The 57,671-nt window shown below is 60.4% G+C and carries 47 protein-coding genes and 1 pseudogene (1 of these 48 running past the window's edge); 22 read left to right on the top strand and 26 right to left on the bottom strand.

Features of this window, described 5'->3' with window-relative positions; genetic code table 11:
- The 8 genes from ACTQV3_RS06700 to ACTQV3_RS06665 form a co-directional block, all read right to left on the bottom strand.
- Positions 1–431 carry the 5' portion of a DUF4931 domain-containing protein gene (locus tag ACTQV3_RS06700; RefSeq protein WP_441069305.1) on the bottom strand. 367 nt of this gene lie to the left of the window's left edge, so the window shows 431 of its 798 coding nt (coding positions 1–431); the start codon lies at positions 429–431; the stop codon falls past the left edge of the window.
- Between the two features lie 3 nt (positions 432–434).
- On the bottom strand, positions 435–1,112 hold the full coding sequence (locus ACTQV3_RS06695; RefSeq protein ID WP_441069307.1) for a copper homeostasis protein CutC: 678 nt from the start codon (positions 1,110–1,112) through the stop codon (positions 435–437).
- A 124-nt stretch (positions 1,113–1,236) separates the two neighbouring features.
- Positions 1,237–1,950: an ABC transporter ATP-binding protein gene (locus ACTQV3_RS06690; RefSeq protein ID WP_229770701.1), complete on the bottom strand. Its 714-nt coding sequence runs from the start codon at positions 1,948–1,950 to the stop codon at positions 1,237–1,239.
- Positions 1,951–2,811, bottom strand: a complete 861-nt coding sequence (locus ACTQV3_RS06685; protein WP_427719717.1) for an ABC transporter ATP-binding protein — start codon at positions 2,809–2,811, stop codon at positions 1,951–1,953.
- Entirely contained in the window at positions 2,801–3,880 is a 1,080-nt protein-coding gene (locus ACTQV3_RS06680; protein ID WP_427719716.1) for a branched-chain amino acid ABC transporter permease, read from the bottom strand. Before ACTQV3_RS06680 ends, ACTQV3_RS06685 begins: the two co-directional genes overlap by 11 nt.
- A gap of 9 nt (positions 3,881–3,889) precedes the next feature.
- Positions 3,890–4,771: a branched-chain amino acid ABC transporter permease gene (locus ACTQV3_RS06675; protein ID WP_154517188.1), complete on the bottom strand. Its 882-nt coding sequence runs from the start codon at positions 4,769–4,771 to the stop codon at positions 3,890–3,892.
- Between the two features lie 138 nt (positions 4,772–4,909).
- Positions 4,910–6,097, bottom strand: a complete 1,188-nt coding sequence (locus ACTQV3_RS06670; RefSeq protein WP_427719715.1) for an ABC transporter substrate-binding protein — start codon at positions 6,095–6,097, stop codon at positions 4,910–4,912.
- Positions 6,098–6,373: 276 nt separating this feature from the next.
- Complete coding sequence (locus tag ACTQV3_RS06665; RefSeq protein WP_427719714.1) at positions 6,374–7,540, bottom strand: ABC transporter substrate-binding protein; 1,167 nt, start codon at positions 7,538–7,540, stop codon at positions 6,374–6,376.
- A 250-nt stretch (positions 7,541–7,790) separates the two neighbouring features.
- On the opposite strand from ACTQV3_RS06665, the gene ACTQV3_RS06660 reads away from it, so the two are divergent.
- The 3 genes from ACTQV3_RS06660 (at position 7,791) to ACTQV3_RS06650 (ending at position 11,661) form a co-directional block, all read left to right on the top strand.
- Entirely contained in the window at positions 7,791–9,134 is a 1,344-nt protein-coding gene (locus ACTQV3_RS06660) for a homoserine dehydrogenase (protein ID WP_441057765.1), read from the top strand.
- A gap of 214 nt (positions 9,135–9,348) precedes the next feature.
- Positions 9,349–10,098: an SDR family NAD(P)-dependent oxidoreductase gene (locus ACTQV3_RS06655; protein WP_441069309.1), complete on the top strand. Its 750-nt coding sequence runs from the start codon at positions 9,349–9,351 to the stop codon at positions 10,096–10,098.
- 357 nt (positions 10,099–10,455) lie between these two features.
- A complete protein-coding gene (locus tag ACTQV3_RS06650) occupies positions 10,456–11,661 on the top strand; it encodes an IS3 family transposase (protein WP_154517173.1) in 1,206 nt (401 codons plus the stop codon).
- Positions 11,662–11,729: 68 nt separating this feature from the next.
- On the opposite strand, the gene ACTQV3_RS06645 is transcribed toward ACTQV3_RS06650, so the two are convergent.
- The gene (locus ACTQV3_RS06645) at positions 11,730–13,292 is read right to left on the bottom strand and encodes a cation:proton antiporter domain-containing protein (RefSeq protein ID WP_441068749.1); all 1,563 of its coding nucleotides are present in this window, start codon (positions 13,290–13,292) and stop codon (positions 11,730–11,732) included.
- Positions 13,293–13,476: 184 nt separating this feature from the next.
- Between ACTQV3_RS06645 and ACTQV3_RS06640 the strand changes: the two genes are divergently transcribed.
- The 3 genes and pseudogenes from ACTQV3_RS06640 to ACTQV3_RS06630 all read left to right on the top strand — a co-directional run.
- Positions 13,477–17,223 carry a phosphoribosylformylglycinamidine synthase gene (locus tag ACTQV3_RS06640; protein ID WP_427747911.1) on the top strand — a complete coding sequence of 1,249 codons (3,747 nt, stop codon included), beginning with the start codon at positions 13,477–13,479 and terminating at the stop codon, positions 17,221–17,223.
- A 100-nt stretch (positions 17,224–17,323) separates the two neighbouring features.
- Entirely contained in the window at positions 17,324–18,259 is a 936-nt protein-coding gene (locus tag ACTQV3_RS06635; protein WP_441068751.1) for a DMT family transporter, read from the top strand.
- A 135-nt stretch (positions 18,260–18,394) separates the two neighbouring features.
- A pseudogene (locus ACTQV3_RS06630) lies at positions 18,395–18,928 on the top strand (hypothetical protein); the annotation flags it as partial.
- A 307-nt stretch (positions 18,929–19,235) separates the two neighbouring features.
- On the opposite strand, the gene ACTQV3_RS06625 reads toward ACTQV3_RS06630, so the two are convergent.
- Positions 19,236–20,387, bottom strand: a complete 1,152-nt coding sequence (locus ACTQV3_RS06625) for a diguanylate cyclase domain-containing protein (protein ID WP_427796117.1) — start codon at positions 20,385–20,387, stop codon at positions 19,236–19,238.
- Between the two features lie 150 nt (positions 20,388–20,537).
- Positions 20,538–21,560, bottom strand: coding sequence for a 2-keto-3-deoxygluconate permease (locus tag ACTQV3_RS06620; protein ID WP_427728278.1), 1,023 nt, complete (start codon positions 21,558–21,560; stop codon positions 20,538–20,540).
- Positions 21,561–22,074: 514 nt separating this feature from the next.
- On the opposite strand from ACTQV3_RS06620, the gene ACTQV3_RS06615 reads away from it, so the two are divergent.
- Positions 22,075–22,887: an HD domain-containing protein gene (locus tag ACTQV3_RS06615; RefSeq protein ID WP_441068753.1), complete on the top strand. Its 813-nt coding sequence runs from the start codon at positions 22,075–22,077 to the stop codon at positions 22,885–22,887.
- Here the strand turns inward: ACTQV3_RS06615 and ACTQV3_RS06610 are convergent.
- Genes ACTQV3_RS06610 through ACTQV3_RS06600 form a run of 3 tightly spaced genes read right to left on the bottom strand, consistent with a single transcriptional unit; the run spans position 22,884 to position 26,509 of the window.
- Positions 22,884–24,089 (bottom strand): FAD-binding protein, encoded by a 1,206-nt coding sequence (locus ACTQV3_RS06610; RefSeq protein WP_441068755.1) that lies wholly within the window; start codon positions 24,087–24,089, stop codon positions 22,884–22,886. The two genes, ACTQV3_RS06615 and ACTQV3_RS06610, sit on opposite strands and share 4 nt — an antisense overlap.
- Complete coding sequence (locus ACTQV3_RS06605; RefSeq protein WP_441068757.1) at positions 24,090–24,905, bottom strand: electron transfer flavoprotein subunit beta/FixA family protein; 816 nt, start codon at positions 24,903–24,905, stop codon at positions 24,090–24,092. It lies immediately after the preceding gene.
- Between the two features lie 2 nt (positions 24,906–24,907).
- Positions 24,908–26,509 carry an FAD-binding oxidoreductase gene (locus tag ACTQV3_RS06600; protein WP_441068759.1) on the bottom strand — a complete coding sequence of 534 codons (1,602 nt, stop codon included), beginning with the start codon at positions 26,507–26,509 and terminating at the stop codon, positions 24,908–24,910.
- A 344-nt stretch (positions 26,510–26,853) separates the two neighbouring features.
- Between ACTQV3_RS06600 and ACTQV3_RS06595 the strand changes: the two genes are divergently transcribed.
- The 9 genes from ACTQV3_RS06595 (at position 26,854) to ACTQV3_RS06555 (ending at position 36,523) form a co-directional block, all read left to right on the top strand.
- Positions 26,854–27,150, top strand: a complete 297-nt coding sequence (locus ACTQV3_RS06595) for a hypothetical protein (protein ID WP_154517147.1) — start codon at positions 26,854–26,856, stop codon at positions 27,148–27,150.
- Positions 27,147–27,656, top strand: a complete 510-nt coding sequence (locus ACTQV3_RS06590; protein WP_427719604.1) for a hypothetical protein — start codon at positions 27,147–27,149, stop codon at positions 27,654–27,656. The genes ACTQV3_RS06595 and ACTQV3_RS06590 overlap by 4 nt, the downstream gene beginning before the upstream one ends.
- An 87-nt stretch (positions 27,657–27,743) precedes the next feature.
- Positions 27,744–28,346, top strand: a complete 603-nt coding sequence (locus ACTQV3_RS06585) for a hypothetical protein (RefSeq protein WP_441068761.1) — start codon at positions 27,744–27,746, stop codon at positions 28,344–28,346.
- Positions 28,327–28,587, top strand: coding sequence for a hypothetical protein (locus ACTQV3_RS06580; RefSeq protein WP_441068763.1), 261 nt, complete (start codon positions 28,327–28,329; stop codon positions 28,585–28,587). The genes ACTQV3_RS06585 and ACTQV3_RS06580 overlap by 20 nt, the downstream gene beginning before the upstream one ends.
- Positions 28,588–28,626: 39 nt before the next feature.
- Positions 28,627–30,018, top strand: a complete 1,392-nt coding sequence (locus ACTQV3_RS06575) for a hypothetical protein (RefSeq protein WP_441068765.1) — start codon at positions 28,627–28,629, stop codon at positions 30,016–30,018.
- An 88-nt stretch (positions 30,019–30,106) separates the two neighbouring features.
- On the top strand, positions 30,107–30,823 hold the full coding sequence (locus ACTQV3_RS06570) for a DUF554 domain-containing protein (protein ID WP_441068767.1): 717 nt from the start codon (positions 30,107–30,109) through the stop codon (positions 30,821–30,823).
- Positions 30,824–30,911: 88 nt separating this feature from the next.
- The gene (locus ACTQV3_RS06565; RefSeq protein WP_441068768.1) at positions 30,912–32,672 is read left to right on the top strand and encodes a TerB N-terminal domain-containing protein; all 1,761 of its coding nucleotides are present in this window, start codon (positions 30,912–30,914) and stop codon (positions 32,670–32,672) included.
- Positions 32,665–33,963 (top strand): ATP-binding protein, encoded by a 1,299-nt coding sequence (locus ACTQV3_RS06560; protein WP_441017292.1) that lies wholly within the window; start codon positions 32,665–32,667, stop codon positions 33,961–33,963. The genes ACTQV3_RS06565 and ACTQV3_RS06560 overlap by 8 nt, the downstream gene beginning before the upstream one ends.
- A 115-nt stretch (positions 33,964–34,078) precedes the next feature.
- On the top strand, positions 34,079–36,523 hold the full coding sequence (locus tag ACTQV3_RS06555; RefSeq protein ID WP_441068770.1) for a DEAD/DEAH box helicase: 2,445 nt from the start codon (positions 34,079–34,081) through the stop codon (positions 36,521–36,523).
- Positions 36,524–36,727: 204 nt separating this feature from the next.
- Here ACTQV3_RS06555 and ACTQV3_RS06550 read toward each other — a convergent pair whose 3' ends face one another.
- The 4 genes from ACTQV3_RS06550 to ACTQV3_RS06535 all read right to left on the bottom strand — a co-directional run bounded on the left by ACTQV3_RS06550 (position 36,728) and on the right by ACTQV3_RS06535 (position 41,222).
- Positions 36,728–37,603: a spermidine synthase gene (locus tag ACTQV3_RS06550; RefSeq protein ID WP_441068772.1), complete on the bottom strand. Its 876-nt coding sequence runs from the start codon at positions 37,601–37,603 to the stop codon at positions 36,728–36,730.
- Entirely contained in the window at positions 37,604–39,511 is a 1,908-nt protein-coding gene (locus ACTQV3_RS06545) for an elongator complex protein 3 (RefSeq protein ID WP_441068774.1), read from the bottom strand.
- A 98-nt stretch (positions 39,512–39,609) separates the two neighbouring features.
- The gene (locus ACTQV3_RS06540; protein ID WP_441068776.1) at positions 39,610–40,509 is read right to left on the bottom strand and encodes a DUF4097 family beta strand repeat-containing protein; all 900 of its coding nucleotides are present in this window, start codon (positions 40,507–40,509) and stop codon (positions 39,610–39,612) included.
- Positions 40,506–41,222, bottom strand: coding sequence for a helix-turn-helix domain-containing protein (locus ACTQV3_RS06535; RefSeq protein ID WP_441068778.1), 717 nt, complete (start codon positions 41,220–41,222; stop codon positions 40,506–40,508). Before ACTQV3_RS06535 ends, ACTQV3_RS06540 begins: the two co-directional genes overlap by 4 nt.
- Before the next feature lie 267 nt (positions 41,223–41,489).
- Here ACTQV3_RS06535 and ACTQV3_RS06530 point away from each other — a divergent pair, with 267 nt between their 5' ends.
- The 3 genes from ACTQV3_RS06530 to ACTQV3_RS06520 all read left to right on the top strand — a co-directional run bounded on the left by ACTQV3_RS06530 (position 41,490) and on the right by ACTQV3_RS06520 (position 46,312).
- The gene (locus ACTQV3_RS06530) at positions 41,490–42,362 is read left to right on the top strand and encodes a class I SAM-dependent methyltransferase (RefSeq protein ID WP_427747897.1); all 873 of its coding nucleotides are present in this window, start codon (positions 41,490–41,492) and stop codon (positions 42,360–42,362) included.
- A gap of 119 nt (positions 42,363–42,481) precedes the next feature.
- On the top strand, positions 42,482–43,363 hold the full coding sequence (gene trmB, locus ACTQV3_RS06525; RefSeq protein ID WP_441068780.1) for a tRNA (guanine(46)-N(7))-methyltransferase TrmB: 882 nt from the start codon (positions 42,482–42,484) through the stop codon (positions 43,361–43,363).
- A 267-nt stretch (positions 43,364–43,630) separates the two neighbouring features.
- Positions 43,631–46,312, top strand: coding sequence for a DEAD/DEAH box helicase (locus tag ACTQV3_RS06520; protein WP_441068782.1), 2,682 nt, complete (start codon positions 43,631–43,633; stop codon positions 46,310–46,312).
- A 79-nt stretch (positions 46,313–46,391) separates the two neighbouring features.
- Here the strand turns inward: ACTQV3_RS06520 and ACTQV3_RS06515 are convergent, their stop codons facing one another.
- The 6 genes from ACTQV3_RS06515 to ACTQV3_RS06490 form a co-directional block, all read right to left on the bottom strand.
- Positions 46,392–48,149 carry a DUF2130 domain-containing protein gene (locus tag ACTQV3_RS06515; protein WP_441068784.1) on the bottom strand — a complete coding sequence of 586 codons (1,758 nt, stop codon included), beginning with the start codon at positions 48,147–48,149 and terminating at the stop codon, positions 46,392–46,394.
- A gap of 150 nt (positions 48,150–48,299) precedes the next feature.
- Positions 48,300–48,845, bottom strand: a complete 546-nt coding sequence (locus ACTQV3_RS06510; protein WP_441068786.1) for a metallophosphoesterase — start codon at positions 48,843–48,845, stop codon at positions 48,300–48,302.
- Between the two features lie 107 nt (positions 48,846–48,952).
- Entirely contained in the window at positions 48,953–49,090 is a 138-nt protein-coding gene (locus ACTQV3_RS06505; RefSeq protein ID WP_441068788.1) for a hypothetical protein, read from the bottom strand.
- Positions 49,091–49,108: 18 nt separating this feature from the next.
- Positions 49,109–49,435 carry an HIRAN domain-containing protein gene (locus ACTQV3_RS06500; protein ID WP_117655201.1) on the bottom strand — a complete coding sequence of 109 codons (327 nt, stop codon included), beginning with the start codon at positions 49,433–49,435 and terminating at the stop codon, positions 49,109–49,111.
- 266 nt (positions 49,436–49,701) lie between these two features.
- Complete coding sequence (locus ACTQV3_RS06495; RefSeq protein WP_441068790.1) at positions 49,702–51,081, bottom strand: aldehyde dehydrogenase; 1,380 nt, start codon at positions 51,079–51,081, stop codon at positions 49,702–49,704.
- 8 nt (positions 51,082–51,089) lie between these two features.
- The gene (locus ACTQV3_RS06490; RefSeq protein WP_441068792.1) at positions 51,090–51,605 is read right to left on the bottom strand and encodes an iron-containing alcohol dehydrogenase; all 516 of its coding nucleotides are present in this window, start codon (positions 51,603–51,605) and stop codon (positions 51,090–51,092) included.
- 405 nt (positions 51,606–52,010) lie between these two features.
- On the opposite strand from ACTQV3_RS06490, the gene ACTQV3_RS06485 reads away from it, so the two are divergent.
- Entirely contained in the window at positions 52,011–52,571 is a 561-nt protein-coding gene (locus ACTQV3_RS06485; RefSeq protein WP_154517090.1) for a ferritin family protein, read from the top strand.
- Between the two features lie 250 nt (positions 52,572–52,821).
- Here ACTQV3_RS06485 and ACTQV3_RS06480 read toward each other — a convergent pair whose 3' ends face one another.
- Both ACTQV3_RS06480 and pdxR read right to left on the bottom strand, forming a co-directional pair.
- Positions 52,822–53,694: a hypothetical protein gene (locus tag ACTQV3_RS06480; protein WP_441068794.1), complete on the bottom strand. Its 873-nt coding sequence runs from the start codon at positions 53,692–53,694 to the stop codon at positions 52,822–52,824.
- Positions 53,695–54,243: 549 nt separating this feature from the next.
- Positions 54,244–55,674 (bottom strand): MocR-like pyridoxine biosynthesis transcription factor PdxR, encoded by a 1,431-nt coding sequence (gene pdxR / locus ACTQV3_RS06475; RefSeq protein ID WP_441068796.1) that lies wholly within the window; start codon positions 55,672–55,674, stop codon positions 54,244–54,246.
- Positions 55,675–55,819: 145 nt separating this feature from the next.
- Here pdxR and pdxS point away from each other — a divergent pair, with 145 nt between their 5' ends.
- Both pdxS and pdxT read left to right on the top strand, forming a co-directional pair.
- Positions 55,820–56,710: a pyridoxal 5'-phosphate synthase lyase subunit PdxS gene (gene pdxS, locus ACTQV3_RS06470; protein WP_154517081.1), complete on the top strand. Its 891-nt coding sequence runs from the start codon at positions 55,820–55,822 to the stop codon at positions 56,708–56,710.
- A 20-nt stretch (positions 56,711–56,730) separates the two neighbouring features.
- Positions 56,731–57,318 carry a pyridoxal 5'-phosphate synthase glutaminase subunit PdxT gene (gene pdxT / locus ACTQV3_RS06465; RefSeq protein WP_441068798.1) on the top strand — a complete coding sequence of 196 codons (588 nt, stop codon included), beginning with the start codon at positions 56,731–56,733 and terminating at the stop codon, positions 57,316–57,318.
- Positions 57,319–57,671: the final 353 nt, after the last annotated feature.

The raw sequence follows: 57,671 nt of genomic DNA, 5'->3' as shown, positions 1-57,671 counted from the left end.
ACATTGATGCCTTCGAAATTGGCGGAAGTCAGCGAAGCATAGCCATCTTCCTGCTCCAAACCCACAATCTGCATGTGCGGATGAACGAGACTACCGCCCGAGAGCGGACCCTTGTTCTTGTACATGAGCACGCTTCGATACTGCCGTGAATCGATCATCTGCTGCCAGCAACCCAGGGCAAACCGCATCACATGATGCAGCTCGTCCGGCGCATAGGTCACCAGGTCTGCGTCGTGGTCGGCCGACTCGATCAGCACGGTTTGACGGGTGGCGCGCAGGGTCTTGAACTTATTCTCGAGCCAGATACAGTCACCGTCGCGCCGGATGATATTGGCGAGTTCCTCGGTATCGCAAAAGGGGCACGCGGTGCCAGGGCGCCGGTTGTCGTCGGGCTTCCCGCTCGCCTGCTGAACGTCAAATACCAGGGGCACGGGTTATACCTCCAGCGGCACGATCTTGGTGCCATGGAGCTCGGAGACGCCCAGTGCCGCAGCCACGGTATCGCGGTTGGCCGTGGAAATGCCGCCGCCGGGAAGGATGGTCAGGCGATCGTTCGCGTAGTCGATAAGGTGCGACAGATGCTCCAGGTTGTCCTCAATCGGCGTGCCGGCGGCACCGCCATGCGTCAGGATGCGCGTTATGCCGCAGTCGGCGAGCGTGTCAATCGCGTCGAGCTGGGCCTCGGGCGAGAGCTGGTCAAACGCCATGTGAAAGGTGATGTCAAGGGACTCGCGCTTGCACTCCTCGGTCGCGCAGCCCGCAGCCATCACGAGGGCGCCCAACGCAAGTTCATCGAGCGCCCATCCGCCGGCACAAGGCTTGCAGCAGCCAAAGACCAAGCCATCGACGCCGGCACTTACGGCAAGGCCCAAGTCCATCTCCATCATGCGCAGCTCGTCCTGGTTGTAGTGAAAGTCGCCGCCACGCGGACGGATCATGCACATCACCCGTGCATCGTGCTCGCGAGCATAGCTGGTCGTAGCGCTGATAACGCCGGCCGAGGGCGTGGTGCCACCAACCGCAAGGTTGTCGCACAGCTCAATGCGTCCCGCACCGGCCGCAATGGCCGCCGGCACCCGCTCAAAGTTCTCGGCACAAAACTCGTACAGCATAGATAGACCCCCCAGATGACACTTCTATTTCCACACGGCATTGTCGCACTTTAAATACCAAGCCAACGGATCATTTCAAAAGGGGCGCTGACCGAGTTGGTCAGCGCCCCTATTACTGGATGGATTAACCACCAAGATAAGCTTTGCGGACGTTGTCGTCGTGCAGCAGCTCTTGGCCCGTGCCGGTCATGGTGATCTTGCCGGTCTCGAGCACGTAGCCGCGTGTGGCGATGGAAAGCGCCATCTGCGCGTTCTGCTCGACCAGGAGCACCGTGGTGCCGGCCTTGTGCAAATCCTCGACAATCTGGAAGATCTGCTCGATCAGGATCGGCGCCAGACCCATGGAGGGTTCGTCGAGCATGAGCAGCTTGGGGTTACTCATAAGGGCACGACCCATAACGAGCATCTGCTGCTCGCCGCCCGAAAGGGTGCCGGCCACCTGGCGACGGCGTTCCTTCAGGCGCGGGAACTGCTCGTAAACACGTTCGAGGCCCGGGGCAACCGTGGACTTGGGCTGTGTATAGGCACCCATCTCCAGGTTCTCCTCGACCGTCATCTGCAAAAAGGCACGACGCCCCTCGGGTACCTGAGACAGGCCCTTGCCAACCAGCTTGTCGGCGGGCGTATGGATAATGTCCTCGCCCATAAACTTGATGGAGCCGGTCTTGGAGCGCAGCAGGCCCGAGACAGTCTTGAGCGTCGTGGACTTGCCGGCGCCGTTCGCGCCAATCAGGGCCACGATCTCGCCCTCGTTAACGTTAAAGGAGATGTCCTTAATGGCGTGGATGGCGCCGTACCAGACGTTGATGTTGTAGACGGAAAGCATCGGCTCTGCCATTTAGTTCTCCCCCTTATCCTGCTTGCCCAGATAAGCCTCAATAACGGCTTCGTTGTTCTGGATTTCCTCGGCCGTGCCCTTGGCGATGACCTTGCCAAAGTTAAGCACGCAGATACCCTCGCAAATATTCATGACAAGCGACATGTCGTGCTCGATGAGCATGATGGCAATGCCAAAGGTGTCGCGAATCTTGACGATGTTCGCCATGAGCTCCGCAGTCTCGGACGGGTTCATGCCGGCGGCAGGCTCGTCGAGCAGTAGTAGCTTGGGATTGGTGGCAAGCGCGCGGACGATCTCCAAACGACGCTGAGCGCCGTAAGGCAGCGAGCCGGCCTGCTCGTTCGCCAGATGTTCCATATCAAAGATAGACAGAAGCTCCATGGCGCGCTCATGGGCGGCCTTCTCGTGCTTCCAATACGTCGGCAGGCGTAGCACGCCCTCAAAGCCGGAGTAGCGCTCCTGGTTGTGCAGGCCGACCTTTACGTTGTCCTCCACCGTCATGGTGTTGAACAGGCGGATGTTTTGGAAGGTACGAGCGATACCCATGCGGTTGACCTGGTAGACGGACTTGCCCGAGGTGTCCTCACCGTCGAGCAGGATGGTGCCGTGCGTGGGCTGGTACACCTTGGTGAGCAGGTTGAAGACCGTGGTCTTGCCGGCGCCGTTGGGGCCGATGAGACCGGCGATCTCGGTCTTACCGATGGTCAGGCTAAAGTCGTCGACCGCCTTAAGGCCGCCGAACTCAATGCCCAGGTGGATGCACTCGAGCGCCGGGCGCTCGCCCAGGTCGCGGTCGGGAACGATGGCGCCAGAAGGATACGGGACCATCTTGCCCTTGTTGAACTCAAACTTACTGGGCATCGGTTGCCACCTCCTTCTTGGAAGCAAAGCGGTCCTTAATGCGCGCGAAGAACGCCTTGAGCTGCGGGTTGTTAGTAAAGACCATGACCAGAATCAACACGATGGCGTAGATGAGCATGCGGTAGTCCGAGAACTGACGGAGCAGCTCGGGGAGCACCGTGAGCAGCGCTGCCGCGATGACGGAACCGCGCATGTTGCCCAGACCGCCCAGGACCACGAACACCAGAATGAGAATCGACGTGTTGAAGTCGAACTTAGTGGCGGAGAGCTGCGAGAAGTTACCGCCGAAGAGGGCTCCGGCAGCACCGGCGAGAGCGGCGGAAACCACGAAGGCGATCATGCGGTACTGGGTGACGGAGATACCCACGGACTCGGCAGCGATCTTGTTATCGCGCACGGCCATGATGGCACGACCGGTGCGGCTGCGGACCAAGTTGAGCACAATCACGAGCGCAACCATAACCAGGATGGCGCCAGCAAGGAACGTCGAGTAGGTCGAAACACCAGATGCGCCCTGGGCACCCTTGATGATAGCGGTGCCGTCTTCGAGCAGGTGTAGGTCGTCGATCGTGGAATTGCCCGTGATGTTAAAGATCACGTGCAGGCCGCGGGAATCGACGCCCACAATGAGGCAGGTAACGATCTCTTTGATAATCTCGCCAAAGGCCAAGGTTACGATGGCCAGGTAGTCACCGCTCAGGCGAAGAACCGGAATACCGATCAGGAAGCCCAGAATGGCAGCGGCGATAGCGCCGACCACAATGCTGATGATCAGACGCACCGGGTCAGACGGAACGGCGCTCTCCAGCGCGACGGCGGTGACGATTCCCGTATAGGCGCCGACGCTCATAAAACCCGCGTGGCCCAGCGACAAGTCGCCCGCGATGCCGACGACGAGGTTGAGCGAGATGGCCATGACGATATAGGCCGTGATGGGAACCAGCTGACCGACAATCATGCGCGGAATCATGTGGTTAGACTGCATAAAGAACACGATGGCGAACGCCACAACGCACATGGCGTACGTGACAAAGTCGTGACGCGTCTGCTTGTCTGTAAGAAACTTCATAACGCTCACCTACACCTTCTCGGGTACGTACTTGCCCAAGAGGCCGGCAGGCTTGACGAGCAGGACGATGATCAAAACGCCAAAGACGATGGAGTTGGCAAGGCTCGTGGAAATGTAAGCCTGCGCCATCGCCTCGATGATGCCGATGAGAATGCCGCCGACAAAGGCACCGGGGATGGAGCCGATGCCGCCGAAAACGGCAGCGTCGAAGGCCTTGATGCCAGGCATGGCGCCCGTGGTGGGCTGCAGAACCGGCGAGTAGGAGCACAGGAGCACACCGGCGATGGCGGCAAGGGCGGAGCCGATGGCGAACGTCATCGAGATGGTGCGGTTGACGTTGATGCCCATGAGCTGAGCGGCGGCCTTGTCCTCGGACACGGCGCGCATGGCCTTGCCCATCTTGGTCTTACCTGTAAAGATCATCAGACCGGCCATGATAACCAGGCAGGCGACGATGGTGACGAGCGAGACGGCACTTACGTTGAACTTGGCCAAGAACTCCGGCACCGGGAAGGTAACGAGCGAAGTGAAGTTCTTGGGCGTGGCGCCCCACAGAAGCTGCGCGGCATTCTGCAGGAAGTAGGACACACCGATGGCCGTGATCAGAACGGCCAGCGGGCCTGCTTGGCGCAGCGGTCTATAGGCCAGACCCTCAATGAGAACACCGAGAACCGTGCAGACCACACAAGAGAGAACTACAGATGCCCAGCCCGGGAGGCCGAGATACGACGTGGCGCAGAACGAGACATAGGCACCGACCATGATGACATCGCCGTGAGCGAAGTTGAGCATCTTGGCGATACCGTAGACCATGGTGTAGCCCAACGCGATGATGGCGTAGACGCTGCCCATGGACAGGCCGTTGACCAGGTATTGGATAAAGACCGTCATGTTCCACATCCCCTTTCGAATAGGTTTCCAGTTGATGTATGAAACAGGGACGTTACGTTGTCCCCAGATACCAAGCAAGCAGGGAAGGCGAAAACCTCCCCTGCTTGGGATCAAAACCGCTCTATGTAAGGCGGCCTATTAGGCCAGTACGTACTTGCCGTCGGTGATGACATACGCCGTAGGATCCTTCTGGACCTGGCCCTTGTCGTTCCAGGAGAGCTTGCCGGTCAGACCGTCAACGGTAATCTTGAGCATAGCCTTGGGCAGCTTCTCGGCAACCTCGGTCGGGTCGGCGTCGACACCAAGACCGGCCTCCTTGAGGGCCTCGGCCACCGCGTGCACGCCGTCGTAGGCATCGGCGGCAAACTGGTCGGGGGTATCGCCGTACTTATCCTTGTAAGCGTTGACGAAGTCGGCGTTCTTCTCGTCGTCGGCGGAGAACGGGGTCATGAGCAGCAGACCCTCGGCAAGAGAGGTGTCGAAGCCCTCGACGCCCAGGATGCCGTCCATGCCGTCGCATCCCATCATCTTGACGTCGTAGCCCATGTCCTTGGCGTTCTTGAGCAGGACGGACGCCGGCGTGTAGTAGATCGGCGCAAAGATCATGGTGGCGCCGGCCTGCTTGGCCTTGGTCAGCTGGTTGGTAAAGCTCGTAGCGGAGTCGTCCTTAAAGGTCTCCTCGTCAACAATCTCGAGCTTAGACTCAGCGGCCTGAGCCTTAAAGGAATCTGCAATGCCCGAAGAATAAGCGTCGCCGGAGTTATAGAACAGCACGAACTTCTCGTCCGCATACTTCTCTGCCAGGAACTTGGCAGCGTTGACGCCCTGGTTGGGGTCGGTAAAGCAAACCTGGAAGACGCAATCCTTTCCGTCGGTGACGTCCTCGGAGGACGCGGACGGGGTGATCATGAATGTCTTGGGGTCGTTGCTGCACTCTGCGGCAACGGCAACCGACGCACCCGTGGTGGTCGGGCCGACGAGGGCCTGCATGCCCCAGTCGAGCAGGTTATTAAAGGCGTTGACGGCCTTCTCGCCGTCGGCCTGGTCGTCCTCGGCCTTGCTGGCAAGCGGCAGCTCCTTGGTGGAGAAGTCCTTGCAGCCAAGCTCGACGCCCTGGGTAACGGACTTGCCGTAAGACGCGGCGGCACCGGTCAGCGGGCCAATGGTGCCGATCTTAAACGAAGCGTCGCTCGAAGCGGAACCGCTGTCGCCGCCGTTGGAGGAGCAGCCAGCTAGAATGGACATCGCCCCCAGACCTGCTGCGCTCGCGATAACGCTCCTGCGATTCATAACAGGGTTCAATGACTTACCGGTGAGGCTCGACATGCGGCTCTCCTCTCAAATCTCGTCGGGTTTCGGTTACCCGACAGGCCATCCTCCGCCGTCTTCGGCGTTCGCAAAATAGTAGACGCTTTAGTTGAGAAAAGTGGCGATTATTTCAACTTTTCTTTTGCCTTGTCCATTTATCCATAATTATGCGTATTTCTGTCGGTTTATACAGTTTAGCGACTTTATTGTGTGAAGTGTGAAAGTAATGTTTCCGTTCTGTTACAAGCTTTCCTGCCCTGAATAACATGGCCCCACCGGTCTCGTTATATGCACTTAGGCGGCGATGTACTTGCCGTCCTGAATCACATAGGCCGTAGCGGGCTTCTCGACTTGGCCCTCGTCGTTCCACGTGAGCTCGCCTGTCAGGCCCTCAATCTTGATCTTGCGCATAGCCTTGGCAAGGTCGCCGGCAATGTCGGCGCCGTCGACCGTAATGTCGATGTCCGCCTCATCGATTGCCTCGACAATCGCGTGGATGCAGTCATAAGCATCGGCGGCAAACTGGTTGGGCGTCTCGTTGTAGGCGTCCTTATATGCCTTGACGAAGTCGGCGTTCTTCTCATCGTCGGCAGAGAACGGGGTCATGAGCAGCACGCCCTCGGCAAGAGAGGTGTCGAAGCCCTCAACGGAGAGCAGGCCGTCCATGCCGTCGGTGCCCATGAGGGTCATTTCGTAGCCCATGTCCTTGGCGTTCTTGAGCAGGACGGACGCCGGCGTGTAATAGATCGGGGCAAAGATAAGCGTGGCGCCGGCCTCCTTGGCCTTGGTGAGCTGGTTGGTAAAGCTCGTGGAAGAGTCGTCCTTAAAGGTCTCGGTATCGACGATATCGAGCTTGGACGCCTTGGCCTGCTCGGCAAAAGCGTCGGCAACGCCCGAGCTATACGTATCGCCGGAGTTGTAGAACAGGGCGATCTTGGCGTCTGCATACTTCTCGGCCAAAAACTTCGCGGCGCTGGCGCCCATGGTGGGATCGGTGAAGCAAACCTGAAAGACCGTGGTCTTATCCTTGGTGACGTCGAGCGACGAGGCCGAAGGCGTGACCATGAGCATATCGTCGGCGATCTCGCCCGAGACGGCGACGGCGGCACCAGTCGTGACGGGGCCGACGAGCGCCTGCATGCCCCAGTCGCACAAGGTATTGAAGGCGTTGATGGCCTTCTCGCCGTCGGCGACGTCATCCTCGGACTTAAGCGAGAGTTTGAGATCCTTGGTCGAGAAATCCTTGGCGGCGAGCTTGGCACCTTTCTCGGCCGAAACGCCATAGGTTGCCGCGGCGCCGGTCAGAGGGCCGATGACACCGATCTTGAAGGTCTTACCGTCATCGGCGGAGCCGCCGTCCGAGCCACCCGACGAGCAACCAGCGAGCGCGGCAGCGCTGCCGAGCGCCGCGGCGCCGGCGAGAAAGTTCCTACGGCTGAGCGTGCTGTTGATGTTGAACATGGTGTCCCCCTTTTTCGCTGGCCGCGGTGCGGCCGTCTTGCGGTACGGGGCAAACCTTATGGCGCAAACGTTGACAGTTTGTTACGGAGTTCCGTTTGTAGCGAGCATGTTTCCAATGTTTCCGCAGCGTTTCGGGGGTGCCGTTTTGTGCGACTCCTGTTGCCTGGCGAGCACGCGCTCTCGGTTCACGCTAGAATGCACTCAACATTACTTGATCAATCAATCTATAAGATGCACGAAGGAGCTATCTATGAGCGAACCCCTGCGCACCGTGAACGTCGGTCTGATCGGTCTGGGAACCGTCGGCGGCGGCGTGGCCCGTCTGATCAAGAGCCACCACGATGAGTACCTGGCCGCCTACGGCATCGACCTTAAGCTGACCCGCGCCTGCGCGCTTGCCTGGGAGCAGGCCGAGGCGGCAGGCATTGAGCGCGAGGCCTTTACGAGTGACTGGCATGACGTCGTTACCGACCCAGCCGTCGATATCGTCGTCGAGCTGATCGGCGGCGAGCATCCCGCGACCGAGATCTTCACCACCGCCTTTGAGAACGGCAAGCACGTCGTCTCTGCCAACAAGGCCCTGTTGGGCCGTCATGTCGAGACGCTTGCCGAGAAGGCGCGCGCGTGCGGCGTGCAGATTAAGTGCGAGGCCAGCTGCGGCGGCGGCATCCCCATCGTGAGCACGCTCGAGCACGACCTGGTGGGCAACAAGATCCTGACCATCGCCGGCATTCTCAACGGTACCACCAACTATATCCTGTCGCGCATGGACGCCGAGGGCGCCGATTACGCCGACGTGCTCGCCGACGCGCAGGCCAAGGGCTACGCCGAGGCCGACCCGTCCGCCGACGTCGACGGCTTCGACGCCGCCAGCAAGACGGCGATTCTCGCCTCCATCGGCTTTGGCACCCGCGTTACCACCGACGATGTGTACCAGCAGGGTATCCGTACCATCGGCGCCGAGGACATCGCCCAGGCCCGCGAGCTCGGCTACACCATTAAACTGCTCGGCATCGCCCGCAACACCGACGCCGGCGTCGACGTCCGCGTTCATCCCACGCTGATTCCCGCCGACCACATGCTCGCCAAGGTCAACGGCGCCATGAACGCCGTCTACGTGGTGGGTGACGCCGTGGGCGAGACCATGTTCTACGGTGCCGGCGCAGGCTCCTTCCCCACCGCAAGTGCCGTCGTGGGCGATATCCTGTCGCTCTCCGAGCAGATCAGCCGCGGCGTGGCTCCGCTGCCCGAGATTGAGCCCTATGGCCACAACCTCGCCTTTAAGCCCATGGACGAGCTCCAGACCAAGTACTATGTGCGCCTGAAGGTCGCCGACCGCGTGGGCGCCCTGTCCGAGACGGTCGATATCTTTGCCAAGCACAACATCTCGATCTCGCTCATCAACCAGGTCGAGGACGGCAAGTCGGGCGCCAGCGATACCTGCTCGGTCATCTTCCTGACGCACCGCGCGCTCGAGAAGGACGTCCAGGCTGCCGCCGCCGAGCTTGCCAGCGTCGACTGCGTGGCCGAGGTCGCCAACGTCCTGCGCATCGAGAACGTCGAGGCCTGGACCGAAGGCGTCATGGCCAACTAACCCAACGCTCGCCTAGCAATACGCGCTTTGAGGGCTCCCGTCCGATGTGGGACGGGAGCCCTTTTGCCTCCTGCCCTAAGCACAACGGCAGAGCACATTTGCGCGAGCCGCTCATCGGTAACGCGCGCTACCGTTCACCGATATGCAAACGCGGTCGATTCCGGCTACCGCTACGCTGTGCTGAGAATGACCGCCCGCGATGAGAGGAAGCACTATGTTGCTCGAGGGCAAGAAAGCAATCGTCACCGGAGGCACGCGCGGTATCGGCTATGCCATCGCCTGCCGTTTTATCGAGGAGGGTGCCGCCGTCACCGTCTTTGGCTCGCGCCAGGAGACTGCCGACGCGGCCGTTGAGAAGCTGGCGGCCGCCTATCCCGACGCCAAGGTCTGGGGCCGCTCCTGCGACCTCACCTCACTCGAGGCCGTGACCGAGGCTTTTACCCAGGCTGCAACCGACATGGGCGGCTTGGACACGGTCGTCAACAACGCCGGCATCTCCCAGCGCTCGCCGCTTTTGGACTACACGGCCGAGGAGTTCGCCACGGTCATGGACCTCAACGTCGTCGCCGTCTTTAACGGTCACCAGGCGGCCGCCAAGATTATGACCGAGGCCGGCCACGGCGGCACCATCACCACCACGAGCTCGATGGTCGCCAAGTACGGTCAGCCCTCCGGCGTCGGTTGCCCCACGTCCAAGTTTGCCGTCAACGGCATGGTCCAGTCGCTCTCGCGCGAGCTCGCCCCCATGGGCATTCGCGTCAATGCCGTCGCACCCGGCGTAACCAAGACCGATATGGTCGCCAACCTGCCCGAAGAGGTCATCAAGCCCATCATCGCCACCATTCCGCTGGGTCGCATGGGCGAGCCCGAGGATGTCGCCAACGCCTTTGTTTTCCTAGCGAGCGACATGTCCTCCTACGTCACGGGCGCCGTGCTCCCCGTCGACGGAGCCGCCCGCTCCTAAAGGTCGCAAGCCACGACTTCGAACCTCAACGAGGCCCAACGCAAAAGGCGCGCTGTCTGCATCAACCGCAGGCAGCGCGCCTTCTTCTGTTTGTAAGGGAAACTGCGTCCCGGTATTTCAGCTCAGAACGGGACACAGCTTCCCTCAGGGCCATGTTTCGGAAAGTGCGCCCCGTTTTGAACGCCAATTCTGGGACGCGCTTTCCTCAAGGCCTTTGATTCGGAAAGCGCATCCCATTTTGAACCTTCAGACTGGGACGCGCTTTCCGGCAGGAGTCCAAAGCGGAAACCGCATCCCACTCTGGGCTTGGGACTGCGGACAAAAAGTTGGACCGTTGAGGTCCGGAACGGAGTCCGCATGGCATACAGTAGGAGAATGGTGGAGAGGGCCAGGGCGCTTCGCGGCGCCGGGCTCACCGTCATGGAGATAACCGAGATACTCGGCGGGCCCGGCAAGACGTCCGTCTGGCGCTGGATCAGGGACGTGCGCAAGCCCGCGGGAAGGGCCGGTGGAGGAATGGACCTGCCGCGACTCGTCGGGGACGGCCCCGACTACCCCGACATCGACCCGGAGGACAAGGACGCCCTGATCGAGCGGCTCAGGCTCGAGAACGCGGTGCTGAGGGCGGTGCAGGACGTTTTAAAAGCCGAGAGCCTCGACGGGATGTCGAACAGGGAGAAGACCCTGGTGATAGACCGCCTGAGGCCGTGCGGGAAGTGGTCCTTGAGAGAACTCACGAGTTCCTTGGGGATATCAAAGAGCTCCTATGAGTACCAGCGCCGCGCGATCGCGAGGCCCGACCGGCGCGCGCCCCTGCGCGCGCTCGTGCGCAGGATCTTCACCGAGGACGGCGAGGGAGCGCGGGGGTACCGCTTCGTGACGGCGCGCCTGCGCGAGCTCGACGAGCCCGTGCGCGCCTCGGAGAAGGTCGTCCTCCGCATCATGCGCGAGGAGGGCCTGGTCCCCAGGTGGATGAGGAGGAAGAGGAGGCCCTACAGCTCCTATGCGGGCGAGCCGACGCCGGCCCCGCCGAACCTCGTGCGCCGCGACTTCCGCTCGGCCCTGCCGAACTTCCTGTGGCTCACCGACATCACCGAGTTCAGGCTGCCCTCCGGCAGGAAGGTCTACCTGTCGGCCATCAGGGACTGCTTCGACTCCTCGGTCGTGGCGTGGAGGGCCGGCGAGAGACCGGACGCCGCGCTCGCCAACTCGACGCTCGAGGACGCCTGCGCGCTGCTCGCGCCCGGCGAGCGCCCCGTCATCCACTCCGACCGCGGCGGCCACTACCGCTGGCCCGGCTGGATCTCGATCTGCGAGGGGCACGGCCTCGCCAGGAGCATGTCCGCCAAGGGCTGCAGCCCGGACAACGCGGCGATGGAGGGCTTCTTCGGCCTGCTCAAGAGGGAGTTCTGGCACGGCAGGGACTGGTCGGGCTGGACCCCTGCCCGCTTCATCGAGGAGCTCGGGGGCTGGATCGGCCGATACAATACGGAGAGGCGCAGCGATGCGCTCGGCGGCCGCACGCCGGCCGAGTTCCGCGCCGCGCTGGGAAGGGCCGCGTAACGGTCCAAGAAATCGTCCGCAGTCCCGTCTTTAAAGCGGGACGCGGCTTCCCCTAGGGAAGCATCTCGTTATTTGCCGTCGTCGTCCTGGGCTTCATCGCGCGCGTAGAGCTCCAGCATGCGGCGGCGGTATTCGCGCACGGCGAGCTTGGCGCGCTCCAAGCGGCGGCGCTCACGCGGAGTCAGCTTGGACGGGTCGATCTCGTCGCCATAGGTCTTCTCAGCCAGCAAATGAGCGGCGTCCACGATGCGGGCATCGATGTGGCCGCTCGCTGCCTCGATCGAGAGGCGTTCAGCAATGGAATCAAGGGTAGGTATGCCGTCGAGCGAACGACCGTGACCATGCGAGGTCAGCAATTCGTGTTCGCGCGCGAGCAGGCTCGCTAGGTCGTGGTGAGCGCGCAGGATATCGAGTGCGTCGGCAGGGTGCTCGGCGACCTCTGCCACGGCAGTGGCCGGCGCGGCATCGACCACGCGATAGAAGAGCTGCGCGAGCAGCGGCATCAAGAACACCGTGATGGCACCGGCGGCTACCATAACCGAGGCGACGTCTTGCGACAGCGCGCCTGCGTTGACGGCCACACTCGTCACGGCAACGATGATCGGCAGGGCCGTGGTGCAGTACAGAGCCACGGTAATGCGGCCATACGCCGAAACGTCACGTGTCGCGGGACAAATGCTCATAGAGACAAGGATCGGCACGGCGCGAATGATCAGCAACGCCGCGATAAAGCCCACGAGCAGACCCGGGCGCGACGCCACGGCCGTCAGGTCAATCTTTGCGCCCGACACGGTAAAGAACACCGGAATCAAAAAGCCATAGGCCAGGCCATCGAGCTTGGTCTCGAGCGTATGGTTGCCCTCGGGGATGATATAGCGCAGGACAAAGCCAGCGGCAAAAGAGCCCAACACGATGTCGAGGTCAAAGATGGCGGAAAATGCCACGAGTGTGACCAGAATGAGCACCGTCAGGCGCACGAACGTCTGCGACGTCGTGTCGGCCCGTTCCTCGACAAACGCAAAGAAGCGGCTGCCGACGCGCTTGGAGCGGCTCGGAACCACGGCCAACAGCACACAGACCAGTGCAAACAAGCCAAGGATCACGAGCGTCTGGATACCAGTACGAGCGGAGAGCAGCACCGACATGGCAAGCACGGGACCGAGCTCTCCCCACGTGCCATAGGCAAGGATGGAGTTGCCCACGCGCGTGCCGGTCAGCGAACGCTCACGCATGATGGGCACGAGCGTGCCGAGCGCCGTCGAAGTGAGCGCCAGCGTCACGGCGATACCGTCGAAATGGCTGACCGAGAACCACGGGGTAAAGCGCACGGCAAGCCAGGCGATGCCAAACGTGACGACCCACGTCGCCATACCGTAGCGCCCCTCGACGCCCGTGATGTTCTTGGGGTCGATCTCAAAGCCGGCAAGCAGGAACAAAAAGGCCAGACCGAGCTCGGACACAAGCGATACCTCGGCATCTACATGGATGACGCCGAGCATGTGAGGCCCCAGCACCGCGCCGAACACGAGCAAAAAAACCGTCTCGGGAACGGGCTTTCCGGGAATCGCCGATGCGATAAAGGGGCTTGCGAAAGCCACAAGCGCGATGATGGCGAGCGAAACGAATGCCATGTGATGCCTTTCTCTTGTTTGCGCTTCACTGTAGCACCCTCGCCGTCCTCAATACGCCATGAGCTGTCGTATCATAGTGACGTTTACAAACATGTGGCTCAAGGCGACCGCGAGGCTTGTCCCGCAAACCGACCGCTGCCGCATACCGCACCGTACGCCCAACCGATCAGGAAGGCAGGAACCAATGGTCTCTCGTATTTACGTGGAGAAGAAACCCGGGTTCGACGTCGAGGCTCAGCAGCTCAAGGGCGAGCTGACCGAAATTCTCGGCATCAAGGGCATCGAGGCCCTGAGGATCATCAACCGCTACGACGTCGAGGGCATCGACGAGGAGCTTTTCCGCTCCTGCGTGCCGACCGTCTTTAGCGAGCCCCAGGTCGATGTGACCTACGACGAACTCCCCGCAAGCGATGGCGCCGTCTTTGCCGTCGAATTCCTGCCTGGCCAGTTTGACCAGCGCGCCGACTCCGCCAGCGAGTGCGTGCAGCTCATCAGCCAGGGCGAGCGCCCCGCCGTTCGCTCCGCCAAGGTCTATATGATCTCGGGCGCTCTGGACGAAGCCGCCATCGAGGCCATCAAGCACTACGTGGTGAATCCCGTCGAGGCCCGCATCGCCTCGCTCGACCTACCCGAGACGCTGTACATGGAGACCCCCGAGCCCCAGCCCGTCGAGGTGCTCGACGGCTTCCGCGAACTCGACGAGGCCGGCCTTGCCGCCTTTATCTCCGAGCGCGGCCTTGCCATGGACGAGGCGGACATCGCCTTCTGCCAGCAGTACTTCCGCGATGAGGACCGCGACCCCACCATCACCGAGATCCGCGTGATCGACACCTATTGGTCCGACCACTGCCGCCACACCACCTTCGGTACCGTCCTGGACGACGTGACAATCGATGACGCCGTGGTACAGCAGGCCTTCGACCGCTATATGGAGATGCGCCACGAGCTCGGTCGCGACGCCAAGCCCGTCTGCCTTATGGACATGGGCACCATCGGTGCCAAGTACCTTAAGAAGACCGGCGTCATGACCGATGTCGACGAGTCCGAGGAGATCAACGCCTGCACCGTCAAGGTGAAGGTCGATGTCGACGGCGAGGACCAGGACTGGCTGTTCCTGTTTAAGAACGAGACCCACAACCACCCGACCGAGATCGAGCCCTTCGGCGGTGCCGCCACCTGCGTGGGCGGCGCCATCCGCGACCCGCTCTCTGGCCGCAGCTATGTGTACCAGGCCATGCGCGTCACCGGCGCCGGCGACCCCACCGTCCCGGTCTCCGAGACGCTCGAGGGCAAGCTGCCGCAGCGCAAGCTCGTGACCACCGCTGCCGCCGGCTACTCCAGCTACGGCAACCAGATCGGCCTTGCCACCGGTCAGGTCAACGAACTCTATCACCCCGGCTACGTGGCCAAGCGCATGGAGGTCGGCGCCGTCGTGGGCGCCACCCCGGCAAACCACGTGCGTCGCGAGTGCCCCGCCCCCACCGACAAGATCATCCTGCTGGGCGGCCGCACCGGCCGTGACGGCATCGGCGGCGCCACCGGCTCCTCCAAGACCCAGAACACCGATTCCATCGAGACCTCGGGCGCCGAGGTCCAGAAGGGCAACGCCCCGGTCGAGCGCAAGCTGCAGCGTCTGTTCCGCCGCGGCGACGCCTGCCGCCTGATCAAGCGCTGCAACGACTTTGGCGCCGGCGGCGTCTCGGTCGCCGTGGGCGAGCTTGCCGACGGCCTGTATGTCGACCTGGACACCGTGACCAAGAAGTACGACGGCCTGGACGGAACCGAACTCGCTATCTCCGAGTCCCAGGAGCGCATGGCCTGCGCCGTCGCCGACGGTGACGTCGAGGAGTTCATGGGTTATGCCGCCGAGGAGAACCTGGAGGCGACCGTCATCGCCGAGGTTACCGCCGAGCCGCGCATGCGTATGGCCTGGAACGGCGTCGCCATCGTCGATCTGTCCCGCGAGTTCCTCAACTCCAACGGCGCACCCAAGCACCAGGTCGCCCACGTGTGTGCCCGCAGCGTGTGGCAACCCAGCTGGGCCGGCACCACGCTTGCCGAGCGCATGACCTCACTTGTCACCGATCTCAACGTCGCCTCCAACAAGGGCCTTTCCGAGCGCTTCGACTCCACCATCGGTGCCGCTACCGTGCTCATGCCCTTTGGCGGCAAGACGCAGCTCACCCCGAGCTCTGCCATGGTCGCCAAGTTCCCCGTGGACGGCGAGACCACCACGGCGAGCGCTATGGCATGGGGCTTCAACCCCTACCTGATGGAGGCCGACCAGTTTGCAGGCGCCTACCTGTCCGTGGTCGAGTCCATCGCCAAGCTCGTTGCCGCCGGCTTTGAGCACAAGCGCGCCTACCTCTCCTTCCAAGAGTACTTTGAGCGCCTGCGCACCGAGCCCGAACGTTGGGGCAAGCCCATGGCAGCCGTCCTGGGCGCCCTTATGGCCCAGGTCGACCTGGGTGCCGGCGCCATCGGCGGCAAGGATTCCATGAGCGGCTCGTTTGAGGACGAGGCCGGCGAGCTCAACGTTCCGCCGACCCTGATCAGCTTCGCTGTCGCCGTGGGCCGTGCCGCCCGCGCCGTCTCCCCCGAGTTTAAGGGCCTCACGCACCGCGTCGTTCGCATCGCCCCCGCCACCTACGGCGAGGACTACCGCCCCGATGCCCAGCAGCTGCTCGCCGCGTTTGACGCCGTCGAGGCGCTCACCGCTACCGGCGACGCCCTGGCCGTCTCCACGCCCGGCTACGGCTGCGGCGCCGAGAGCCTCTTTAAGATGTGCGTCGGCAACCAGATCGGTATCGAGCTTGCCGAAGATGTGGACGTGGAGAGCCTCTTCACCCCGCTCTACGGCAGCTTTATCGTCGAGCTCGCCGAGGACGCCGAGCTGCCCGAGGTCGCCGACGGCGTTGTCGTCGAGCCCCTGGGTACCACCGTCGAGGGCTATGTCATCGACACCGGCTCCGAAGTCATCGAGCTCGCCGAGCTCCAGGAGGCCTGGGAGAGCGGTATCGAAGGCGTCTTCGCCTACCGCAGCGCCGGCGAGACCCCCGAGGTCGAGGCCATCGACTTCCGCGCCAAGGATATCCACGTGTACGGCGGCGCCAAGATCGCCCGGCCGCGCGTGATCATCCCTGTGTTCCCCGGCAACAACTGCGAGTACGATAGCGCCCGCGCCTTCCGCGCCGCCGGCGCCGAGGCCGACACCTTCGTGATCAACAACCTCACGCCCGAGGCCGTCGCCGAGAGCACCCACGAGCTCGCCCGCCGCATCCGTGCAAGCCAGATCGTCATGATTCCCGGCGGCTTCTCGGGCGGCGACGAGCCCGACGGCTCCGCCAAGTTCATCACGGCGTTCTTCCGCGCTCCCGAGGTCACCGAGGCAGTCCGCGACCTGCTCAAGGCCCGCGACGGCCTGATGCTGGGCATCTGCAACGGCTTCCAGGCCCTGATCAAGCTCGGCCTGGTGCCCTACGGCGACATCGTCGATGCCACGCCCGATGCGCCCACGCTGACGTTCAACACCATCGGTCGCCATCAGAGCCGTCTGGTGCGCACCCGCATCTCGTCCAACCTGTCCCCGTGGCTGTCGCAGTGCAGTCTGGACGACCCCTACACCGTCGCCATCAGCCACGGCGAGGGCCGCTTTGTCGCCAACGATGAAGTGCTCGCCCAGCTGATCGCCAACGGTCAGGTCGCCACGCAGTACGTGGGCGAGGATGGCAAGCCCAGCATGGATCTCTCCGTCAACCCCAACGGCTCCGCGCTCGCCATCGAGGGCATCACGAGCCCCGACGGCCGCGTCCTGGGCAAGATGGGCCATGCCGAGCGTCGCGGCGACAACCTGTACCGCAACGTGCCCGAGCATGTCCCCGGCGATAAGTTCATGCCGATCTTTGAGAGCGGCGTAGCCTACTTCGCTTAAATACGTTCCCATCGGGTACAATCCCCTCGGGTAACAACACCCGCCACCGGTACACCCGGTGGCGGGTTCTTTTTTACTTCGCGCATACAGGAAGGACATCATGGAAAGCCGCAAGCCGTATCTCGCCACCCTGCCCGGACTCATCCTGGGCTGCCTCGTCTGCTGCGCACTCTGGGGGTCGGCTTTCCCCTGCATCAAGATCGGCTATGAGCTCTTTGGCATCCCCGCGCACGATAGCGCCTCGCAGCTGCTCTTTGCGGGCTTGCGCTTCACGCTTGCCGGCGCCCTGGTTATCGTTGGGATGAGCGCGGCCCAGCGCTGCCCACTCGTTCCACAGGCTCGCGACATTAAGCCCATCTGCATCCTGTCGCTCTTCCAGACTATCGGGCAGTACTTCTTTTTCTACCTGGGACTCTCGCGCGCCAGCGCCATGTCGAGTTCCATCATCGAGGCCAGCGCCAACTTCCTCGCCATCCTCTTTGCCGCTCTGGCGTTTCGCACCGAAAAGCTCGATGCGACCAAGGTACTCGGCTGCGTACTGGGCTTTGCCGGCGTCGCATTCGTCAACCTTTCGGGTGCGGACGGCACCTTTGGCTTTACACTCGACGGCGAGGGATTTATCTTGGCTTCCACTATTGCGGGCGCCCTGTCGACCTGCCTCATTGGCATCTTCTCGCGCGAGCATGACGGCGTCTTGCTCGCCGGCTGGCAGTTTTTGGTCGGCGGTTTGGTCCTTACCGCCATCGGGTCTTTGATGGGCGGCGCGCTATTCCCCACCGAAATCGCCCCCGCCATCGCGCTCATCATTTATATGGCGCTCATTTCCGCCGTCGCGTACTCGCTGTGGTCCCGCCTACTCGCCGTCAACCCCGTTAGCCGCGTTTCGGTCTTTGGCTTTATGAACCCGGTCTTTGGCGTGCTGTTGAGCGCGTTGTTGCTCGGAGAGGGCGCTGGCACGAGCCCCGTTACCGTAATTGTGGCCCTGCTCTTGGTCTGCAGTGGCATCATCATTGTCAACAAACCTAAAAAGGCCTAACAAACCACCCCGTTTGGAAAAAGGCAGCTCTCACTTTAGCTTAATGGAGTACATTGTATCTCGTTGATTTCGTACCGAGTCGCGGCGGCAGACGCCGTCTTGCCGTAACGCGCCGGCGACATCGAGGGGATACAGATGCATAAGAAACTGGTTATGGGAAACCAGGCCTTTGCGTATGCCGCGCTTGCGGCGGGCGTTCGCGTGGTCGCCGGTTACCCGGGCACGCCGTCGACGGAACTTGTCGAGACAGTTGCCAAACTCAAGGCCCAAGGTAGTGCCGAGGGTGTCCACGTCGAGTGGTCGACTAACGAAAAAGCCGCGCTCGAGGTGCTGGCAGGTGCATCGTATGCAGGAGCGCGCTGCCTTTTTACCTGCAAACAAGTCGGACTAAACGTTGCCTCCGACCCGCTCATGAGCCTCAACTACGTGGGCATCAAGGGCGGTCTGGTGCTGTTTGTTGCCGATGATCCCGGCCCCATCTCCTCTCAAACCGAGCCGGATACGCGCCGCTTTGCCGCATTTGCGAAGATCCCCGTGCTCGATCCGCAAAATCTGGAGCAGGGTTACGCGATGATGCAAGAGGCATTTGAAATCTCGGAGCGCTACCATACGCCCGTTATCGTGCGCCCCACCACCCGCGTATGTCACGCCTCAACCTATTTGGAGGTACCCGAGCATACCGTCGCACATCCCGCTGGCACCTTTGAGAAGGATCCCAAATGGGTTATCTTCCCGCGCCGTTCGTTTGCCGCCCATGGCGAGGTTAACGAGCGCCTGCCGCAGATTGCAGACGCCTACTCCAGCGGCAAGGCCGCAGACGCGTTTAACCCCATCGAAAACCATGGCAATGCCACGCCGCGCCTGGTGAGCTGCCGCGCTCCGAGAAAAAGACGAGGCGCATCTTCGACAGCCGATACTAGTCCCCGAAAGCGCAGAAGGGGCGCACGACCATCGCAACGGTCGTGCGCCCCCTTTTTTAGCGTATCTGGACGCCGACTTTCTTCTTCTCGCGCTTTACGCGGTAGAGCTCCGCGTCGGCAGCACGGAGCAAGTCTTGCCAGGTATCGACGCCATCACCAACCCGTGCGTAGCCGATGGACATCCGCAACAGATACGGAACCTCGGCGCGCGCGAGCTCGTCGTTGATTGCCGCGCACAGATGCAAGATATCCTGCTCCGCTATCGCCTTTTGAAGCACCACGAACTCATCGCCGCCATAACGCGCGATAAAGCTACCAGACGCCGAGCAGACTTCTTTGAGCGCAGCGGATATGACCTGAAGAGCATGGTCGCCCTCCACATGTCCATAGCGGTCGTTAATCTGCTTAAAGCCGTCGGCGTCCATCACAAGCAGATACACGTCTTTGGCCTGATCCACATTTGAGAAGAGCGACAGTATATAGGTCTCAAAACGGTTGCGATTGTTGAGGCCAGTCAACGGGTCGGTCGAGATGAGCTGCTCCTGGAAGACAATGTAGAGCAGCAATATGCTAATCATTATGCCGACACAAAGGCCGGGCAACGAGTATACAACCTGAAAGGTACCGCCCACCAGGGCCGGAATGGCGAAAAATGCCAAGGTTCGATAGATGGTCTTCGTCTGCAGGCTCTCGACCCTGCGAGATTGCACAAACGCATGTAGGGACGTATGTATAACGTAACAGTAGCTGACAATGGGCTGGATCATATAAGCAGAGCCGCGACTATACACGCCCTGCGAATCGATATAGAACAGGGCGTGCGTCCAGTAACTGGTAAACGCCAGCACGACCACCAGAACCGTAGGCGACGCTACAAGCACCACCCTATAGCGCGAGGCCAAAAGGCGAGAACCCTGCACCGTCTCGGAATAGATAAACCAAATGAGACACACGATGGCAAAGAGCGAAAACGAAACCGCGTTGGAAATCCAGTTGACAGCAATGCCCAACGTGCCGTCCACACCATCCAATAGCACCCAGATCATATCGAATAATATGTACGCGGCAGAGGTGTAGCCAAGCATGCTAAACAATAGCTGCTGGGTGCTCGAGAACAAGGAGCGACGACTCCGCACGGCAAGCCCGATAAGAACAATCATGCTTAGCAGGAATATCTCAATCTTGAGCGCCTTGACCACCAGGCCCATCTCCCCATCATCAAACCGACAGCGCTTCTCCGAGCCGCACGCATCACCATAACTCCCCCAATCCAGAGGGGAATAAGGGAATAATACCAGAGCGCCCGGGCGCTCTCACGGCGCGAGTTGCACGCCAGCATCATTGATGGGCGCCGATGGCTACTCGCCATCGATGTCGGCCGCGACGGCTTCCTCGATGGCCTCGACACCGGCGGGCGACAGGTCTTCCTTGCCCTGGTAGAACTTCTTATCGACCCAACCGGTCAGAATCGGAGCCATGATTGCCGTGATGATGACGGCGGTGGCGATCTGAGCGTATGCGGTGGGCGCAAGCTCGGCATAGCGCGGCGCGACCTCGGCAAGAGCAACCGGCGTGGTCATAGCCGTGCCGGCGATGGTGGAACAAGCCACGGCGGCTTTGCCGTTACCGCCGCACAGGCGCTCGAACGCAAAGGTGATGGGACCGACGACAAACAACGTGACAAGGCCCAGCAAGATGCCGGAAATGCCGCCGGTGATAAAGCTCGACAGGCTCATAGACGCACCGAGCTGAAATCCGATGACGGCGATCGCAGGATTGGTGCCGGGAACCAGCAGGTTCTTGATGAACGGGAAGAGGTTGCCCAAAACCATGCCAATCACGAGCGGCAGGATGGAACCGATGATGGTGCCAACGGGAATGTTGGCAAGACCAGAGACACCAAGAATGATCATGGTAACCGCAGGGCCCGCCGTGAAGAACAGGATGCCCACGGCGCCCTGCTCGGACTCGTCGCCAAACTCGCCCATGATGCCCGTGTAGAGCGCCATGTTGCAAAACGTAATGCCGCCGATGATGGAAACCGAGCTCAGGCCCAAAAAGTTGTCATTAAAGAAATACGCAACGCTCAAGCCCAGCACGGCTGCCACCACAAGCTTAGGAATCAGTACGACGATGCCGGTCTTGATGGCACCCGGCGTGGACTTAAAGCTGATGCCGGCACCCACGAACAACAGGATCGCGGCGACGATGGTATTGGAACCGCCGCGGCAGGCGGCGGTAAAGAAGCCGCCGATCTCGAAGACCTGCGGGCAGAAGGTATTGAGCAAAAGGCCGACGATCATCGGGTAGATCATGATGTCACCCGGAATGCGCGGTACTTTGAATTTCTTTTGCTCGTTGGCGATCGCTTCCTGTGCCATGAAACCCCCATTTCCGCCGACGCAGAACAAAAGCCCACGTCATGCTTTGCTACAGTAAAGTTTGACCATGGTACCAGAAGAAGCAGACCGGCTCGGTGAGAAATCCGATTCGTGGGGCCCGGACGGCAAACGCACCCCACTCCTATACGAGGCTCAAAACGATATAGAGCCCGATACCCGAGACGCAGCACCACAGCATCGACTTTGTCTTGATTGCCACCGCAACGACGCCGACAGCCGCTGCGAAAAGAGCAGGCAAATAAAGAGCGATGTGCAGACAAAACCCGCAATAGCGGTGGGAACATCGACAACGGCGCGCCTATCGCAACATTGGTAAGCATCACCGGCCAGACGGTTTTAACGATTTTGAGCACCATAGCGTTCCTCGTCCCGACAAGCTTTCCGAGCCGCATTCGACGACATGGCAGAATCATCGCCCGGCGGCAACCGAGTTCACCTACAATTGCCACCGGATCGAAAGACACAGAAAGACATAGCTTTTTAGGAAGTCGTTATGACAGCTGTCGATCGAACGGGGGCAATCGCGGCCTTCAGGACCTACACCGATGCCTACGATGCCGCCAATCCGCGTATCGCGCTCAAAATCGAGCATACGTACCACGTTGCCGAGGCATGCGATGCCGTGGCACGCAAGCAGGACTGGGCACCGCAGGACATTGACCTGGCGTGGCTTTGTGGGCTGTTGCACGATATGGGCCGCTTTGAGCAGCTGCGACGCTGGGACACGTTTAAGGATGCCGAGAGCATGAGCCATGCGAAGTTGGGCCTCGAGGTCCTCTTTGGCAAAAACCCTGCAGACGCGCCCGCGGCAACAAGTATCCGCGACTTTATCGACAGCCCGGCAGAAGACGAGCTCATCCGCGCGAGCATCGCCTATCACAGTGACTTTCGCCTGCCGGCACAACTCGACGAGCGTACACGGTGCTTCTGCGATATCGTGCGCGATGGCGACAAAATCGACATTATGCGCACCATCGCCGACAGCACCGTCGACACCATCCTCAAGGTGGATGAGGACGCATTTCTCGCCAGCCACTTCTCGGCGCCGACGTTGGCCGCCTTTGACGAGCACCGCTGCGTCGCACGTGATGAACGCGACGAGCCCGCGGACTACCTGGTAGGACTCATCTGCTTTATGTTTGAGCTCGTCTATCCGGCGAGCCGCGCGCTGGCGCGCGAGCAGGGCGATATCTACCGCCTGCTCGACGCGCCCTTTGGTATTACGCAGCCCTTTACCGACCCCGACACACAGGCAACCTGGAGCCGTCTTAGGGAAGAGATGCGCGACTGGCTGGCGCGCGCCTAGCGCTCAAGCTGGGCTAGCAGCTCCTCGACGACCTCGACGGCATCACCGACAACCTTGTACTGGGCAGCACCAAAGATGGGGGCATCCGGGTCCTCGTTGATGGCGATAATGCATTCCGCCCCACCGATGCCGGCAAGATGCTGGATGGCGCCCGAAACACCGATACTCACAAGCATCTTGGGCGAAACCGATACGCCCGTCTGGCCAATCTGATGGCGATACTCCAACCAGCCGGCCTCCACGACGGGTCGCGTGCAGCCAAGCTCGGCTCCCAGAGCCTCGGCGAGCCTTCGCATCAGCGGCAGGTTTTTCTTGGAACCAATGCCGCGACCTACCACGACCAGGCGCTCGGCATCGGCGATTGAAGCCTGCTGTCCCCACTCCTCGGCGGGAATCGAGATCTCGACACGAGCCTTAGCATCATCCGCAAGTGCTATCTGGGTGATCGTGCCGGAGCGGCCGTAGTCAAAGTCGGGCGCCTTAAAGATGCCGGGGCGCACCGTTGCCATCTGGGGACGATGATTGGGGCAGACGATGGTGGCCATCAGGTTGCCGCCAAACGCCGGACGCGTCTGTTGCAGCAGCCCCGTCTCCGTATCCATCGAAAGCACGGTGCAGTCAGCTGTAAGGCCCGTCTGCAAACGCACGGCAACGCCGGGTGCCAGTTCGCGGCCAAAGGCGGTCGCTCCGTACAGAATGGCCTCGGGCTTGCGCTCTGCCACCAAATCGCAGATGAGGCGAGCGTAGACCTCCGCATCGTTCTGGCGCAGACGCTCGTCGCGACAGATCAGGACCTCGTCTGCACCGGCGCAAACCAGATGCTCCAGGTCACCGAGAGAACCCTCGGGGCCCATGCCGACCAGCGCCACCAGGCGACAGCCGCGTGTATCCGCAAGCTCGCGGCCCTTGCCCATGAGCTCGAAGGCAACGGGAGCCACCGTATCGTGCTCGTCGGTCTGCGCGAATACCCAAATGTCTCGATATGCATCGAGGTCAACCGCGCCGGCGGCCTCGTCGCGCTCGATCGAAATAGCATTGACGGGGCAAGCGTCGACGCACCCGCCGCATAGGATGCAGCCGTCGGTTACGCGGGCGCAACGGTTGGGCCGCTCGCCTTCCACTACGATGCCGCCCGAGGCACAGGCGCGAACGCAGCGACCACAGCCGATACAGGCTTCGCTATCGATAATCAGTCCGCTCATCTATGCCATCCCCTCGATAATCTTGGCAAGTTTCGCCGCCTGCTCGGACGCCGTTCCGTCAACGGCCTCGCACGTTTGGTCGCGGTCGGGCACAAACGATCGCACGACCTGTGTCGGCGAGCCGGCAAGACCGCAGCGCGCGGGGTCGGCGTTCACGTCGGCAGCGTTGACCACGCGCACGTCCGCCTCCTCGGCCGCACGAATGCCGGCGATACTCGGCATACGCAGTTGGCCAATCTCCTTGGCAGTCGTCATCGCGCACGGCATCTCAAGATAGACCGTCTCCTCGCCGGCATCGCAGCCGTGAACAAGCGCCAGTGAACCACAGGTCGTAAAGCCCGCACTCTGCACGCAGCTCACGTCGGTCACGCAGGGAATCTCGAAGGCACCGGCAAGCTCGGGACCAATCTGGGCCGTATCGCCGTCCACCGCCATCTTGCCGCAGATGAGCAGGTCGAAGTCCTCGTCGAGCGCCTCGATGCCGCACTTGAGGGCATAGGTGGTTGCCAGGGTATCGGCACCTGCAAAGGCGCGATCGGTTAGCAGCAGTGCGTCATCGGCGCCTCGGGCGATGCAGTCGCGCAATAGCGATTCAGTCACGGGGATGCCCATCGACACCACCGTTACGCGCACGTCCATGCCAAAGCCGATAAAGTCGTCCTTCAGCGCCAGCGCGCATTCCAAAGCGCTCGCATCAAAGGGATTAATGACCGCCTGCTTGCCATCGCGCACGATGGTATTGGTCTTGGGGTCCATCTTGACCTCGGTGCTGCCCGGCACCGCCTTGACGCACACCACCATATGGAAATCGCTCATCTTCACGCGCCCCCTTTCTGGACGAGCTCATCCAAGAGCTTCTCCGAAAACAGGTTACCGCGGCCCAACTGCCCGGCAGGATCGAGCTGGAGCTTGAGCCGCGCCGACTCGACCATGGCCTCGTGACCGTACATCGTCTCCAAGAAGCCCGCCTTGATCTTGCCGACGCCGTGTTCGGCGGAGACGGCGCCGCCCATGGCCGTGACCTCGGAAGCCCACTGGGCAAAGAGCTCTTCGCCGCGGCGGTAATCCTGCGCATCGCGCGGCAGAATGTTCACATGCAGATGGTTGTTACCGATGTGCCCCCAGGCGGCAGATTCAAGCCCACTTTCGGCCAACGTGCGGCGATAAAGGGCGATGACATCGGCCAAGTGTGCGTTGGGCACCGACATATCCGACCCCAGCTTGGTAATGGTGGGGTCCGTGCGGCGACGCTCGTCGATGAGCATGTTGACGCTCTCGGGCACCGCATGGCGGAAGAATCGCTGACACTCGCGATCGACCTCGGTGCGCGCGACCCATGTCGCATCGTCGCTGCCGCCCGCAAGCTCCAGTACCCACCCCAAGTGATACAGCTCCTCAGTCGCCTGGGCTTCGTCGTCGCAGTCGAGCTCCACGTAGACACAGACCTTGGCGTCTTTGTCGAGCGCCGGCAGCGAGGCGAACGCGGTCGACTGCTCGCGCTGACGACGCAGGATATCCAGGGCGCCCGCATCGAAATATTCGATGGCAGCCGCGTGGGACAGGACGGGACGTACAGAATCGGTGAAGGACACGGCCTTGTCTTCGCTGTCAAAGAAGCAGCTCACGCCCCAAACGACCGCAGGCGCCGCCTGCAGGGCAATCTCGAGCTCGGTGATGACGCCGAGTGTGCCACACGCACCGATAAACAGATCGATGGCATCCATATCGTCAGCAACGAAATAGCCCGAAGCATTCTTGGTCTTGGGCATGGTGTAGTCGGGAAGGTCGAGCTCGAGCGTGCGGCCCTGCACCGTGACGAGCGAAAGGCGACGACCCTGTGCAAAAACCTCGCCACGGTGAAGCTCGAGCAGGTCGCCATCGGTCAGCACGACATGAAGGCCCGTGACGTGAGGGCGCATGGGGCCGTAAGCGTAGCTACGGGCGCCGGAAGCGTTGCATGCCGCCATACCGCCCAGGCAGGCAGATGCCTCGGTGGGATCGGTAGGAAAGAATTGCTCGGGAGCTTCCTGGAACTCCTCGTAGGCCTCAAGCGATGCCTGGTCCCAGCCGGCAGTCGGCAGCACTTTCTTGCCCAGTTGCTTGCGCAGTTCAGACAGCACGACGCCGGGCGCCACGCGCAGAAGAAAGCGGCCCTGCTCATCGCGGCGAATGCCTAGGTAGCGATTCATGCGGGAAGTATTGAGAATGTGACCGCCATGAGGCACGGCGCCGGCGGCAAGACCGGTCCGGGCGCCCTGAACCGTCACCGGGACACGCTCGGCATGGAGCTTTTCCATAATGGCGCGGACCTCGTCCTCCGTTGTCGGAAACGAGATGCTCGAGGCCTCGCCCGATGTGCGAGACTCATCGCGACCATACTCTTCGAACTCGTCGGTGAAGGGTTTGATGGTTGCAGACACGCGAACTCCCCCTTTAGCTAACTACAGTGTTTGCAGGGAAATGTTACCGCATCGTTTCACCGACATGTTCGAGACCGTCTCCATAATTGACGTTTTTAACGTTCGCGCAATTCGGCGAACGGTGGAATTTTCGAGACAAGCGACGCTTTTGCCACACGTTGCCGCGCAGCCACAACATGTGCATTTATCAGTCAAAAATAGTTGAGATTTTTTTCACATGCTTTTACCTGCGGAGATATCGGCTCGTCAAGCAATTGGTTAGTTATTGGGCAAGTTGCGGCTGATACGGTCGGCATCGACAGCCAAACCAATAGGAGTTTTGGCCCCAGAGCAGGGAGGTTTCCATGGCATATTACTGGCCCCAATACGGTTTCGCCATCGAAGTCGATGACGACCCCTATCTCTTGCCTTTCGACGAAGATGCATTTCCAGGTACGGAGGTCTACCACGTCACCACCGATGTGATCTGCGACCCCGAGTCGTTCTCGGCGCTCGCCCACCACATCGCGCGTATCCACAACATCGAGCTCCCTCACGACTTCGACGAGCTCATCTACTCGCGCCGCCTGATGCTTCACATGCTCTTTGGAGCGGACCCGTCCACGTTCGCACGTGTCTACACCACCAAGGACGCCGCATGAGTGCGAAGAAGCCGCCCCGCCTTGCAGGACTGGGGCGTCGCAAGAAACTCGTCGTTGTCTGCCTGGCTGTCGTCTGCGCCCTCATCGCCGTAGGGCTATACGCCTGGCAGTCGCAGCCCGTGCCCGAAGCGGGCGCCTCAGTCACGACGGCAGAAGGTAAATCGCGCCAAGAAATCCAGGATGAGCTCGACGCCATCGTCCGCGACAACATGATGACGATCTCGGTCGCGCCGGTCGCACAGTTGCAGGAAGGCGGCAAGTTGCGCGTCAACGTGCAAAACGTCCAAGACAATAAGTTTCCCCAGCGCTTCCGCGTGATTCAAAACGACGAGACCATCTATGAGTCCGGTGTGGTCGAAGCCGGCAAGACGGTTGAGACCTGCCCCGCCGGCGATATCCAAGAAGGCGAGGCATATATCGAGATTCAGGCACTCGATGCCAAGACCTACGACACCCACGGCAATCCGACGCGCGTCAAAGTGCGGGTGGCACAGGCAGAAGGCTAGTGGCCGACGCGCTCGCAGGGGCAGCACCCTGTCCCCATTCGTCCAACCATCACGGAAACAGTCCGTGACGAGCAGAAAGGATCGATTATGAACACACCCATGAACCTGAGCGGAGCCAGGGCACTCGCCGTGGGCGCAGGGCTTACGCTCGCACTTGCGATGGGCGCCGCGCCAACGGCGGCCATGGCAGAGGTGCGCGTTGGAACCACCGATGTGACGGTGAAGGCCGACATTAGCAATGTTTCGTTTAAGGCGCCAACGGTCATCCCCTTTGCCGCCAAAGCCGACGGAACGCTTGTAGGACCCTCCGACAAGACGATTACCATCGACAACCTCTCGGCATATGGCATCCACGTCACCAACATGAAGGTCACGGCCCAGAACGACTGGACAATCGTTGCAGACGCAAAGACGGGCTCGGCCCAGAACTCCATCGATTTTAAGGTTGGCCCCGATAACGCAGAAAAGGATGCCAGCTCGGCGACTCAGACTACGGGCCTCGATCTTTCCAAAGACGCAAGCTTCGACATGAAGTACAAGGACATTGCCGACGGAACGGACAAAATTAGGCTCAATGTGAGTGGCCACGTCGCCCGCGTCACGCGTGACATCTACCACGCCACCGGTACGGGAGATCAAGTGGCAAGCATCACCTGGACGGTCGAGCCCGGTGCGCACGCCACGTCCTAAGGCGATTGCACTGGCCGCCATCGTCGGCATCTTGGCGTCCGCACCCACAATGGCCTTTGCTCAACAAGAGCAAGCGCAGGCGGCCACAGAAGTGACCGTCGATCTTTCGGGCCTTAATCGCGGCAGCCGTCACGAGCCGCTCGTCCAGACGAGCGACACCCGGCAACTCATTGCGGTAGGCGTCGCCACGGTGGGAGCAGGACTGACGTGCCTTGGCCTGCACATCAAACGCAACCAATAGCCAAGCACGACCGGAGTACGCGGAATAGATAGGAGAACCATGGCACCCAAAAACCTTTTGCCCGTCGCCGCGCTCTGCAGCGCACTGGCGAGCGGTACGCCTCTCGCCGCTTGGGCGACGCCCGCCACGGCAAGCTCCTTACCGCAAGCTCTGAACCCCGCGTCGAATTCGTCGGGTATCGTCGCCTGCCAACGTTTTTCGCTCGCACATGCCACGGTCCGAACCTCGGGATGCCTTCACCGCAATACGGTCGACTCGATAGTCGTGGATATCAAGCGACCGGACAAGGAGAACGGCCCCCAGACAGGTTGCGCCATCTGCACATGGAAATCGGCTGCAGTCGACGCCGATAGCGACCCATGCGACTTAGAGCTGCGCATCGATATTGCCTCGGTCGATGACTCGGCGAACGGGGCAAAGGTCGTCTTCGACAGCGCGGCCCATGAAGAAGAAGGGGGTGTATGCCTGGGCTGCGTTCCCTCGAATGTCGATGGCGCGCAGCCCATCATCTCCTTTACGGCGTCGCTGCGGCTGACCAAGGCGGACACCGAAGCCATCGCAACGGGAGATGCGCCTTTGCTGTTCTACGCTGGCGACGCGGACGACCAAAAGGCTCAAAGCACCAGGCAGAAGGGCTCGCTTAACCTCACGCGCGGATCAGAACCCGCCCCCATCAATATCGATGCCCAGGAGCCGGGCGTGCAGCGCATTCTCGCCGATCCGGCGCTGCTCCAAATGACATGGCACGGAGTGGGATCCGTCGAGATTGCCGCTCCTATATCGAGCGATAATGACAAATCCCCCAAAGACGAGGTCGCAGACGCACCGGCACATGTTGACGATGCATCATCAGAAGACAACGCTGCGGTTCCTCTCGAGAAGCCAAGCGGCAACGCCACCGAACTAGGCGATTCCCAACCGAAAGACGGCCTGGACTTTGCCGCTCCCCCAGGTGTCGACGAAGGCAACTGTTGCATGATGGTCGCGCTCGACCACACGGAAACCGTCGATGCTGCAAGCATTAAGCCAGTCGCTGCCAATGCGCCCCGCCGCAAAAATATCCTCATCGCATTCCCCAGCACCGTCGAGCTCGTCTTTTTGCCTTCGGGCGAAGTCGTCGCGCCTACGGCACTTACAGCAGTGGGAGCAAAGAGCGCATCGAACGATATCCAAGCTATCTCGGCACTTGATGCCACAACGACCGCCAAGTTACACCTTTATTCCGTTGCAGCAGACGGAACGCGAACCGAAGAATTCGACGGAACCAAGCTTTTGGTCCCTCGTCGCATCGGTATCCAAGAAGACGTCCCCTATCAAATGGAACTTGAAGGGTTCGATCGCGCACGAGATGCCGACATCATTGCCGCAGCCATCGAATCCCCACAGCACCTCATGACGCTGCGCTTCGACTTTAGCCCCATCCTGTCCTAGACCGCTAACCGCCGCTTGGCTCGGATACTGAGCGCCCCCTCCCCGTTCTGCTACGATTGCCGCGTTGGCATCAATTACAGGAGGGTTCATGCCGGGTTTAGGAACGATCATCAACGTCGCGCTTTTGATCGCGGGCGGTCTGCTTGGCCTTATGGGTGGGCGCTTCATTACGCCTCGCATCCAAGACACGCTCATGAAGGCGTCGGGGTTGTGTGTTCTGTTTATCGGCTTGGGCGGCACCATGCAAAAGATGCTCGTTATCGATGGAGAGGCGTTGGCGACCACCGGCACCACCATGCTTATCGTCTCATTTGCCCTCGGTTCGCTCATCGGCGAGGCCATCAACCTGGAGGCCGCCATCGAGAACCTCGGCGAATGGCTCAAGCGCAAAACCGGCAGCGAAGGCGACAACGAGTTCACCAACGCCTTTGTCTCGGCATCGCTCACCGTGTGTATCGGTGCCATGGCCATCGTAGGATCGATTCAGGACGGTCTGCTCGGCGACTGGTCCACGCTTGCCCTGAAGGGCGCGCTGGACTGCATCATCGTCTGCACCATGACGGCCTCGCTTGGCCGCGGCTGCATCTTCTCGGCCCTGCCCGTTGCCGTATTCCAGGGCACGATCACGCTTTTTGCCGGCTCACTCTCCCCCATCATGACCACCGCAGCCCTCGACAACCTTTCGCTTGTGGGCTCTATGCTCATCTTCTGTGTTGGGGTTAACCTTATTCGACCTCAGACCTTCCGCACGGCCAACATGCTCCCCTCCGTCGTCGTGGCGGTCATCTACGCCCTCTTGTTCTAAATCTATCTACGTGGCGGTTTCTCGAACACCTGTTTGATGCTGTGCTATGATATGAGGTCACCGAAGCTGCGTTAGGAGAGGAGAAGCGGTGGCCGACCAGGACGTCAAGATGCTCATCGAGCGCATTATGGCCGAGGCCCGGACCCATCAGTCCGCCCGCTTCTCAAACGAAATCTATGCTGACGAGCCGATTCTCAAGACCGGTCGACAGATGCAGAACTTCCTCCCCGACCAGTACCGCAAGATGCGCGAGATATCGCGCTGGCAAGATGATCCCAAAGGCGGCACGGGACGTTGGCTATCGGAGGCGGAGCTCTTTTACCGCCAAGGCCTGCTGATGGCCGACTTCGAGGACGATTGTCCCTACAACGGCACCTTTAAGTCGTACTTTCCCACCTACAATGCCATGAGCGATCGACAGTTGCGCGGCTACTTTACCTGGCGTGCCCAAGTGCGCCGCGGAACTGTCGAGGAAACGTCTACGTCCTTTGCCTTCCTGTATCTCTATGAGCTGATCTGCGGCATTGGCGTAGATGACCCACTCGATGGCTTTAGCAAGATCAAGGCCTTTTGGAACGCCTATCGTGCCTTCGAGCCCGGCATCGACCGGTTTGCACGCGTGTGGTTGCAAGATTACGCCGTTTTCCACGGGCTCGACCCCAAACTGCTTCGCGACTCTAAAACCGTCATGTTCGATAACGCCCTTATCGAGCTGCGGCGCGCAGCTCGAGACCTTGCACCTGCACCGACGCCGCCGGATCTGCCGCCTGCGCGTCGCAAGACCTCCGAGCCTACGCTCCCCCTCCCGCCCGACGAGGCGGGCGAGGAGCGACTCATGGCCGCTATCAACGCCCTCTCCACGTATAACCTCGATAACTCTAGACTCGATCGCAGCCACCATCGCGACCTACGCCACGTGGCATGTGCCGTGTACGTCCGCATGGCGCGCTACTATGACACGCATCGAAAGACCGGTATCGTGGCGAGCTTGTTTGGGGAGGAGACGGCCATGCCCTATACCATGTTTGCCTCGGCCGTGTTCTTTGCGCCCGAGCGCCACGAGGACTGCGAATACCGTCTTGACCCCATCCATATCTACCGCTGCCAAAACGGTTTTTGGGAATGCATGCGAATTCACGGCAGCAGGCAAAAGAGCAGCAAGCTTGGTGAGATGATGCGCGCCTGCGACCAACGTCTGCGCCTGGCCCTAGCTCCCGCCCACCCCCTGAAGGAGGAGAAGGTCCCCAAATATCTGGCCAAAATCATCGATGACGAGATCGTGGCATGGCTTTCGTGGGATGCCGCACACCAGCCCGTCAAGATCGATATCGATTTGAGCCAGCTGGGGCACATTCGGAGCGCCGCCGCGCAAACGCGTGAAGCGCTTTTGATTGATGAGGAGCGCGAGGACGGCACGCCCGTGGAAGCCGAGGCAACGCTTATCGAGCAGCCGGGCCGCGAGCCTGCGCCCGGCATGACTGCCGAACCTGGCGAGATGACCATTCAGCAAGACGAACCCGACAAGCCGACTGTCGCCGCCGAAGAGTTTGGCGTCATGGCACCGCTCCTCGTGTCTGCGCCCGCACCCGTAACGCCCGCGTCTGCCGAAGCTACGAACAAACTCGCGCCCGCCGAAGATGCCTTTCTTCGCGCGCTCCTCGAGCAAAACACAGCGCAAGCGACATCAGCAGTGGAGAGGTCGGGCCAGAGCGAGGATATGCTCGTCGACAGCATCAATGAGACGCTCTTTGACCTGGTGGGAGACACCGTTATCGAGTTCGGCGCGGCAGGACCGCAAATTATCGAGGATTACGAAGCAGACGTGAGAGGATACCTAGACCATGAGTGATACCGCATCCGCAGCACCCCGCGTGCCCAAGCGCGTCGCTGCCGTCATTCTCAACTCGCTCAAGGGCGGTGTGGTCCCGCGCATCGGCCTTCCCTATATCACCGTAGGGCGCGAGGTCGAGATCCGCGCCCTGCTCACCGATTTGAGTCTCATCGCCGACGGTGGCGCGAGCTTCCGGTTTCTGGTCGGTCGCTACGGCGCAGGCAAGAGCTTTTTGCTCCAGACCATCCGCACGCACGCCATGGGCGAGGGGTTCGTCGTCGCCGATGCCGACCTGTCGCCCGAGCGCCGCCTGCAGGGCGGTCAGGGGCAGGGCCTTGCCACCTACCGTGAGCTCATCCGCAACATATCGACCAAGACGCGCCCCGAGGGCGGTGCGCTCAACCTTATTCTGGATCGCTGGGTCGCCTCGTGTGCCGACGTCGACGAGTCGGTCGTCAATGCCCAACTGGCCCCGCTCGAGGAGATGGTCCACGGCTTCGACTTCGCCCGCATGCTCCGCCGCTACCGCACGGCCGTATCCGAGGGCGATGAAGAGGCCATGAGCCGCATAACCAAATGGATCCGCGGCGAATACCGCACCAAGAGCGAGGCTCGCGCCGAACTGGGTTCCTCGACCATCATCAGCGATGACGACTGGTACGACTACGTTAAGCTCATTGCGCGCTTTTTGGTCTGCAGCGGCTACAAGGGCATGCTGGTGCTCATCGACGAACTCGTGAATCTGTATAAGATTCCCAACGCGATCACGCGCCAATACAACTACGAGAAGATCCTGACCATGTACAACGACACGCTCCAGGGCAAGGCGCAGTACCTGGGCATGATCATGGGCGGCACGCCAACCTCCATCGAAGACCGCCGCCGCGGTGTGTTCTCCTACGAGGCCCTGCGCAGCCGACTCGCTCAGGGCCGCTTTGCACGCGAGGACCTTAAGGACATGCTCGCGCCCATCATCCGTCTGCAGCCACTCACCTACGAAGAGTTGCTGGTGCTGATCGAAAAACTCATGCAAATTCACGCCGGCTACTTTGGCTGGACGCCCACGCTTACCGAGAGCGACCTGGTGGACTTCCTCAAGATTGAGTTCGGTCGCGTGGGAGCCGACACGCATCTGACGCCGCGCGAAGTCATTCGTGACTTTATCGAGCTGCTCGACATCCTATGCCAAAACCCCGACGCCAACGTGGCCGAGCTGCTGCAAAGCGTCGGCGGTGACGCACCAGCAGCCGCAACAGACGACACCGGCACCGCAGGCGCCGACCGCAACTTCGCCGAATTCGCCATCTAACCTGCCAAAAAGGGACAGGTTTATTTTGGCAGGTTTTATCTGGGCAAACATTGAAGCAGTCATGCAGCAAGCCACTGCCCGCCGCGTTGAGAGATTCGCTTTTGAAAGAGGCCCCGTGAACGCCTTTGACCGCTACGCCCCGTTTATCCAAGACTTCATCTACTCCCACGATTGGGAGAGTCTCCGCTCCATTCAGGTTGCGGCGGCAGATGCCATCTTTAACACACAAGACAATGTGCTCCTGACGGCATCCACGGCTTCCGGCAAAACCGAGGCGGCCTTCTTTCCCATCCTGACCGAGTTTTGGGAGAAGCCGCCCGCGAGCGTGGGCGCCCTCTACATCGGTCCCCTCAAGGCGCTCATCAATGATCAGTTCGTCCGCCTTAACGACCTTTGCGAAGAGGCCGATATCCCTGTCTGGCACTGGCATGGCGATGTCTCGCAGTCGCACAAGGCTAAGCTCATCAAAAAGCCGAGCGGCATCTTGCAGATTACGCCCGAGTCACTCGAGGCGCTCCTGATCCATAAGCACATGGCGATCCCGCGCATGTTTTGCGACCTGCGCTATGTGGTCATCGACGAGGTCCACTCGCTCATGCGCGGCGACCGTGGCGGGCAGACGCTCTGCCTTATCGAGCGACTCTCGCGCATGGCCGGCGTGCAGCCTCGACGCATTGGCCTTTCGGCCACCATCGGCGACCCCGAGCGCACGGGCGCTTTTCTCTCACAGGGAACGGGACGTGACTGCGTTATCCCTCGTTTTGAGGAACCGCGCCGCGTATGGCGCATCTCCATGGAGCACTTCTACAACTCGGGTCCCCAGGCACAGCAGCGGGGGTTCGAGAGCATGGGTCCTCAAGAGGCCGAAGTGCTTGCCTCCGAGCGCATTGAGGCAGCGGCACCCACGGCGATGCCGGCCGACACCCAAGGCACGAGCCACAGCGGACAGCCCACACAGGAGGAGCGCCGTCAACGTCGTGAGCGAGCACGGGGCAAGGCCGCTCCCAAGGACCGCCAAGCTTCCTCGGCCCCCGAGGGCGAAGTCGACATCCCCCGGGCCGCCGAGCAAGCGCTCCTCAACCCCACCGACACCGCACCCGACAACGCCGATCCCGGCATGGGCTATATCTTCGAACACACCCGCGGGCGCAAGTGTCTGGTCTTTGCCAACTCGCGCGAGGAGGCAGAGGCCGTATGTTCCATGCTGCGCAGCTACTGCGTGAGCCGACACGAGCCTGACCGTTTCCTCATCCATCACGGCAACCTTTCGGCATCGTTGCGCGAGACGGCAGAAGAGCTCATGCGCGATGAGGAGCAGGCACAGACGACCGTCACCACCTCTACGCTTGAGCTTGGCATCGATATCGGCCGTCTGGAGCGTGCATTTCAGATCGATGCGCCATTTACCGTCAGTTCCTTTTTGCAGCGAATGGGCCGCACGGGACGCCGCGACCTTCCGCCCGAGATGTGGTTTGTCATGCGCGAGGAAGAGCCCGAGCCGCGTACGATGATGCCCGAAACCATTCCGTGGAAGCTCCTGCAGGGCATCGCACTCGTACAACTCTATCGCGAGGAAAAGTGGGTCGAGCCGCCCGAGCTCGATCGACTCCCCTACAGTCTGCTCTATCACCAGACTATGTCGACGCTTGCCAGCACCGGAGAGCTCACGCCGGCAGAACTTGCCCAGCGCGTGCTCACGCTCAGTTATTTCCACCGCGTCTCAGCCGATGACTATCGCGTGCTGCTGCGTCACCTCATTAAGATCGACCATATCCAGGTCACCGAGGGCGGCGGGCTCATCGTGGGCCTCGCGGGCGAGCGCATCATCAACAATTTTAAGTTCTACGCCGTGTTCCAGGAAAACGAGGAGTTCACCGTCCGCAGCGAGTCGGCCGAGCTGGGCACGATCGTCAATCCCCCACCGCCCGGTGAGCGCATCGCCATCGCCGGGCACTGCTGGATTGTCGAGGAAGTGGACTGGAAGCGCCATACCGTCTTTGCCACGCAGGTCAAGGGCCGTGTGCCGGCTTACTTTGGCGATTGCCCCGGCGACATCAACACGCATGTACTCGAGCGCATGCGTAAGGCGCTCAACGAGCACGCGACATATCCATACCTTATGGGCAACGCGCGGGCCCGCTTGGCGCAGGCTCGCCATACGGCCGAGATTTCGGGTGCGGGCACTAGGCCACTCATTAACCTGGGCGGCGACACCTGGGTGCTCTTCCCCTGGCTGGGCAGCTATGCCTTTTTGGCGCTCGAGCGCATGCTCAAGATTAAATGTGCCGCGGAGCTGGGCCTTCGCGGACTCGACCCGTCGCGCCCGTACTTTATGCAGTTTAAGATGAAGGCCGACGAAGAGACGTTCTTTGAGGTACTCGCCGCCGAGGCCGAGAAGGACTTCGATCCCATCGAGCTCGTCTATCCCGGCGAGGTGCCTTACTTTGATCGTTACGATGAGTTCGTTCCCGAAGAGCTCGTGCGTAAGGGCTTTGCCGAAGGCGTGCTCGACATAGATGGCATGAAGCAGCGTGTCCGCAGCTGGCGCGACCACGCATAAAACGGGGCTGACTATATGAGCAGTCAATTTGGGACGGGGCTATTTTAGCTGCCCTTGCAGGTAAAGCGAAAGGTTTGGCCGATTAGTGGCAGGGATAGCTAAAATAGCCCCGTCCCAAATTGACTGCTCCCGATGTGGAGCGAGCCGGCATCCGAAAGCAGCTAAAAAGCCCCGTCCCAGAAAGACTGGTCGCAGAAAGACGCGCTAGTCGTGAAGGACGGCGCCGAGAAAGTCGGCGTCAAAGGGCACGGCTTCGGCAAAGGCATGGTTCCCGTCGCTGGCGATGAGCAGGTAGTTTTCCTCGCCGCCGAACTCTGTATCGCCACAGGGGACCACCCAGGCGTGGGCGAATACCTCGAGTGCCGTGGCAGCGCAGTCGCGCAGGAACGTTACATCGCTCCCCTCGTTTGCGCTCACGATATTGGCAACGTAGATACCCCCGGGGTTCAGGCTGCCCCGCACTAAACGCAACGCCTCAACCGTCGCCAGCTCGCGTACGGGCTCGGCACCGCCAAAGCAATCGCTCACGACCACGTCGTAGCGACGATGGCCCACACTCGTCACACCCAGATACGAGCGAGCCTCAGCGGTTATCACCCGCAGGCGATCGCCCGCCGCGCGCTCTAGCTCGTCTAGGTAGAACCAGCGGCGCGCCAGGCGCGTAATCTCTCCGTCATACTCGATAACGTCCATGCGCAGGCCCTCGTGCGACATCAGCGCATATTTGGGATAGGCAAACCCGCCGCCACCTAGCATAAGCATACGGCTGATACCGTGACCATAAACGTCACGCATCGCATCCTCGGCCTCAAACACGTCGTCAAACGCGCGATAATACGCAAAGACGGGCTCCGCCCAGCGCTCGCCGACGTAACTCGCGCTTTGGTAGACACCGCCTTGCACCAATACGCGGACTTCATCGCCGCTCTCATCGTGCACGCGTTTCACACGCGCCAACCCATTGCGGGTTCGCGCAACCTGCAGACAGGCAGCACGAACAGCGACAGCGGCCGCACCAAGCGCCGCGGCTCCCAGAGCAACGCCGGCAACAACGCCGGCAGAAACACTCGGCTTGTTCATTTAGAGCTCCTTTTGCAGATAAAGGCCATGGTCATAAAATCCAAGATGGCGATAGTACTCGCGTGTGCCAATCGCGCTGATCACGTTGATGCGCGCATAACCCGCATCCCGGGCAATCTCGCACGCACGCTCCACCAGCGACCGCCCCAGTCCATGATGCTGCGCCGCCTGGCCCTGGTCGCCCACGCGTGCCGCCATGCCGTACACGTGCACCTCGCGAATCATCGCCTCGTCCGGCGTCGTCGGCAACTCGTCCGCATGCGCGGCAACAAACGAATGGTCGGGCAGCGACAGGCGCAAAAAGCCCGCAATCTTGCCCTGCGGCGTCACCCACTGCAAAAAGCGCTCGTGCGTCACCGGCGTCTCGTACGCTACATCCTCGTCAAGGGTCAGCTCATCCAAGTCGGCACCCGCCGTGCTGATCTCGCGATAGCGAATCTCACGCACCGTCGCACCGTCACCCCGAGCAGCCAGGCGGTTCTCGACGAGCTGACGCAGGTTGGGCTTCTTGTTGCCCACCATAATGTCATCGGAGCTAAAATCGCGGATCATGCGGCTGATACGGCAGAACGGCGGCGTCACCACGATGTCATCGGCTAGCACGTCGAGTAGCTCCTCCTCGGTATAGGGGCGCCACTCGCCGCGCTCGTAACAGCCCACCAGACGCGAGCCCTCGATGAGCGCGCACGGGTAGACCTTGACCTCGTCGGGCATAAAGGCCCCTTCGGTCACAAAGCGCTCGTAGTCGCGCTTGTCCCCCTCGGGCGTGGCGCCCAGCAGGTTAAGCATAAAATGCGCATGGACCTTAAAGCCAAACAGGCGCGCAAGCGAAAACGCCCGCTCGATTTGCCCCACCGAAATGCGACGCTCGTTGATATCGAGCAGGTGCTGGTCGAGGCTCTGGATACCCATCTGGATCTTGGTGCAGCCCAGGCGGCGGATGAGCGTAAGCGCCTGCGGCGTTACGGCATCGGGGCGCGTCTCGATAACGAGTCCCACCACGCGATGCTTCGCCGTCTCGTTGATGCGCTGCTGACGCTCGAGCTCCTCCATCGTTGCCGTCTGCCACTCGGTGACCTCGCCCCACGGCGTACCGGGGCCGTACAAACGACGCACCGCACGGTTATAGCCGCCCACGGCAGCATCCACACGCTCCTGCTCGTCGGCAACGCCGGCAGCGAGCTCGGCCTCGTCTATCGCAATGCCGGCAGCCCGATAGCGCTCGCGACGCTCCGCCACCACCGGCGGCAGCGCATCGGCGGGTGCATCGTCGAGCAGACGCCCCGCCTCGGCACGGCTGATGCCCGGACGCGCCAGCATGGGGTTGGCCGCCACGCCGGCGACGGCATCGTCATTGAGCGCACGGAAAAGCTCCGACATAAACCATGTCTGATAGCCTTCCGGATAGTCGCTCCAGGTGCCACCGAGCACAATGAGCTCAATCTTATCGGTCGCATGCCCCATCTGCGAAAGCGCGGTCAGACGAGCGCTCACCTGCAGATACGGGTCGAAGCAGTTTTGCTCCGCACGGGCGCACGCGGGCTCGGCATGCAAATAGCTTTTGGGCATACGCAGGTCGTTGGGGCAAAACAGGCAATCGCCCGAGCACGGCCACGGCTTGGTGATGACGGTAATGGTCGCCACGCCCGAAGCCGTGCGGCGCGGCTTCATGCGTAGCACCTGCAGCAGTTGACGTTCCAGATCGGAATCGACATTCCACGCAGCCCAACGAGCCGGATCCTCACGTTTAACCCGCTGGTAGAACGGCAGCAGACGGCGCTTGGCCAGATCGCGCTTGTCGGCACCCTCACGGCGCGCCTCGGCATGTATCAGTTTGACGAGCGCCTTGTCGTCTACGGCCTCGCCGCAACGCAGGGCTTTAAGTATGTTCAAGATAATCTGTTCCATGCCCCCATTGTAAAGGCAAAGGCGCCAGAGCCCGTCGCGGCTCCGGCGCCTTCATCAAACAGCGCAGCTATGGTTTATAAGTCTTCGATAGCCGTCTGTCACTCCGGATCAAACGACATGTCGCCCGAACCGACCTCAAAACGATACGTGGCAGACTTATCGCCGTTATCGAATTCATGATTCAAAATAGTCTCGCCATCGTAGCCAAGCGGAAGGAAATCGCTCTCGAAGTCGCCGCTGCCCACGGTAAGGCTCGCCTTAAAGCCCGTAGAATTCGGAACCGTCATCTCCACATCGCCCGAGGCCACGCTCACGTCCATCGACTTCGCGGGGGCCTGGTAGAGCTCGAACGTCGCATCGCCCAAACCGACCTCAGCGCTGAGCGCATCAGTCACGCTGCCCGAAAACTCTACATCTCCCGCACCCAGGAAAAGGTCGAAACCATCACAGATGACACCGGCAATCTGCAGATCACCCGAGCCCACGTGCGCGTTGACTCCCTTCAAATGTTCGGCAACACGGCGTGGCAGCTCAACCGTAACTGAGCGATCGATTGCCTTACCGTCATCACTTCCAAACTGGGAAACCTTGAGCGTCGAGTCCTCGACGGATGCGATGTTTTGCGTCGCGGCCTTGGAGGCATCCATACCCTCGGCAACGCGCCCCCGCTCTATAACGCGAGCCTTGTTGCCATCAACAACCTTGACGTCCACCGAAGCCGCATTGATATCGAAATCGAGGTAGCGGAACTCATCGGCATCAAAAGTCGCACTCGAAAGTCGCTGAGGCCGAGCGGAATAGTTACCGCTATTCAAGGAATCGTCCTCGTCAAACATATCGTCAAAATCAGACAAATGGCCAGATAGAATACCGGTCGTACGCACCATATCGGAATGAGCCAATAGCCGCGAAATGCCAAAGACAAGTCCAATGATAAGCACAAACGCTCCGACGCCAACGCCCAAGCGTACCTTGGATTCATGCGAAAGCTTCATCATTCATCACCCTCTTTGGCAATCGGCTCAGCGGTGGTCGCGGTAGCCACGTCAGCATCAACCGCAGCGGAAACATTCTGAGCCCTAGCTGTCACCGGTGCCGGACCAACCTGAATATCCCCGCGTGCCCAATCACCATCGAGCGCACGCGCCACCCAGTGATAGATGGGAATCGTAAAGAAGATGAGCGCAGCAAAGGGGCCGGCACCAAACGGGAACATCAGCAAAAAGAACAGCAGCCAGCACACGGCCCAATACGGGAACGACTGGAACGGGCCCTTCACCGGAGTCGAGCCAACTGCACCGCCACTCGTCGCCTGCGCCGTAGCAGCGTTGGCGGCCTGTGCACTCCAGCTTGCCGCTTGTGCCGCCTTGGCCGCAGCATCACTCGCCTGCGTTGCCGCCTCGGTGGCGCGTGCCGCCGCCTCATGGGTGCGTGCGCGCTCTGCCGCCTCGGCCTCGCGCTGACGGGCGCGGTCCTCGTTCTCAAACTCGATATCGTCCTCGATCTCATCGCTCGGATTGAGGAGCTCGTCCAGGCTCACGCCATAGAGCTTGGCGAGCGAGATCAGGTTCTCGGTATCGGGCGAGCTCTCTGCGCGTTCCCATTTGCTGACCGCTTGGCGCGACAGTCCCAGCTTTCGTGCCAGCCCTTCTTGACTAAAGCCTTTGCTGCGGCGAAGGTCGGCGAGCCGCTGCGCAGTTTCTACATTCATGGTTCCTCCTATGTGATGCCAGCCGTGCCGCCGGACCGTTTTTGTTCTTAAGGCGCCTTGCACAGTTAAAAATCTATCCGCCACCGCCAAAAGCATGCCACCTATTCTAGTGAGATTTTTGACAACCGGCGGTTGCGGGTGCATATGAGCTGCGGAAATGTGTCCAAACAAAGCAATGACACGTAGCTTGGTTGTCCCCGTTGCGGCGTTAACGGTAGTATGGTCGTACTGTTCATTTCGCACCGCCAACGGAGGGAGTCCCGCGCCGTGAACCGCGATTTTGCCTCATCGCTCATCCAGCTCAACAACACGTTCTATCGCGAGCACTCCGCCTCCTTTTCCGATACGCGTCAGGCCCCGTGGCCCGGCTGGGTACGCACCATGGATATCGCGCTCGAGCAGCTCGACGTCGCCACAATCGAGCATCCCGTCCGCGTCTTCGATCTCGCCTGCGGCAATATGCGATTCGAGAACTTTGCCGCCGGCGGCGCACTTGCCGCCAAGGGCGTCGACGGCGCAAACTCCTCGGCAGATGCCAGCTGCCCGTTTGAGTTCTATGGCGTCGACTCGTGCCAAGACCTGGCCATCGATGCACGCGGTCACGCCCTGCGCATTCCCAACCTGCACTTCCAGGAACTCGACGTGCTCGATGCCCTCATGAAGCTCAACCCCGCCGAGACTCCCGACGCGCTTTTCGACGCCCCGCTCGCCGACATCTCGGTCTGTTTTGGCTTTATGCACCACGTGCCGTCGTGCGAGTACCGCGTACGCGTGCTCGACGCCCTGGTGCGGCAGACGCGCCCGGGCGGCATCATCGCCATTAGCTTTTGGGAGTTTATGAACGACGAGCGCATGGCGCGCAAGGCCGTTCGCGCCGAGGCCCGCGCCGAGCTCACCCCGCCGTTTGAGGGTTACGATTCCGCGCAGTTTGAAGCCGGCGACCACCTCATTGGCTGGCAAAACGACCGCCATGCTTACCGCTATTGCCACCACTTTGACGATCAGCAGATCACCGACTTGGTGCGCGGCGTGCGCACGTTCTACAAGAGCGGCGAGGTCCCCGTACGCGAGCTTGAGCGCTTCCATGCCGACGGTCGCAGTGGCGAGCTCAACCGCTACGTGATTCTCAAGCGCCTGTAGGCACCGACGACTCGCCGTCGAGCCGCACCGCATCTTTCGGGCAAGCTATGCCTACCCTTTTTTCAACCCATTGACGGAACGCGCAGCTATGCGTTCCATACTTATGACCAAGGAGCCTCATGGGAGCCGTCCACGTTCGCACGCCTAAGAACTTTGTGCTCGAAGAGCGCCTGGAGCGCTACGCCGATGCGATTGAGACGAACCCTGAAATCTATGCCGGAGATTGGCGCGAGGCCTGTGCGCCCGCAGGCAGCAAGTCTTTCGAACACCTTCACCTGGATCTTGGCTGCGGCAAGGGAACGTACCTTGTAGAGCGCGCGGCCCACGAGCCAAACACGCTCTTTATCGGCATGGACCAGGAGCCCATCTGCATCGCCTATGCCGCACAGAAAATCTGCGAGCAGGAACTGACCAACGCACTCGTCCTGCCCCGAGGCGCCGCATCGTTGCCGCAGCTGTTTGCCACAGGCGAGCTCGATACCATCACCATCAACTTTCCCACGCCGCAGCCTAAGGCCAAGTACGCCAAAAAACGACTCGTCCATGTCGACCATCTGATGCTCTACCGCCCGCTTTTTTCAGCCGGCGCCACCGTCACGCTGCGCACCGACAGCAAGCCATTGCGCGACTACGCCCTGGGGCAGTTTGCCGCGGCCGGCTACGACACACTTTGGGTAAGTGACGACGTTCGCCGCGACCATCCCGAGCATCCCGAGACCGAATACGAGCGCCGCACGCGCGAGATGGGTGCCGCCGTCTATGGCATTTGCGCCACTCCCGACTCGCTGCCCAGCGACGAACAGCTCACGGCGGGGCGCGCGCAGGAGCAAAGCCTTGCGTGCTACCTGCCCGACAATCTCGATGAGCTCACCTACGTGCCCCTCGGCATGGAAGAGGCCGTCGAGAACTTTAAAAACCGCGCCCGCAAGGGCAAGAAGCGCTTACCGCAGGAGTCCCAGGGGCCTCTGATGGTCGCGGCTTCGGCAAACAAGCGCAAATAGGCGCCAGCAAACGACCCTCAAATCTAAGTGAGTAGACTTTATTGCAATAGCCAAGCACAACCCACGTAACCAATAATAAAACCGCAGGTAGAGCCTTTACGCAAAAGCCATGTGCTCGCGATATTGCAAAAAGTCTACTCACTTAGCTGGCAACTGCACCAAACAGCTGGGCAGAACGCCCATTTCCTGCATTTTCTTGCCTGCAAACGCATCGATGCGACGCTACGCCATAATAGTTGGCGGACAATCGCGAGAGAAAGCAAACACATGGCACAGACCACGACAGATACCGCCGCCAGCACCGTCTCCGGTGCCGGCGCCGCCAGCTCGTTCTCGGGCGGCACGGGAACCGAAGCCGAGTTTGGCTCGCTCGGCGCGCTCTCTCCCACCTGGTGGGAGCCCGAGGACGGCAGCGAGCCCGAACCATGGCTCACGCCCGATCAGGCCTTCGAACGCTTCTTTGAATGGACGAGCGACCGTGGCATTGAGCTGTGGGATCACCAAGAAGAGGCCCTCATGGACCTGGCCGCCGGCGATCACGTCATTTTAGGCACACCGACCGGATCGGGTAAATCGCTCGTCGCACTGGGCATGCTCTTTATGGGCATGGCTCAGGGCAAGCGCTGCTATTACACGGCCCCCATCAAAGCCCTGGTCAGCGAAAAGTTCTTCGACCTGGTACAGGTACTCGGCCGCGATAACGTCGGCATGATCACCGGCGATACGCATATCAATACCAAGGCGCCCGTCATCTGCTGCACGGCCGAAATCCTTGCCAACGATGCGCTGCGCGAGGGCGAGGGCGCCGACGTGGGCTGCGTGGCCATGGACGAGTTCCACTACTTTGCCGACCCCGACCGCGGCTGGGCCTGGCAGGTACCGCTGCTCACCCTGCCCCACACGCAGTTTATGCTCATGAGCGCCACGCTCGGCGATGTCTCCGCCATCGCCGCCTCGCTCGAGGAGCACACCGGCGCTGCTTGCGACTTGGTTGTCGATGCCCCGCGTCCTGTTCCGCTGAGCTACGACTATGTGACGACCTCCCTCGAGGGCACGGTCGAGCTCGCCATGCGCCGTGGCGAGGCCCCGCTCTATATCGTGCACTTTAGCCAGGATGCCGCCCTTGCGACGGCACAGTCACTCGCCAATTTTGGCATCGCCAGCAAGGAGCAGCGCGAAGCCATCAAGGAGGCGGCAAAGGGAACGAGCTTCTCCACGGCCTTTGGCAAGATTCTCAAGCGCCTGCTTGGATGCGGCGTCGGCGTGCACCATGCTGGCATGTTGCCGCGCTATCGCCTGCTGGTCGAGCGCTTGGCGCAGCAGGGCCTGCTGCCCGTCATCTGCGGTACCGATACGCTCGGCGTCGGCATCAACGTGCCCATCCACACCGTGGTGCTCACCGCGCTCACCAAGTTCGATGGTTACAAGATGCGTCGTCTGCGCGCCCGAGAGTTCCATCAAATTGCCGGTCGCGCCGGTCGCTCGGGCTTCGATACCGAGGGCATGGTAATCGCCGAGGCACCCGAGCACGAGATCGAGAATGCCAAGCTTATGGCCAAGGCGGGCGACGACCCCAAAAAACTCCGTAAGATTAAAAAGAAAAAGGCCCCCGAGGGCTTTGTCTCATGGAACAAGCAAACTTTTGAGCGCCTGATCGAGACGCAACCCGAAACACTCAAGCCACGCCTGCGCATCACGCACTCTATGGTGATTAGTGTGGTCGAGCAGGGCGGCAATGCCCGAGCCCGCGTACATGACCTCATCGAGACAAGCCTGCAGGCCCCCGAAGAGAAGGCCAAGCTTGAGGTTCGCGCCGACGAGATCTTCGCCACGCTCATCGACTCCGGCGTCGTCGTGCGCACCGAGGTGCCGCCCGCACCCGACGCTCCGGCTGACGCCGCGCCGGACATCGACTACGCGCTGACGGTCGACCTGCCCGAGGACTTTGCGCTCGACCAGCCGCTCTCGCCGTTTTTGCTTGCCGCGCTGGAGCTGCTCGACCCCGAAAGTGAGACCTATACCATGGACCTCATCTCGATGGTCGAGGCCACGCTCGAGGACCCCAAGCAGGTATTGCGTGCACAGGAGCGCGCCGCACGCGATCGCGCTATGGCCGAGATGAAGGCCGACGGCATCGAGTATGAGGAACGCTTGGAGCGCATTCAAGACGTCACGTACGAAAAGCCGCTCGAGGATTTGCTCGACGCCGCTTTTGACAAGTACTGCCAGGAAGTGCCCTGGGCAAACGACTACCAGCTCTCTCCCAAGAGTGTCCTGCGCGATATGCTGGAAAGCGCGAGCGATTTTAAGGGCTACATTCAAAAGCTCGGCATCGCCCGCTCCGAGGGCATTTTGCTTCGCTACCTGGCAGAGGCCTACCGTTCGCTCGACCGCACCGTGCCCATTGAGAAGCGCGACGAGCGCCTGCGCGATATTATCTCGTGGCTGGGCTTTGTGGTGCGCTCGGTGGACTCGAGCCTGGTGGACGAGTGGGAGAACGCCGGCAACCTGGCAGCCCTCGACGCCGCGCCGCCGCAGGGCATCGACGAGGTCGTGGCGGATCGCCGCGGCTGCACGCTGTTGGTGCGCAACGCGCTCTTTCGCCGCGTGACCCTTGCCGCCCGCGAGCACGTTCGCGACCTGGGCGAGCTCGACAACGACTGGGGCATGAGCGAGATCCGCTGGCAAAAGGCCCTCGATGCCTACCATGAGCAGCACGAGGAAATCCTCACCGACGGAGATGCCCGCAGCGCCGCGATGTTTTCCATCGATGAGTCCGACGAGAAGACCGCGCACGTATGGCACGTGCACCAGATCTTTGCCGACGAGGACGGCGACCACGACTTTGGCATCATGGGCGATGTCGACCTGGACGCCACGCAAGACGGTGGCGAGGTCATCTTCAAAAACTACCGCGTCGGCTTTATCGAAGACTTGCTCGAGGACTAGTCGAACATACTGGACCGAAACGAAGCGGGGCCGTTGGCAATATCGCCAGCGGCCCCGTTTTTGCACTATACGTTATGCCTTACTCGGTATCCTCGACCTCATACGAATCCGCCTCGGCTGGCTCATCGTTTGTCTCTGGCGCAGCCCCGCGCGCCTCGTCAAACGCCGCCTTCATGGTCTTGTTGCCCCACGTGAGCTTGCGAATGGTAAGATCGTCGGCCTTCTTGTTGGCTAGGCGCAGATTGTTCTCGGAGGACAGCAATGCCTCCTTGGTTTTCTGCAGATGGCTAATCGTCTTGTCGATCTCATCGATTGCCGTTTGGAACTTGCGGCTCGCGATCTCGTAGTTGCGACCGAAATCATTCTTGAACTTCTCCATCTTGGCTTCGAAGTTCGTGACGTCGATATTCTGCTGTTTATACTCCGCTAGCTCCTGCTTATAGCGCAGTGAGCCCATGGCGGCGTTGCGAAGGAGCGTGATCATGGGAATGAAAAACTGCGGGCGAATCACGTACATCTTCTCGTAGCGATAGCTCACGTCGACTATCCCTACGTTATAGAGCTCGCTCTCGGGCTCGAGCAGCGTGCAGAGCACCGCGTACTCACAGCCTTTCTGGCGACGATCGTGATCGAGTTTCTTAAAGAAGTCCTCGTTTTTATGCTTGGTCGCGGTCTCGTCGTTCTCGTTTTTCATCTCGAACATTATCGAAATGACCTCGTTGCCGCTCGCGTCGCACTCGCGGAAGATAAAGTCGCCCTTGGTACCCTCGGACGCATCGTTATCCTTCTCGAAGTACGCGTTGGGAAATGCCGTCATGCGCAGACGGTTAAACTCGGTCTCGCAGTGCTGCTCGAGCGACTCGCCCACCATCTTGGTGGACAGACGGACCTTCATGTCCTTAAGGCGCTCGATCTCTTCATCCTTGTAGCGAATCAGGTCATCGCTCGCGCGCTTGGCCTGCGCAAGCTCGAGCTCGTGTGCCGCCTTGGCCTGTTCCTCGCGAGAATCGCGCACCGCCAGCTCGCTCGTCAGTTTGGCACGCGCCTCATCGCGCTCTCGCTCCGCCGCGGCGACCGCCTTCGACAGCTCCATTTTTGCAGAAAGTTCTTGCTCACGAAGCTGTGCACGAAGGCCCTCGGCCTCGCGCTCAGACTGAGCCTTTGCGGCGGAAAACTTCTCTTGTACCTTCGCGCGATAGTCAGCAAGCGCGCGCTCGGCCTCGCTGCGAGCGGCATCGAGCTCACGCTGCGACTCTGCCGCAGCAGCGGCAAGCGCCATCTCCTGGGCCTTGTCCGCCGCGGCAAGCCTGGCCTGCAGCTCGGCAATCTGAGCATCACGTGCAGCTAAATCGTTTTGAGCAGCATTGCGCACCGCCGACTCGACGAGCTTGGCTTCGTCATCTTTGCGCTCCAGCTGCGCACGCAAATTGTCGATCTCGCGCTGGAGTTCGGCATTCTCCTTTTGAGCGTTGGCTCGTGCCTCTACCGCCGCGCGCTGGCTTGCACTCTCGCGCTCTGCGGCAGCGCCCTCGAGCTTGGCGCGCAGCTCGGCGAGCTCAGCATCGCGCTTGGCAACCTCTTGTGCCAGCTGTTGAGCTGCAGCGTTCTTCTGCTCGGTAAGCTGAGCGTTGCGCTGGGACTCTGCCTTTTGCAAGGCAGCCATCGAACGCGAGCGCTCAAGCTCCAGCGCTTGCTCGCCCTCGCGCTGGACCGCCTTCACACGCTCATCCAGGTCGCGCGAAAACTCGGCATCGCGCACTTGCTTGACGATATCCGCATAGCCGGATGCATCGACCTTAAAAACTTCGCCGCAATGTGGGCACTTGATCTCGTTCATAGCAGCTCCTCGATGGACGCAAATTTCAATCGCCTACACTCTACCGCGCCGCACGGACAAAAAAGGTGCCGCCACCATAATGGCAACGGTGCCAGAACCGCCACAAAGGTGCCCGTCCCCTTTGTGGCGGTTTGTGTGACGGTTCGAGAATTACAGTCCAAAGAAGCCTAGGATTTGGTCACGGCTTACGGGCTTGCACTCGTTGGCATCGAGGCCGACATCGTAGCGAAAGATAGGACGTTCGCGATCGCGGTTGCGCGTATTGGTGCGGTCTCCCCTGCTGTGGATATGCCCGTGCAGCATGATGGCACCACGTGCCTTGCCGTTCCAGCTGAGCATGGGGTAGTGGCTCATAACCAGACGATGGCCCTTGGCATAGCCGGGAGCAATCTCCAGGTAATCGCGCACGTCTTCCCAAATCTGCGGTACGTCGGGATCTTCCCAGTCGCCGTCATGGTTACCACGGATGAGCGTCACGTTCTGGCATTCGATGCGCTCGCGCAGGCGCACGGCATCCGCTAGGGGCAGACGATAGGTAAAGTCACCCAGAATATAGAGGCGGTCGTCCGCAGCCACGCACTCATTGATAACATCGATGACCTTGCGGTTCATCTCCTCAACCGAGCCAAACGGTCGGTCCATGTCGTGCAAGATATTCGTATCGCCCAGGTGCAGGTCGGCGGTAAACCACATCATCGTCTCAGTCCTCATTTCGCAACGCGTCCAACTCGTGCTAAGTATACAGACGCAGCGATGCAGCAGTTACCCAAAGAGCCCGCCAAACAGTCCGCGACGGCGCTTGTCTATTTATTCGTACCTTTACCCTGGGCGTTCTTATCCTTTTGCTTTTTGCAATCCTGCTCCAGCTCATCGTCGTCGAGTAGCATATCCCTCTCAAACGAATCGTTCGTCAAATCGAACAGGTCATCGTCATCAAACATGGCAGCCTCCCTTACCGATTAGCGGGCATCCACCACATAGAGGCCAACGCGCACCTGGTGCCACGGGCTACGCTCGGGGGCAACCTGCTGCACGCGGGCCTCAAATACGTCCTCATGGCCGTAATACATCATCAAGGACAGCGGACCGACCTCGTTTCCCGGAACATAGCCAAGCTTGGTGTTGCCGTAGTAGATCGCAACCGCCTCGGGATCATGGGGATTATCACGCTCGGCGCACAGCGTCAGCTTATCGCCCGCTTTAAGATCGCCCAGGACCAAAGCGCCGTCGGCATACTGAAATCCCGCAATGTGAAACGACAGAAGAACACGTGAAGGCTCGTACATAGCAACTCCCCTAACGGCCGGATAAACCGGCGCTTAACCTTACCGAGAAGTCTACGGGCCCGCGCGGACACAAATTCATCCTGTCTGCGTCTTTAAATCGCTCGCTGCTACTCTTGCACGACAGAGCGCTTGCAGATGAGATAGAGGCACGGATGGCATCCGTGGCAGCGGGTCTTGCCAATTCCGATACACGTTTTCATCGTGAGAAGTGGCCGTCTTCGCTTACGCGGAGGCGGCCACTTTGTTTGTCCCTACGCCATCTGATTTTAATGCACAAACATGCGCACGAATTTGTGCTTCCAGTTTGCGTAAGGGGCATAGCGAAATGGCACGTCCAGCCACGTTGCCTTGTTCACGATGCTCTTCTTGTGGCTAAACGTATTGAAGCTCTCGCGTCCATGGTACTGCCCCATACCGCTCGCTCCCATGCCGCCAAAGCCCATATGGCTCGTAGCCAGGTGCATGATCGTGTCGTTGACGCAACCGCCACCAAAGGGCACGTAACGCACAAAGCGCTGCTGAACCTCACGGTCCTGGCTAAAGATATACAGGGCCAGCGGCGTCGGACGATCCGTAATAAACGTCTCGGCCTCGTCTAGGCTCTCAAACGTCAGCACCGGCAAGATGGGACCGAAAATCTCCTCCTGCATCACGGCGTCATCGGGGGCCACGCCGTCCAAAATTGTCGGCTCAATCTTGAGCGAAGCCTCGCGCGCAGCACCTCCAAGCACGACCTTATCGGGATCGATCAGCCCATGCACGCGCGCAAAATGCTTGGCATTGACGATATGCCCGTAATCCTCGTTGTCGAGCGGATGCTCGCCAAACATACGGCGCGCCTCTTCCTTGATGAGGCCCAGCAACTCGTCGTGCACACGCGTATCGACCAGCAGGTAGTCGGGCGCCACACAGGTCTGCCCCACGTTGAGCCATTTACCAAAGGCGATACGCCGTGCTGCAACCTTCAAGTTTGCCGTCGCATCCACGATGCAGGGACTCTTTCCACCCAGCTCAAGCGTCACGGGCGTAAGGTTTTTACTTGCGCGCTCCATGACGAGCTTGCCGACCGGAACGCTACCGGTAAAGAAGATCTTGTCCCAGTACTCATCGAGCAGCGCTTCGTTCTCGGCGCGCCCGCCCTCGACAACTGTCACCAGGCACGGATCAAATGCCTCTTCGCAGATCTGCTTGAGCACCGCACTCGATGCCGGAGCATAGGCGCTCGGCTTGATGACCACAGTATTGCCCGCGGCAAGGGCGCCGGCGAGCGGCTCGAGCGTTAGCAAAAACGGGTAGTTCCACGGGGCCATGATGAGCGTGACGCCATAGGGCACGGCTTGCGTTTTGCACACACTCACGGCGTTGGCAAGGTCGCACGGACGCAGGCGCGGACGACTCCATCGAGCCACATGTGCGATCTGATGACGAATCTCGGAAAGCGACGTGCCGATCTCGCACATATACGCCTCGTCATGCGACTTTCCCAAATCGGTCTTGAGCGCATGGGCAATATCGGCCTCGTGGGCCCGCACCACATCGCGTAAACTCACGAGCGCACGACGTCGAGCATCGACATCAAACGTGGCGTGCGTCTTAAAGTAGACGCGCTGGTCTCCGACAATGCGCGCAATTTCCTCGGTGTTCATGGACCCTCCTAGTTCTCGCCCTCAAACATACCACCCGCGACGACCTCGTACATGCGCATCAGCTCCAAACGGTCCATCAAAAGTGGAACGGGGTACAACGGATTGGCCTCGGCATCGGCATGCGCCGCCATCTCGGGAATGTCAGAGCGGCGAATGCCCGTCACATATTTGGGAATGTCCAAGGCGGCGTTCATTCGAACGACCCAATCGATAAAGGCCTCGACGGCATGCGTCAGGGCGCCCATGCCCGTCTGCCCCGTAATGGAGGCGGGCAGACCTCGCGTGAACTCGGGGTCGTGCACCGCAAAGCGTGGGATAAGCACAAAGTCGTTAATGGGGTACTTGTGGTGCGTCTCGTCATCGGTGATAACCGCCGCGAGCGTGACTTCGCTTCCCGTACCGGCGGTAGTGGGAACCGCAATAAGCAGCGGCAGGAGACGGTGGACGCGCAGCAGGCCGCGCATCTTGTTGATGGGCTTGTTTGGCTGCGCGATTCGTGCTCCCACGCCCTTGGCACAGTCCATGGCCGAGCCACCGCCAAAGCCGATAATGGCCTGGCAGGCGCTCTCTCAGCATGCTCCAGAATGCGTGGCTCGGTATAGGGCAGCACCGGCAATGCGATGCGAAAAACCGTTTGATACGTTCGGCACCAGGCGCAGCGGGCTAGATGCATAAAGGAAACTCCCTCATTTGTTGATTGGTCAACATTTGCTCGACCGATTCTACTCATCGGAGCTCGCAGGCGGCCTGCCAATCGTTAATCAATCAACATCTTCATATCTCAAAATTGTTTTATCAAAAATCATTCCTAATAGGCTTCACATTTTGTTGCATTTATGGATAATAGAACTCGTCAAGACGCACGTCCGGAGAGGGCCCTTACGGGATCGGACAAGCGCCCCATCGCCATCCATCGAAAGGATCGAATCATGAAATTTGTTTGCCCCGTTTGCGGTTATGTGGAAGAGTTCGACGGCGACCAGCTGCCCGAGGATTTTAAGTGCCCCCAGTGCGGCGTTCCCGGTTCTCGTTTCCTGAAGCAGGAGGAGGGCAAGCTCGAGTGGGCTGCCGAGCACGTCGTGGGCGTCGCCAAGATGGAGGGCGTCTCCGAGGACATCGTTGCCGATCTGCGCGCCAACTTTGAGGGCGAGTGCTCTGAGGTCGGTATGTACCTGGCCATGGCTCGTGTCGCCCATCGCGAGGGCTATCCCGAGATCGGCCTATACTGGGAGAAGGCTGCCCACGAGGAGGCCGAGCACGCCGCCAAGTTCGCCGAGCTCCTGGGCGAGGTCGTGACCGACTCCACCAAGAAGAACCTCGAGATGCGCGTTGAGGCCGAGAACGGCGCCACTGCCGGCAAGACCGATCTTGCCAAGCGCGCCAAGGCCGCTGGCCTCGATGCCATCCACGACACCGTGCACGAGATGGCTCGCGACGAGGCCCGCCACGGCAAGGCTTTCGCCGGCCTGCTCAAGCGCTACTTTGGCTAGGCCAACCGCCTGAGAGATAATCTCTAACTTTAAAGGGCCCGGACCGCATGGTTCGGGCCTTTTTTCGTGTCTCATGAACTCGTTAACGCCCTGAAATAGGGCCACCTTCGGCATCGACTTCTCGTCAAAAACTAAGTGAGTAGACTTTTTGGAACTTGCCGAGCAGACCATCCATATTGCTCTATAAAGCCGCAGGTAAATGACTTGTTGCAAAACGGCCTGGTCGCCATCACGCCAAAAGTCTACTCACTTAGATCCGCGCCGTCCACGATCGAGCTGTTTTGTGTCCAATGGACATCTTTCCGTCGATTACTCCCAATTTTGTCCAGTCAACGAATAGTTCAGACCGGAGTAATGCCTCAGCCCTTTGCTCATCCGAGCTTTTATAGCGATATTCAACATCGAGCATCCTGCATACGGCCTTAACGATCGCACGGAATCTATCCTCATCGAATATCTGTCCGTGTGTCAGGAGAAGCACGTCGTAGCCCATGGCTTGAAGCGCCGTCATGCGGTCAGCGTCACGCAAGCCATCCCCAGCGCGCCCGTGCGAGGCATTTCCCTGACATTCAATGGCCACCTGTCGCCTCCCGTCCGGCGAGGAAAGAAGTAGATCGATATATACGCGGGTCTTTCCTACAATCGCTCGAGCACTTGTGCTTAGCACCACTTTGACATTGAGCTCTATGCCGCAAAACCCTTCACCTCCCAGGGCTCGCGGCAGTCCAAGCAACAAATACGCCTCGACCTCAAAAGGCGAAGCGGCACCCAATGGAACGAGATGCGATACCGCCATAAATCGATTGCCGTAACGCATCCCGCAAACATCTGAACAAAAACGGTCAAGGTCCCCATCCAAAACCAAAGCGTCGCGACGCCATAAATTTGAGGCGGTGCCGCCCTCGGACGGGCAGCGCACCCAACCCAACGTTGTCGAAATCGTACCCGAATCAATTGCACGCGAAAGCTCCACCTCAAGTGGCGCCGGCAGGGCACATACCGCAAACAGGCCGCACATCTCCGCCAATACCAGAAGAAGTTGGAGATCCGTCAGATGTCGAGACATGATAAATGCCGTCAGTAGAGGAGACGTGACCAAAAATCCATGCTCCGTTTCCAGCACGGATTCCCTGGGGAGTTCACCAAGAAACAGCCGCTGCCTAATGTTGGCAGGGCAAGTCCGTTTGTTTCTCGTCCGAACCAATGTATACAACGGAAAACCGAGCGCGACCGCAGCCGTCGGGTTGCGGACGAGGTCATATCGCTGCCGGTCTTCATCCGGCCGCGGAAGCGGAGGACACAAAGCGCGGACTTGAGGGGGCAAACGCCAGTACCTAAAAGCCGATATGTCACAAAGTAGATCCTTCATAGGCACAGGAAAGCACGAATTTCAACCCAGTCGGTCTCTCATTGGCGCGAACGCACCAAAAATGGAGCCGAACGAACTGCAAAGTTTTCAACAGCCCTCCCCAACTGGCCAAAAGCTTACCGAGAACTGGACGAAGCCCTGTCGAAAACCCCCCCCCCTTTTTCTCATGCGGAAGCTTTACGCGGCAAGTGAGTAGACTTTTTGGGACATCCCGAGCAGACCGATGATCCCACTTCTCAAAACCACAGGTAGATAGCTTGTTACAAAACTGTCTGGTCGCCAAAGTGCCAAAAGTCTACTCACTTAGGTTACAGAGTGCCCCATTAGCTGCGATTCCAGGGTATTAAGCACCTCCGGACTTAGGTCGTCATACTGGACAAGAATTTGAGTTGAGTTTTCAGGGACAGATGCGCCATCGGCACACGAATAACAGTTACTGATATCGATAAAAGGGATGCTCGAGTGCGTGAGGGCCTGCGCAAAAGAGCTTCCGCCCGTTCCCCGCTCCGCAACCACGGTGCAGTAAAGACCTGCGTCTGCATGCTCGATCGAAACCTCTCCTGCTGTAAACGCATTCCGTACAAGCGCCGCCAGGCCATCACGCGCCTCACGAGCACGAACGCGCACGCGGTTCACATGTCGCTCGTAATCACCCGATTCCAGCAAACGAGCCAAAGCGACCTGGTCGACAGAGCTCACCGACGAGGCGTAGAAACCAAGGTTGCACCTAAACCGCTTCATCAGCTCATCGGGCAACACCATGTACGCTAGACGCAACGCCGATGAAAGGCTCTTCGAAAACGTGTTGGTGTAGATGACCGATTGAGCGGCATCGATCGAAGCAAGCGCGGGAATCGGCTTGCCGGCCAGACGAAACTCGCAATCAAAGTCATCTTCGATGAGATATCGACCTGGTCGCTCGGCGGCCCAGCTCAGCAGCGCATAGCGACGCGCAATGCTCGTCACCAGGCCGGTCGGATACTGATGGGACGGCATCAGGTGAAGGACATCGGTCCCCGTTTTCTGCAGAGCGCTCAAGTCTACGCCCTCATCATCCAACGGGATATGTCGAACTTTGCAACCCATAGCCTGATAGATGCGCGTCAGGCGCAAATAGCCCGGGTCCTCAACGGCATACACCTTGTCGGCGCCAAGCAACTGAACCAACATGGTATCGAGCAGCTGGGCGCCCGCACCGATAACAACGTTGTTGGGGTCGACATTCATGCCCCTTGTCCCGCGCAGATGGTGGGCAATTGCGCGTCGTAGCCGAGTGGTGCCCTGTGCCGGCGCGGTCGAAAAGATTTCGCGCTCGTCTTCGGATGCCAGCGTCGCCCGCAGCGCGCTTTGCCAAAGCCGCGCCGCCTCCAAAGCAGAAGGAGAAAGTGCATCGAATCGCTCGACCTGTCCGTTGACATCATGCGCGCCGGAACCCGCAGAGACGGCATCCCGGTCGATGCCCTCTGCAGCCGAAGCCAAAACCGGTGCATCCGGAAGCTCGCAAGCGTAGTAGCCACGACGCGGCATTGAGCAAATATAGCCCTCGGCAAGTAACTGGCTATATGCATTCTCGATGGTAATGACACTGATTCCCAGATGATTGGCAAAGGCGCGCTTAGACGGAAGATGCTCCCCCGCCGCAATGCGTCCAGCAACGATATCATCTCGAATTTGCTGGTAAATATACTCATAGAGCGATGCTTCGCCGCGTTTTTCCAAATTGTAGTCAAGCATGAGTTTATCACCTGACCTTATTGAGTCATTCAATCTGGTATTAGTCTGGCCTTATTATTATCTCTAAAACTGAGTATTTCGCCATACCCAGCTCCCCGATAGGATGTTCCGTCAAGCAATGCACATGCCAACCAAGGGAGCAACCATGGCAGAACAGACCAGCAAGGCAGATCGCGTCAAACTCAATCGCGAGCTCGCGCAGATGCTCAAGGGCGGCGTCATCATGGACGTCACCACGCCCGAGCAGGCACGCATCGCCGAAGAGGCGGGCGCCTGCGCCGTCATGGCACTCGAGCGCATCCCGGCCGACATCCGTGCCGCAGGCGGCGTCTCACGCATGAGCGACCCCAAGATGATCAAGGGTATCCAAGAGGCCGTCTCCATCCCCGTTATGGCCAAGTGCCGCATCGGCCACATTGTCGAGGCGCAGGTCCTGCAGGCCATCGAGATCGATTACATCGACGAGTCCGAGGTTCTCTCCCCTGCCGACGACGTCTATCACATCGACAAGACCCAGTTTGACGTGCCGTTTGTCTGCGGCGCCCGCGATCTGGGCGAGGCGCTGCGCCGTGTTGCCGAGGGCGCCACGATGATTCGCACCAAGGGTGAGCCGGGTACGGGCGATGTCGTCCAGGCCGTGCGTCACATGCGCAAGATCCAAAAGCAGATCCGCGACGTTGTTGCCCTGCGCGATGACGAGCTCTTTGAGGCAGCCAAGCAACTGCAGGTTCCGGTCGAGCTGGTGCGCGAGGTCCACGCCACGGGCAAGCTTCCCGTCGTGAACTTTGCCGCCGGCGGCGTAGCGACCCCCGCCGACGCCGCGCTGATGATGCAGCTGGGCGCCGAGGGCGTCTTTGTGGGATCGGGCATCTTTAAGAGCGGCAACCCGGCCAAGCGCGCCGCCGCCATCGTCAAGGCCGTGGCAAACTTCACCGATGCCAAACTCATTGCCGAGCTTTCGGAGGACCTGGGCGAGGCCATGGTGGGCATCAACGCCGACGAGATCGAGATTATCATGGAAGAGCGAGGGCGCTAGTCCGGCAGAAAGGATCGCCCATGAGCGATTATGCAGACCAAACGGTCGCCGTGCTGGCGGTCCAAGGCGCTTTTGCCGAGCACGAAGCAAGACTATCCGAGCTGGGCGCACACTGTATTGAGCTGAGGCAGGCGGCCGATTTGCAGCAGAACTTTGACCGTCTGGTACTTCCCGGCGGCGAGTCCACCGTTCAGGGCAAGCTACTTGCCGAACTCGATATGCTCGAGGATCTTCGTACCCGCATTGTTGAAGGCATGCCTGTACTGGGAACTTGTGCCGGTCTGATTCTGTTGGCGCGCGACCTTGCCGCCCACGATGACAAGGGGACACCGCGCTTGGCAACCATGGATATACTCGTTGAGCGCAATGCCTATGGCAGGCAGCTCGGCAGTTTTCGCACCAAGGGGCAGGTAGGCGGTATCGACGGTGAAGTGCCGTTAACGTTTATCCGTGCACCCCGCATCGTCGAGGTGCACGGCAATGCCGAGGCCCTAGCCGAAGTCGATGGCCGCATCATCGCCGCCCGTCAAGACAATCAGCTCGGCGTCACCTTCCACCCCGAGCTCGACGACGACACCCGCCTCCACGAGCTCTTCCTCCAAATGTAGGCAGAAAACAAACGAACGTGGATTTTCAGACGCATAGCAAATGAGAGTGGAAATCTCCCACTTTGAGCTTGGATGCAAGCTCAAACCGGGAGATTATCCACTCTCATGCTATGTAGTCGTTGGGGACGTTCTCAACGACTACATTGCGATAGACTGCCACGTTTGCCCAGATAATACCGACCAAAATAAACCTGTCCCTTTTTGGCAGGTTTGGATCAAGGCAACGCCGATGTTTTGGCAACGACAGACACTATGACCCAATCCGAGGGCACTAAAAAGATAGGAGCCCCCGCTCGTGACCGCGGGTCGGGGCTGCGACAATGATGTTGAAGTGCCATAGGCGCAGCCGCGCC

This window comes from Collinsella sp. LCP19S3_A7, assembly GCF_052121995.1.
Classification (GTDB): domain Bacteria; phylum Actinomycetota; class Coriobacteriia; order Coriobacteriales; family Coriobacteriaceae; genus Collinsella.
Note: the sequence above shows the minus strand (reverse complement) of the source record. Positions and strands in the feature narration are given on the sequence as shown.

Coding starts and splice junctions, on each gene's coding strand:
- pdxS (WP_154517081.1), top strand. CDS start 55,820: ATGGCAGAACAGACCAGCAAGGCAGATCGCGTCAAACTCAATCGCGAG.
- ACTQV3_RS06650 (WP_154517173.1), top strand. CDS start 10,456: ATGGCATACAGTAGGAGAATGGTGGAGAGGGCCAGGGCGCTTCGCGGC.
- pdxT (WP_441068798.1), top strand. CDS start 56,731: ATGAGCGATTATGCAGACCAAACGGTCGCCGTGCTGGCGGTCCAAGGC.
- ACTQV3_RS06625 (WP_427796117.1), bottom strand. CDS start 20,387: ATGGGCCTGGTGGTCAAGGCGCTCAAGATTGAGATATTCCTGCTAAGC.
- ACTQV3_RS06675 (WP_154517188.1), bottom strand. CDS start 4,771: ATGACGGTCTTTATCCAATACCTGGTCAACGGCCTGTCCATGGGCAGC.
- ACTQV3_RS06660 (WP_441057765.1), top strand. CDS start 7,791: ATGAGCGAACCCCTGCGCACCGTGAACGTCGGTCTGATCGGTCTGGGA.
- ACTQV3_RS06505 (WP_441068788.1), bottom strand. CDS start 49,090: ATGTTTGATGACGATGACCTGTTCGATTTGACGAACGATTCGTTTGAG.
- ACTQV3_RS06500 (WP_117655201.1), bottom strand. CDS start 49,435: ATGTACGAGCCTTCACGTGTTCTTCTGTCGTTTCACATTGCGGGATTT.
- ACTQV3_RS06620 (WP_427728278.1), bottom strand. CDS start 21,560: ATGGCACAGGAAGCGATCGCCAACGAGCAAAAGAAATTCAAAGTACCG.
- ACTQV3_RS06560 (WP_441017292.1), top strand. CDS start 32,665: ATGAGTGATACCGCATCCGCAGCACCCCGCGTGCCCAAGCGCGTCGCT.
- ACTQV3_RS06595 (WP_154517147.1), top strand. CDS start 26,854: ATGGCATATTACTGGCCCCAATACGGTTTCGCCATCGAAGTCGATGAC.
- ACTQV3_RS06540 (WP_441068776.1), bottom strand. CDS start 40,509: ATGATGAAGCTTTCGCATGAATCCAAGGTACGCTTGGGCGTTGGCGTC.
- ACTQV3_RS06510 (WP_441068786.1), bottom strand. CDS start 48,845: ATGATGTGGTTTACCGCCGACCTGCACCTGGGCGATACGAATATCTTG.
- ACTQV3_RS06520 (WP_441068782.1), top strand. CDS start 43,631: ATGGCACAGACCACGACAGATACCGCCGCCAGCACCGTCTCCGGTGCC.
- ACTQV3_RS06550 (WP_441068772.1), bottom strand. CDS start 37,603: ATGAACAAGCCGAGTGTTTCTGCCGGCGTTGTTGCCGGCGTTGCTCTG.
- ACTQV3_RS06695 (WP_441069307.1), bottom strand. CDS start 1,112: ATGCTGTACGAGTTTTGTGCCGAGAACTTTGAGCGGGTGCCGGCGGCC.
- ACTQV3_RS06605 (WP_441068757.1), bottom strand. CDS start 24,905: ATGAGCGATTTCCATATGGTGGTGTGCGTCAAGGCGGTGCCGGGCAGC.
- ACTQV3_RS06655 (WP_441069309.1), top strand. CDS start 9,349: ATGTTGCTCGAGGGCAAGAAAGCAATCGTCACCGGAGGCACGCGCGGT.
- ACTQV3_RS06590 (WP_427719604.1), top strand. CDS start 27,147: ATGAGTGCGAAGAAGCCGCCCCGCCTTGCAGGACTGGGGCGTCGCAAG.
- ACTQV3_RS06685 (WP_427719717.1), bottom strand. CDS start 2,811: ATGCCCAGTAAGTTTGAGTTCAACAAGGGCAAGATGGTCCCGTATCCT.
- ACTQV3_RS06575 (WP_441068765.1), top strand. CDS start 28,627: ATGGCACCCAAAAACCTTTTGCCCGTCGCCGCGCTCTGCAGCGCACTG.
- ACTQV3_RS06545 (WP_441068774.1), bottom strand. CDS start 39,511: ATGGAACAGATTATCTTGAACATACTTAAAGCCCTGCGTTGCGGCGAG.
- ACTQV3_RS06665 (WP_427719714.1), bottom strand. CDS start 7,540: ATGTTCAACATCAACAGCACGCTCAGCCGTAGGAACTTTCTCGCCGGC.
- ACTQV3_RS06635 (WP_441068751.1), top strand. CDS start 17,324: ATGGAAAGCCGCAAGCCGTATCTCGCCACCCTGCCCGGACTCATCCTG.
- ACTQV3_RS06535 (WP_441068778.1), bottom strand. CDS start 41,222: ATGAATGTAGAAACTGCGCAGCGGCTCGCCGACCTTCGCCGCAGCAAA.
- ACTQV3_RS06680 (WP_427719716.1), bottom strand. CDS start 3,880: ATGAAGTTTCTTACAGACAAGCAGACGCGTCACGACTTTGTCACGTAC.
- ACTQV3_RS06515 (WP_441068784.1), bottom strand. CDS start 48,149: ATGAACGAGATCAAGTGCCCACATTGCGGCGAAGTTTTTAAGGTCGAT.
- pdxR (WP_441068796.1), bottom strand. CDS start 55,674: ATGCTTGACTACAATTTGGAAAAACGCGGCGAAGCATCGCTCTATGAG.
- ACTQV3_RS06645 (WP_441068749.1), bottom strand. CDS start 13,292: ATGGCATTCGTTTCGCTCGCCATCATCGCGCTTGTGGCTTTCGCAAGC.
- ACTQV3_RS06585 (WP_441068761.1), top strand. CDS start 27,744: ATGAACACACCCATGAACCTGAGCGGAGCCAGGGCACTCGCCGTGGGC.
- ACTQV3_RS06495 (WP_441068790.1), bottom strand. CDS start 51,081: ATGAACACCGAGGAAATTGCGCGCATTGTCGGAGACCAGCGCGTCTAC.
- trmB (WP_441068780.1), top strand. CDS start 42,482: ATGGGAGCCGTCCACGTTCGCACGCCTAAGAACTTTGTGCTCGAAGAG.
- ACTQV3_RS06485 (WP_154517090.1), top strand. CDS start 52,011: ATGAAATTTGTTTGCCCCGTTTGCGGTTATGTGGAAGAGTTCGACGGC.
- ACTQV3_RS06615 (WP_441068753.1), top strand. CDS start 22,075: ATGACAGCTGTCGATCGAACGGGGGCAATCGCGGCCTTCAGGACCTAC.
- ACTQV3_RS06570 (WP_441068767.1), top strand. CDS start 30,107: ATGCCGGGTTTAGGAACGATCATCAACGTCGCGCTTTTGATCGCGGGC.
- ACTQV3_RS06610 (WP_441068755.1), bottom strand. CDS start 24,089: ATGAGCGGACTGATTATCGATAGCGAAGCCTGTATCGGCTGTGGTCGC.
- ACTQV3_RS06640 (WP_427747911.1), top strand. CDS start 13,477: ATGGTCTCTCGTATTTACGTGGAGAAGAAACCCGGGTTCGACGTCGAG.
- ACTQV3_RS06670 (WP_427719715.1), bottom strand. CDS start 6,097: ATGTCGAGCCTCACCGGTAAGTCATTGAACCCTGTTATGAATCGCAGG.
- ACTQV3_RS06690 (WP_229770701.1), bottom strand. CDS start 1,950: ATGGCAGAGCCGATGCTTTCCGTCTACAACATCAACGTCTGGTACGGC.
- ACTQV3_RS06490 (WP_441068792.1), bottom strand. CDS start 51,605: ATGGACTGTGCCAAGGGCGTGGGAGCACGAATCGCGCAGCCAAACAAG.